43 protein-coding genes and 2 pseudogenes (1 of these 45 running past the window's edge) are annotated in these 57,671 nt (G+C 71.0%); 21 read left to right on the forward strand and 24 right to left on the reverse strand.

Annotated elements, in window-relative coordinates; translation table 11 throughout:
• Positions 1-324: 324 nt before the first annotated feature.
• The 9 genes from ACFY3J_RS21540 to ACFY3J_RS21580 form a co-directional block, all read right to left on the reverse strand.
• Complete coding sequence (locus ACFY3J_RS21540) at positions 325-2,109, reverse strand: N-acetylglutaminylglutamine amidotransferase (protein WP_384182001.1); 1,785 nt, start codon at positions 2,107-2,109, stop codon at positions 325-327.
• Positions 2,109-2,249, reverse strand: a complete 141-nt coding sequence (locus ACFY3J_RS21545; RefSeq protein ID WP_384181998.1) for a hypothetical protein — start codon at positions 2,247-2,249, stop codon at positions 2,109-2,111. The genes ACFY3J_RS21540 and ACFY3J_RS21545 overlap by 1 nt, the downstream gene beginning before the upstream one ends.
• A gap of 80 nt (positions 2,250-2,329) precedes the next feature.
• A complete protein-coding gene (locus ACFY3J_RS21550; RefSeq protein WP_384181996.1) occupies positions 2,330-3,493 on the reverse strand; it encodes a YbdK family carboxylate-amine ligase in 1,164 nt (387 codons plus the stop codon).
• 822 nt (positions 3,494-4,315) lie between these two features.
• The gene (locus ACFY3J_RS21555) at positions 4,316-4,789 is read right to left on the reverse strand and encodes a hypothetical protein (protein ID WP_384181993.1); all 474 of its coding nucleotides are present in this window, start codon (positions 4,787-4,789) and stop codon (positions 4,316-4,318) included.
• Positions 4,790-5,212: 423 nt separating this feature from the next.
• Positions 5,213-6,451: a cytochrome P450 gene (locus ACFY3J_RS21560; protein WP_390841503.1), complete on the reverse strand. Its 1,239-nt coding sequence runs from the start codon at positions 6,449-6,451 to the stop codon at positions 5,213-5,215.
• A 49-nt stretch (positions 6,452-6,500) separates the two neighbouring features.
• The gene (locus ACFY3J_RS21565; RefSeq protein ID WP_384181984.1) at positions 6,501-7,895 is read right to left on the reverse strand and encodes an NAD(P)/FAD-dependent oxidoreductase; all 1,395 of its coding nucleotides are present in this window, start codon (positions 7,893-7,895) and stop codon (positions 6,501-6,503) included.
• Positions 7,885-8,130, reverse strand: a complete 246-nt coding sequence (locus tag ACFY3J_RS21570) for a ferredoxin (protein WP_390841504.1) — start codon at positions 8,128-8,130, stop codon at positions 7,885-7,887. The genes ACFY3J_RS21565 and ACFY3J_RS21570 overlap by 11 nt, the downstream gene beginning before the upstream one ends.
• Before the next feature lie 187 nt (positions 8,131-8,317).
• Positions 8,318-8,992, reverse strand: a complete 675-nt coding sequence (locus ACFY3J_RS21575; RefSeq protein ID WP_390841505.1) for a hypothetical protein — start codon at positions 8,990-8,992, stop codon at positions 8,318-8,320.
• Positions 8,989-10,632 (reverse strand): multicopper oxidase family protein, encoded by a 1,644-nt coding sequence (locus ACFY3J_RS21580; RefSeq protein ID WP_390841506.1) that lies wholly within the window; start codon positions 10,630-10,632, stop codon positions 8,989-8,991. Before ACFY3J_RS21580 ends, ACFY3J_RS21575 begins: the two co-directional genes overlap by 4 nt.
• Before the next feature lie 470 nt (positions 10,633-11,102).
• Between ACFY3J_RS21580 and ACFY3J_RS21585 the strand changes: the two genes are divergently transcribed.
• Complete coding sequence (locus ACFY3J_RS21585; protein WP_390841507.1) at positions 11,103-13,121, forward strand: DUF1996 domain-containing protein; 2,019 nt, start codon at positions 11,103-11,105, stop codon at positions 13,119-13,121.
• 379 nt (positions 13,122-13,500) lie between these two features.
• On the opposite strand, the gene ACFY3J_RS21590 is transcribed toward ACFY3J_RS21585, so the two are convergent.
• On the reverse strand, positions 13,501-14,340 hold the full coding sequence (locus ACFY3J_RS21590; RefSeq protein WP_384181969.1) for an ABC transporter ATP-binding protein: 840 nt from the start codon (positions 14,338-14,340) through the stop codon (positions 13,501-13,503).
• A 240-nt stretch (positions 14,341-14,580) separates the two neighbouring features.
• Here ACFY3J_RS21590 and ACFY3J_RS21595 point away from each other — a divergent pair, with 240 nt between their 5' ends.
• Complete coding sequence (locus ACFY3J_RS21595; protein ID WP_384181966.1) at positions 14,581-15,036, forward strand: ATP-binding protein; 456 nt, start codon at positions 14,581-14,583, stop codon at positions 15,034-15,036.
• A 28-nt stretch (positions 15,037-15,064) separates the two neighbouring features.
• On the opposite strand, the gene ACFY3J_RS21600 is transcribed toward ACFY3J_RS21595, so the two are convergent.
• Complete coding sequence (locus ACFY3J_RS21600) at positions 15,065-15,796, reverse strand: L,D-transpeptidase family protein (RefSeq protein ID WP_390841509.1); 732 nt, start codon at positions 15,794-15,796, stop codon at positions 15,065-15,067.
• Positions 15,797-15,931: 135 nt separating this feature from the next.
• On the opposite strand from ACFY3J_RS21600, the gene ACFY3J_RS21605 reads away from it, so the two are divergent.
• Together ACFY3J_RS21605 and ACFY3J_RS21610 are read left to right on the forward strand one after the other, a co-directional pair.
• The gene (locus ACFY3J_RS21605; protein WP_384181960.1) at positions 15,932-16,144 is read left to right on the forward strand and encodes a hypothetical protein; all 213 of its coding nucleotides are present in this window, start codon (positions 15,932-15,934) and stop codon (positions 16,142-16,144) included.
• Positions 16,145-16,483: 339 nt separating this feature from the next.
• Entirely contained in the window at positions 16,484-17,695 is a 1,212-nt protein-coding gene (locus ACFY3J_RS21610; RefSeq protein WP_390841510.1) for an FAD-dependent oxidoreductase, read from the forward strand.
• 114 nt (positions 17,696-17,809) lie between these two features.
• Here the strand turns inward: ACFY3J_RS21610 and ACFY3J_RS21615 are convergent, their stop codons facing one another.
• A complete protein-coding gene (locus tag ACFY3J_RS21615) occupies positions 17,810-18,961 on the reverse strand; it encodes a S1 family peptidase (RefSeq protein WP_384181957.1) in 1,152 nt (383 codons plus the stop codon).
• A gap of 218 nt (positions 18,962-19,179) precedes the next feature.
• Here ACFY3J_RS21615 and ACFY3J_RS21620 point away from each other — a divergent pair, with 218 nt between their 5' ends.
• The 3 genes from ACFY3J_RS21620 to ACFY3J_RS21630 all read left to right on the forward strand — a co-directional run bounded on the left by ACFY3J_RS21620 (position 19,180) and on the right by ACFY3J_RS21630 (position 23,776).
• Positions 19,180-19,749, forward strand: a complete 570-nt coding sequence (locus tag ACFY3J_RS21620) for a TetR/AcrR family transcriptional regulator (RefSeq protein WP_384181954.1) — start codon at positions 19,180-19,182, stop codon at positions 19,747-19,749.
• A 924-nt stretch (positions 19,750-20,673) separates the two neighbouring features.
• Positions 20,674-20,931: a hypothetical protein gene (locus tag ACFY3J_RS21625; RefSeq protein WP_384181951.1), complete on the forward strand. Its 258-nt coding sequence runs from the start codon at positions 20,674-20,676 to the stop codon at positions 20,929-20,931.
• A 55-nt stretch (positions 20,932-20,986) separates the two neighbouring features.
• Entirely contained in the window at positions 20,987-23,776 is a 2,790-nt protein-coding gene (locus ACFY3J_RS21630) for a SpoIIE family protein phosphatase (protein WP_384181949.1), read from the forward strand.
• Positions 23,777-23,905: 129 nt separating this feature from the next.
• Here the strand turns inward: ACFY3J_RS21630 and ACFY3J_RS21635 are convergent, their stop codons facing one another.
• Genes ACFY3J_RS21635 through mdlC form a run of 3 tightly spaced genes read right to left on the reverse strand, consistent with a single transcriptional unit; the run spans position 23,906 to position 28,266 of the window.
• Positions 23,906-25,156, reverse strand: coding sequence for an MFS transporter (locus ACFY3J_RS21635; protein ID WP_384181946.1), 1,251 nt, complete (start codon positions 25,154-25,156; stop codon positions 23,906-23,908).
• Between the two features lie 44 nt (positions 25,157-25,200).
• Positions 25,201-26,655, reverse strand: coding sequence for a benzaldehyde dehydrogenase (locus tag ACFY3J_RS21640; protein WP_384181943.1), 1,455 nt, complete (start codon positions 26,653-26,655; stop codon positions 25,201-25,203).
• A 30-nt stretch (positions 26,656-26,685) separates the two neighbouring features.
• Positions 26,686-28,266, reverse strand: a complete 1,581-nt coding sequence (mdlC, locus tag ACFY3J_RS21645; protein ID WP_384181940.1) for a benzoylformate decarboxylase — start codon at positions 28,264-28,266, stop codon at positions 26,686-26,688.
• A gap of 94 nt (positions 28,267-28,360) precedes the next feature.
• On the opposite strand from mdlC, the gene ACFY3J_RS21650 reads away from it, so the two are divergent.
• The 3 genes from ACFY3J_RS21650 (at position 28,361) to ACFY3J_RS21660 (ending at position 31,540) form a co-directional block, all read left to right on the forward strand.
• Positions 28,361-29,296 carry a LysR family transcriptional regulator gene (locus tag ACFY3J_RS21650; RefSeq protein WP_390841511.1) on the forward strand — a complete coding sequence of 312 codons (936 nt, stop codon included), beginning with the start codon at positions 28,361-28,363 and terminating at the stop codon, positions 29,294-29,296.
• Between the two features lie 199 nt (positions 29,297-29,495).
• Positions 29,496-31,175: a cytochrome c oxidase subunit I gene (ctaD, locus tag ACFY3J_RS21655; protein WP_384181935.1), complete on the forward strand. Its 1,680-nt coding sequence runs from the start codon at positions 29,496-29,498 to the stop codon at positions 31,173-31,175.
• Complete coding sequence (locus tag ACFY3J_RS21660) at positions 31,172-31,540, forward strand: cytochrome C oxidase subunit I (RefSeq protein ID WP_390841512.1); 369 nt, start codon at positions 31,172-31,174, stop codon at positions 31,538-31,540. Before ctaD ends, ACFY3J_RS21660 begins: the two co-directional genes overlap by 4 nt.
• Positions 31,541-31,657: 117 nt before the next feature.
• On the opposite strand, the gene ACFY3J_RS21665 is transcribed toward ACFY3J_RS21660, so the two are convergent.
• The 3 genes and pseudogenes from ACFY3J_RS21665 to ACFY3J_RS21675 form a co-directional block, all read right to left on the reverse strand.
• Positions 31,658-31,852: an antitoxin gene (locus ACFY3J_RS21665; RefSeq protein WP_225079508.1), complete on the reverse strand. Its 195-nt coding sequence runs from the start codon at positions 31,850-31,852 to the stop codon at positions 31,658-31,660.
• A 106-nt stretch (positions 31,853-31,958) separates the two neighbouring features.
• Positions 31,959-32,387 carry a hypothetical protein gene (locus ACFY3J_RS21670; protein ID WP_384181927.1) on the reverse strand — a complete coding sequence of 143 codons (429 nt, stop codon included), beginning with the start codon at positions 32,385-32,387 and terminating at the stop codon, positions 31,959-31,961.
• Between the two features lie 283 nt (positions 32,388-32,670).
• Positions 32,671-32,886 (reverse strand): annotated as a pseudogene (locus ACFY3J_RS21675) (MFS transporter); the annotation flags it as partial.
• Positions 32,887-33,197: 311 nt separating this feature from the next.
• On the opposite strand from ACFY3J_RS21675, the gene pgm reads away from it, so the two are divergent.
• Positions 33,198-34,838: a phosphoglucomutase (alpha-D-glucose-1,6-bisphosphate-dependent) gene (gene pgm / locus ACFY3J_RS21680; RefSeq protein ID WP_384181924.1), complete on the forward strand. Its 1,641-nt coding sequence runs from the start codon at positions 33,198-33,200 to the stop codon at positions 34,836-34,838.
• A gap of 124 nt (positions 34,839-34,962) precedes the next feature.
• On the forward strand, positions 34,963-38,337 hold the full coding sequence (locus tag ACFY3J_RS21685; RefSeq protein ID WP_384181921.1) for a pyruvate carboxylase: 3,375 nt from the start codon (positions 34,963-34,965) through the stop codon (positions 38,335-38,337).
• 744 nt (positions 38,338-39,081) lie between these two features.
• Here ACFY3J_RS21685 and ACFY3J_RS21690 read toward each other — a convergent pair.
• Positions 39,082-40,128, reverse strand: a complete 1,047-nt coding sequence (locus ACFY3J_RS21690; protein ID WP_390841513.1) for a LysR family transcriptional regulator — start codon at positions 40,126-40,128, stop codon at positions 39,082-39,084.
• A gap of 195 nt (positions 40,129-40,323) precedes the next feature.
• Between ACFY3J_RS21690 and snpA the strand changes: the two genes are divergently transcribed.
• Entirely contained in the window at positions 40,324-41,025 is a 702-nt protein-coding gene (snpA, locus tag ACFY3J_RS21695) for a snapalysin (protein ID WP_390841514.1), read from the forward strand.
• A gap of 58 nt (positions 41,026-41,083) precedes the next feature.
• Here the strand turns inward: snpA and ACFY3J_RS21700 are convergent, their stop codons facing one another.
• On the reverse strand, positions 41,084-42,487 hold the full coding sequence (locus ACFY3J_RS21700; RefSeq protein ID WP_390841515.1) for an amino acid permease: 1,404 nt from the start codon (positions 42,485-42,487) through the stop codon (positions 41,084-41,086).
• 776 nt (positions 42,488-43,263) lie between these two features.
• Here ACFY3J_RS21700 and ACFY3J_RS21705 point away from each other — a divergent pair.
• The gene (locus ACFY3J_RS21705; protein WP_390841516.1) at positions 43,264-44,694 is read left to right on the forward strand and encodes a hypothetical protein; all 1,431 of its coding nucleotides are present in this window, start codon (positions 43,264-43,266) and stop codon (positions 44,692-44,694) included.
• Between the two features lie 4 nt (positions 44,695-44,698).
• Here ACFY3J_RS21705 and ACFY3J_RS21710 read toward each other — a convergent pair whose 3' ends face one another.
• A complete protein-coding gene (locus ACFY3J_RS21710) occupies positions 44,699-44,914 on the reverse strand; it encodes a hypothetical protein (RefSeq protein ID WP_384181906.1) in 216 nt (71 codons plus the stop codon).
• A gap of 453 nt (positions 44,915-45,367) precedes the next feature.
• Between ACFY3J_RS21710 and ACFY3J_RS21715 the strand changes: the two genes are divergently transcribed.
• Positions 45,368-46,597, forward strand: coding sequence for a hypothetical protein (locus ACFY3J_RS21715; protein ID WP_384181903.1), 1,230 nt, complete (start codon positions 45,368-45,370; stop codon positions 46,595-46,597).
• Here the strand turns inward: ACFY3J_RS21715 and ACFY3J_RS21720 are convergent.
• Together ACFY3J_RS21720 and ACFY3J_RS21725 are read right to left on the reverse strand one after the other, a co-directional pair.
• Complete coding sequence (locus tag ACFY3J_RS21720) at positions 46,581-48,404, reverse strand: asparagine synthase-related protein (protein WP_390841517.1); 1,824 nt, start codon at positions 48,402-48,404, stop codon at positions 46,581-46,583. The two genes, ACFY3J_RS21715 and ACFY3J_RS21720, sit on opposite strands and share 17 nt — an antisense overlap.
• A gap of 1 nt (position 48,405) precedes the next feature.
• Positions 48,406-49,029, reverse strand: coding sequence for a lasso peptide biosynthesis B2 protein (locus ACFY3J_RS21725; RefSeq protein ID WP_384181897.1), 624 nt, complete (start codon positions 49,027-49,029; stop codon positions 48,406-48,408).
• A 673-nt stretch (positions 49,030-49,702) separates the two neighbouring features.
• Here ACFY3J_RS21725 and ACFY3J_RS21730 point away from each other — a divergent pair.
• The 5 genes and pseudogenes from ACFY3J_RS21730 (at position 49,703) to ACFY3J_RS21750 (ending at position 55,023) form a co-directional block, all read left to right on the forward strand.
• Positions 49,703-50,608 carry a DUF6424 family protein gene (locus ACFY3J_RS21730; RefSeq protein WP_384181894.1) on the forward strand — a complete coding sequence of 302 codons (906 nt, stop codon included), beginning with the start codon at positions 49,703-49,705 and terminating at the stop codon, positions 50,606-50,608.
• A 13-nt stretch (positions 50,609-50,621) separates the two neighbouring features.
• Positions 50,622-51,731, forward strand: coding sequence for a DUF2235 domain-containing protein (locus ACFY3J_RS21735; RefSeq protein ID WP_384181891.1), 1,110 nt, complete (start codon positions 50,622-50,624; stop codon positions 51,729-51,731).
• A 752-nt stretch (positions 51,732-52,483) separates the two neighbouring features.
• Positions 52,484-53,575 carry a hypothetical protein gene (locus ACFY3J_RS21740; protein ID WP_384181889.1) on the forward strand — a complete coding sequence of 364 codons (1,092 nt, stop codon included), beginning with the start codon at positions 52,484-52,486 and terminating at the stop codon, positions 53,573-53,575.
• Between the two features lie 160 nt (positions 53,576-53,735).
• Positions 53,736-54,110 (forward strand): annotated as a pseudogene (locus tag ACFY3J_RS21745) (NAD(P)H-dependent glycerol-3-phosphate dehydrogenase); the annotation flags it as partial.
• Between the two features lie 532 nt (positions 54,111-54,642).
• Positions 54,643-55,023 carry a DUF2511 domain-containing protein gene (locus tag ACFY3J_RS21750; RefSeq protein WP_390841518.1) on the forward strand — a complete coding sequence of 127 codons (381 nt, stop codon included), beginning with the start codon at positions 54,643-54,645 and terminating at the stop codon, positions 55,021-55,023.
• Between the two features lie 103 nt (positions 55,024-55,126).
• On the opposite strand, the gene ACFY3J_RS21755 is transcribed toward ACFY3J_RS21750, so the two are convergent.
• Complete coding sequence (locus ACFY3J_RS21755) at positions 55,127-55,888, reverse strand: DeoR/GlpR family DNA-binding transcription regulator (protein WP_384181886.1); 762 nt, start codon at positions 55,886-55,888, stop codon at positions 55,127-55,129.
• Between the two features lie 386 nt (positions 55,889-56,274).
• Between ACFY3J_RS21755 and ACFY3J_RS21760 the strand changes: the two genes are divergently transcribed.
• Positions 56,275-57,671, forward strand: the 5' portion of a protein-coding gene (locus tag ACFY3J_RS21760) for an APC family permease (RefSeq protein WP_384181884.1). The gene runs 139 nt beyond the window's last position; the window shows 1,397 of its 1,536 coding nt (coding positions 1-1,397); it begins with the start codon at positions 56,275-56,277; the stop codon falls past the right edge of the window.

Genomic DNA, 57,671 nt, shown 5'->3' on the forward strand with positions numbered 1-57,671 from the left:
CCTTGCTCCGGGCCCGGTCGGTTGGCGTGGGGCTTTGCTTGGCTCGGGTCCGGTCGGTCGGCGCGGGGCCCGCCCCGTTTCCGCTTCCGTCTCCCCGCGCGGGGCCCGCCCCGTCTCCCCGTGCGGGACCCGCCCCGCCTTCCGCCCGGTCACGCTGCTCGGGGCCCGCCCGGCCCGCGGCCGGGTCCGTCCCGGAGGGGTCCGGCCGGGTTCGTTCGGGGGAACACCCCCGCGCGTCACTCGGCGAGGCAGCCCCCGTGGTCGGCAGGGCAGCCCGCGTACCCCCCGCGTCCCCGGCCGGGAGCGGTGGTGAGGATGAGCCGGTCAGCGGATTCCGTGGGTCTGCAGCCATATCTCCAGCAATGCAACCTGCCACAGCGCGTTCGCCCCGCGCTTGGTGCGGTGGGCGTCGGGCGCGGCGAGCAGCTCGTCGACGTAACTCTGGCGGAACAGCCCGCGGGCCCGCGCCTCGGGGGCGTACAGGGCCTCGCGGACGCGTAGCAGCACCGGTGCGGCCATGTGCTTGATCGCCGGGACGGGGAAGTAGCCCTTGGGCCGGTCGACGACCTCCCGCGGCAGGACCTTGCGTCCCGCCGCCTTCAGGACGCCCTTCCCGCCGTCCGCGAGCTTGAGTGCGGGTGGACAGGCGGCGGCCAGCTCGACCAGTTCGTGGTCGAGGAACGGCACGCGGGCCTCAAGCCCCCAGTCCATGGTCATGTTGTCGACCCGCTTGACCGGGTCGTCGACCATCATCACGTGGGTGTCCAGCCGCAGATCCGCGTCCAGCGCGGTCTCGGCGCCCGGCACGGCCATGTGCTCCCGCACGAAGTCGCCGCAGACGTCGTGGCCGGGCAGCACCGAGGGTTCCAGCATGCGAGCGAGGTCGGCGTGCGGCCGGTCGAAGTACGTCTCGGCGTACGCGTCGGCCGCGCGGTGCCGGGGCACGCGCGCCATCGCCGGGTACCAGTGGTAGCCGGCGAAGACCTCGTCGGCGCCCTGACCGCTCTGCACGACCTTGACCTCCTTGGCCACCTGCTCGGACAGCAGGTGGAAGGCGACCACGTCGTGGCTGGTCATGGGCTCGCTCATGGCCAGGACGGCACCCTCCAGGGCCCGCGAGACCCGGTCGGAGGGGACCATCAGCTGGTGGTGGTCCGTGCCGAAGTGCCGTGCCATCAGGTCGGAGTAGTGGAACTCGTCGCCCTCCTCGCCTCCTTCGGACTCGAAGCCGACGCTGAACGTGGCCAGGTCGCACTGCCCCTCGTCGGCCAGCAGCGCCACGATGAGGCTGGAGTCCAGGCCGCCCGACAGCAGCACGCCCACCGGCACATCGGCGACCATCCGGCGCCGCACGGCCGTGCGCAGCGCCTCCAGGACCGCGTCCGTCCAGTCCTCCGTACTCAGACCGGCGTACTCGGGGCGGCGCGTGTAGGCGGGCTGCCAGTAGCAGCGGTCGCGGTACGTGCCGTCCGGCTCGACGACCCGGACGGTTGCGGGCGGCAGTTTGCGCACGCCGTTGAGGACGGTGCGGGGCGCGGGCACGGTCGCGTGCCAGCTGAGGTACTGGTGCAGCGCGACGGGGTCGATGGAGGTGTCCACCCCGCCGGCCGCCAGCAGCGCGGGCAGCGAGGAGGCGAACCGGAGCCGCCCGGGCGACTCCGCGAGGTACAGCGGCTTGATGCCCAGCCGGTCGCGGGCCAGGACCATCCGCCCGCTGTCCTGCTCGACGATCACGAAGGCGAACATGCCGAGGAAGTGGTCGACGCAGGAGGTGCCCCACTCCAGGTAGGCCTTCAGGACCACCTCGGTGTCGGACTCCGAGAAGAACTGATGGCCCCGCGAGGCCAGTTCGCGGCGCAGCTCGCGGTAGTTGTAGACGCACCCGTTGAACACGCCGACGACCCGTGCCCGGGGGTCGGCCATCGGCTGCGCGCCGCTGTCCGTCAGGTCGATGATCTTCAGCCGCCGGTGGCCGAGGGCGACGGGCCCCTGCGACCACAGCCCGCGGCCGTCGGGCCCGCGGGGCGCGAGCCGGTCGGTCATGCGTTCCACCGCGGCCAGATCCGGCTGCCGGCCGTCGAACCGGACCTCGCCGGTGAGCCCGCACATCAGACGGTCCTCCCTTCCGTGGCGGCCTTCTCGACGGCCGCGGGGGGTCTGCCGTCGGTGACGGACGCGCGCGGGGCCCGGACGGAGGCCGGGGCGGCCGGGCGGTCGGCGGTGGATGCGGGGGCGGGTACGGGGGACATGGCGACCACTCTCCTGGGACGGTCGTCGGGCACCGCCGATGGCGGTGGCGAGCGGGTCGGGCCGGGATGGGGACGGCCCGTCAGGCTCCGGCACCTCCGGCGATCGGGCTCGGGCGGGGGGCACGGACGGGTCGGGCCGGCGCGACCGGGCGCGGGCCGGCGGCGCCGCGGGTCTCGGCGACCAGCAGGTCGATGCTGGCGAGCAGGTCCTCGTTCCCGGCCACCCGCCGCAGCCGGTGCGCGGCACTGCCGCAGGCCAGAGCCCGGGTGAGCAGTTCGTGTACGGCCTCCCAGTCGCCGGACGCCTCCAGCGCGGGGCGGAGCCGGGCCGCCATGCCGCGCAGCACCTCGGGGGCGGGGGCCGCGCGCCGGGTGACCGGGTCGACCAGCGCGCCCTCCAGACCCGAGCGGGCGGCTCGCCAGGTGGCGGCCCGCAGCCACTCGTGGTGGCCGTCGCACCGGCCGCCGTCGCCGCGGGCCAGCCGGTCGCACGCGTCCCGGACCAGAGCCCGGAAGAACCCCGCGACCAGCACGACCGTCTCCACACGCGGACAGGCGTCGCAGATCCGCAGCTCCAGCGTGCGCTGGTGCGCGGAGGGCCGTACGTCGTGGTAGATCATGCCGGCGTCGCCGATGACGCCCGAGCGGATCAGCTCCTCCAGTGCCGCGTCGTACGCGTCGGCGTCGGCGTAGCAGCCGGGTGGCCCGGCGGTGGGCCAGCGCTGCCACAGCATCGTCCGCCAGCTCGCGTAGCCGGTGTCCGCGCCGAGCCAGAACGGCGAACTGGCCGACAGCGCGAGCAGCGGTGGCAGCCACGGCGCGACCAGGCACATGGCGCGTACGGCGGTGTCCCGGTCCGGTATGTCGACGTGCACCTGCGCGCTGCAGATGAGCTGTTCGTCGGCGACCCTGCGGTACTCGTCGGCCATGTGCCGGAAACGGCGCCCGGCGGTGACGTTGCCGGAGCTCACGCGGGCCAGTGGCACGGTGCCGGCGGCCACCGTGACGAGGCCGAGCGAGGAGGCCGCCGTGTCCAGCAGCCGCCGAGAACGGGCCAGGTCCGCGAGGAGGGCGTCGAGGGTGTCGTGCACCGCGCTGTTCGCCTCGACCACGGACTGCTGGAGCTCGGTGGTGAATCCGGGCCTGCGTAGCCGGTCCAGTACGGCGCGGGCGCGTGGCACCAGCCGGCCGCTCTCGACGTCCAGCACGTGGAACTCTTCCTCTGCCCCGATGCGCAGCGTCACGTCACGTTCTCCCCTTGCCTGGTGGTCACCCGGCCGTCGCCTCCGGGTCCCACTGGGGACCACTGCGGCTCCGGGACCCCCGAGTGCCCAGACCGGGACCTTCACAAGCCTCCCGACCGCCTCCGATGCCGCCGGCCCTCTGCCGACCGCGCGCCCTGCGCCCCCATTCGGGGCAGCGATGGGGCGGTTGGGCCGGGCCCGCGGGGGCGAGAAATCCGTGGCGGTCCGGCGGGCGATGCCGGGATGCCCCGATGCGAGACCAGACGTCGATGACCGTGGACCGGCAGTACCTCCGGAGCGTGCCCCGGTTCCGGTTGGAAGAGCCGGCCCTCGTGCAGGTCCGCGTGGTCGAAGGAGTCCGGGACACCGACGGCCGCCGGCTCCTCGCACCATGCGACAAGGCGCGGCCGGAGGCCGTCGAGCCTGCGCCGGTCGTCCGGCCGCAGTGCGGAACTCTCCGCGAGGACCCGGTCGAAGAGGTCGGGCAGGGCGCGGGTACGGGCGCTGGGCACGCCCAGCGGGCCGGCCGTCCACCCACCCCGGGGCGGCGTCCCGCCAGGTCGCGTCCTCCCACGGTGTCACCGCGTCCCGGTACCTGCCAGCCGTGAGCCGGGCGCGGGCCGCAGCCGAGCGGAACTCACCCGCGCGGTGACCCTGGCCTGGCGGCTCGCCGCGCCGGCCGGGGCCTGTTCCTGGGGTCGTGTCTTCCCGTCCGTGTCCGGCGGCGGCGCCGGCACTCCGGGCAGCGCGGAGAGCGCGAGCCGGCTGCTGGAGCTCTTCAACGAGCCGCCCTTGTTGAACCACGCCCGTGGGGCGGACGGATCAGTCCCAGAGGGGATAGGTCTGCACCTGCGGGTAGCCCTCCGGCCGCCCCGCCGGGAACTCCAGGCTCATCCGGGTGAAGTGCCGTACCTCCGGGCGCTTCTTCCAGGGTTCCGGGCTGTCCAGGCGCACGATCACCGGGTACTCGTGGAACCTTCCGGCCGCGCAGTAGGGCTTGCAGTCGTTGACGAGGTTGAAGCCCCGGGCCGTCGCGGACCGGTCGCTCCACTGCGACCAGTGCAATGCGGACAGGACGCTGTTGCCGTCGCCGCAGGCGAGGATGAACGCGTCGGGTCGCTGCCGCGGCTTCCACAGGCAGTCGACCAGCACCGGCTGCCCGCCCGCCCGCTTCACGGCGTGCGCCGAGGCGTTCCCGTGGGAGGCCGCCGGTGCGGCGGAGGCCGTACCCACGCCTGCTGTGAGCAGCCCCGCGGCGCAGAGCACGACCGCTGTCCTCATTGTGTGTCTGCCCATGTCCGCTCCCGGCCGACGACGTCCTGGTTTCCTAAAGACGCTACGGCCGAGCCGGGCGACGTACCACTCGTGCGGGGTGATGCCGTGTTCGTGTCGAGTGGCGGGTCGTCGTCCGCGTCCTGCTGGCAGGTGGCGCACAGTTCGTGGTGACCGTCGGTGGTGACGACGGTTCCCCAGCCCAGGCACTGCTCGCAGTCGCGGGCCAGGCCCAGATCGGGGTGGGGAGGAGGGGCGGGGTTGGCGCTGTGGTGGGCTCCGTACGCCATACGGGGGCGGCTCCTCGAAGCGGTGGTGGGGGGATGCACACCATTTTGTCCCATTTTTGAGATCTGTCCAGAGTTTTTTCCTGTGCTTGGGCCCGCACAGGACGTAACGGGCGCTGGATTTGGGGTTGGCCCCGAGGCCGGCCGTGGCGTGGTGGCTCTACGAGCGCACCGAGTCGATGGCGATGTTCAGATGGCGGGGGCCACGCAGCACCGCGTTCTGCCGGTAGGGCGGCGGGTCCTCCACCAGGCGGGGGTTGTCCAGGCGGCGGGTCAGCTCGGCCAGTGCGAGCTGCGCCTCCCGCCGGGCCAGCGGCGCGCCGAAGCAGATGTGGATGCCGCTGCCGAAGCCGAGGTGCTCGATGTCCTCGCGGTCGGGGTCGAACCGGTCGGGATCCCGGAACCGCTCCGGGTCCCGGTTGCCCGCGGCGAGCATCAGCCAGATCCGCGAACCCCTGGGAATCGTGACCCCGCGCAGCTCGATGTCGGCGACACAGGTGCGCTGCGGCACCAGCTGCACGGGAGGCTCGTAACGCAGCAGCTCCTCCACGATCCTGACGGACAGTCCCGGATCCCCGCGCAGCCGGTGCAGGTGCTCCGGGTGGCGCAGCAGCGTGAGCATGCCGTTGGTGATGAGGTTGACCGTCGTCTCGTGGCCCGCGATCAGCAGCAGCACCGCCGTGCTGAGCACCTCCATCATCGACATGGTCCCGTCCGCGCCGTGACTGGCCGCCAGGTCGGACAGCAGGTCGTCGCGGGGCTCCTTGGTGCGCTGCTCGACCAGACCGGCCAGGTACATGCCCAGCTGCATCCGGGCCTCCTGTGCGGCGCGCTGGAAGTCGTCGTCGGTGCGCTGCCGGGTCTCCGGGTCCAGGGCGGCGACGATCGGGTCCACCCAGGCGCGAAAGCGCGGCTCGTCCTCGCGCGGTACTCCGAGCAGCCGGCAGATCACCGTCACCGGGAAGGGGTAGGCGAACTGGTCGACGACGTCGATCTGCCGGGCGTCGCCGAAGCCGTCGACGAGCTCGGTGATGATCCCGGTGAGTTCCCCGCTCATGGAGTCGATCCGGTCGGGCCGGTGCGGCGGGCCGAAGGAGCTGTTGGCGATCCGCCGCAGCCGGTCGTGCTCGGGCGGGTCGAGCCTGATGAAGCTCGGCGGCAGCCCCGTGGCCTCCGGTCCCGACAGCTCGTCCGCGCCGGCGGCGGTGAGGTTGGTGGCGTCCGAGCTGACCCTCGGGTCGTGGAGCAGCCCGAGGATGTCGTAGTACGAGCTCACGACGTAGGGGCCGTCCTCCTCCTCGTGCAGCACCGGTGTCCTGCGCAGCTCCTCGTAGAGCGGATAGGGGTTGGCGCGGTTGGCGTAGTCGGTGATCCGGTGCAGGAGCGAGGCGTGCGTCATGTCGGGTCCTTGGGGCGTGGAGGTCCGGAGGTCCGGGGCGGGCGCCGGTTCAGTGGCGGGCAGGCGTGAAGACCAGTTGCCGGTCGGCCGGGGAGTAACCGCTGAGGGTCACGGTCGGGCCGTGCGTCGGCAGCGACGGGTCGGGGAAGTCGGCCGGCACCGGCTTGCGGCCCTCGGGCCGGCGGTCCACCGTCGTGAACTCCACCGGGAACGGAGCCCCCGTCTCGATCAGCCGCTGGTAGAACTCCAGCCACCGCGTGTTGTCGAAGCTGACGGCGGCGATCACGCGGCCCTGGTAGCCGTACACCCCGACGAACCGCCGCTCGGTCAGCGATCCCTGGGTGATCATGATCTCCTCGCCCATGGACGGTACGCCGACCGACTTGATGTTCACGCCGAACTGCGAGGACCAGAAGGCGGGCACCCAGATGTGCGGGCGCCGGTCGGCGCTGGCGCTGATCATGTTGTGCGCGGCCACCTCGGCCTGGGCGACGGCGTTGCCCCAGTGCTCCAGGGACAGGAACTGGTAGCTGAACAGCGGATGCGGGGAGCGGGCGACGTCGCCGGCGACGTAGATGTCGTCGGTGACGATGCCCCGGAAGTCGAAGGCCCGGCAGCCCGCGTCGCAGGCGATGCCGCGCGGGCCGGCGCCCAGCCCCGAGCCCACCAGCCAGTCGGTGTTGCGGGTCGCGCCCAGCGAGACCACCACCACGTCCGTCTCGACGACACTGCCGTCGGACAGGTGCGCCGCCCGCACCCGGCCCGTCGCGTCGCCCTCCAGACCGGTGACCATGACCCCGGTGCGCAGGTCCACCCCGTTCTCGCGCTGCAGCTCCGCGGCCACCGCGCCGATCACCCCGCCGAGCGCGCCCACCAGGGGAGCGTCGGCCCGCTCCGCGACCGTGACCGCGATGCCCTGGTTCCGGCACGCCGAGGCGATCTCCGAACCGGTGAAGCCGGCCCCGATGATCAGCACCCGGCGCGGCGGGCCCTTCATCCGCCGGTGCAGACGGACCGCGTCGTCCCGGGTGCGCAGCACGAACACCCCGTCCAGTTGGGCCTCGTCCTCCTTCGGCCAGGGCCGGGCGCGCACACCGGTCGCGATCAGCAGCCGGTCGTAGGGCACCTCCTCGCCGTCCGCCAGCCGCACCCGCCTGGCCGCCATGTCCAGTCCGGCCGCCGCGACCCCGAGCCGCCAGGTCGCGTCGATGTCCCGGCGCCGGGGCAGCTCGGTGTGGTCCGGGGACGCCATGCCGAGCAGCACCGCCTTGGACAGCGGGGGGCGGTCGTACGGCTCGTAGGGCTCGTCACCGATCATGGTGAGTGGTCCGGCGAACCTTTCGGCACGCAGCGTCTCGGCGGCTCTGAGGCCCGCCAGCGAGGCACCCACGATCACGATCCGGCCTTCGCGTCCGAGCCACTCGTGGAAGGCCTCAGCGGGCATCGGAGGCCTCCCGCCCGGCGCCGACGGGCTCGTCGCCCGCGTCGTCCAGCTCCTCGGCCGTGATCGCCTGCACCGGGCACGCCGCGACGGCACGCGCGACCCTCACCCGCTGCTCCGTGCCGGGTCGCGGGTTGTAGACCAGCGACTCCTCGCCGTGCATGGTGAACACGCCCGGCGCGAGGAACGCGCACTGCGCGTACCCCTGGCACTTGTTGAGATCGACGACAAGCCTCATCGGCGACCCACCCTTCCCGGCGGCCAGGCCCTCGGGAACCACCCGCTCGGCGGGCACCCTCGGACGGCGGTCATCCCACGTCAGGATCGAAGCCCCGCTGCCCTCCCCGCGCGTCAGGACCCGCCGATGGAGTGACGGGACGGCGCGGCGGAAGGAGCGGCGGGGCCGGACAGCGCAGGGAGCCGAGTCAGACGGCCGGGGCGGTGCCGGGCCGCGCCCGGCGGCCGCCGGCCATCAGGATGTACGTGCTGAGGGCCAGCGACCACGCCGGGAACGCCAGTTCGACCCACGGCACGTTCGACGCGGCGAACAGCAGCACCAGGGCGGTGAGCAGACCCAGCAGCGTCAGCCACCGCGGCAGCACCCCCAGCCGGTGTCCCATCACCGACAGCGAGCACGCGAAGACCGCCGCCATCCGCATCGCGTACCCGGTCATCAGCGTGTACGCGAAGTGGCGACCGAAGTTCCACGCGGCGAGCCCGTCGGAGGCGCCGGGCGGGTGCGCGACCGCGAGCACCGCATCGGCGGCCGCGGCCGCCCCGAACATGGCGGCCACGAACACCAGTCCGCTGCCCAGGAAGACGGTCGCCAGGAACTTGTCCTCGGCGTCCCCGACATGGGCGCGTACCACGCCGGTGAACCACAGGAAGAAGATGCCGGCGAACGGCACGAGAGCCAGTGCCGCCCGCACCGCATCGCGCTGCGCGGAGTCGGTGGACCCCTGGAAGGCGACCGCTTCCGCGCCCTCGGGGATCCCCAGCCGGATCAGGACGATCACCGCCGCGAGCAGCAGCGCGAACAGCACCCCGGCCAGTCCGGCCGCGCGAGGCGTCCGCAGTGGCCGCTCGGGCACTTCGGTCACTTGAGGTAGCCGAGGATGGTCATCATCCCGGACTCGGAGTGGTACTGGTTGTGGCAGTGGAGCATCCACAGGCCCGGGTTGTCGGCGTAGAAGTCCACCACCAGCCTGTTCCCCGGCAATACGATCGCGGTGTCCTTGCGCGCTCCGCGGCCCTTCGGGCCGGTGATGGCGAAGGTGTGCCCGTGCAGGTGCAGCGGGTGCCACATGCCGGTGTGGTTGAGGAAGGTGATCCGGACCCGCTCGCCCCGGCGGACCGGATGGCGCTGCTCGACCGAGTACGGTCTGCGGTCGAAGCTCCAGTTGTACCACTTCATGTTGCCGGTCAGTTTGATCTGGATCTCGCGGTCCGGCTCGTCGTCGGAAAACGCCACCGAGTCGGCGGGGGCGAGCTCGTAGGCGGACAGGAAGCGGCCGTCCAGCTCGTTGGGGCGGACGGAGGGCGCGGGCAGGTTCTTGGACTTTCCGGTGTTCAGTACGGCGAGGGCGCGCGCGTCCTTGCCCTCGGCCAGCGCGACCAGGGGGAACACCCCGTCCTTGGCGGTGATGACGACGTCGTAGCGCTCTGCCATGCCGATCACCAGCGCGTCCGTCGTACGGTGCTCGACCGGGTAGCCGTCCGTGTGCGTCACCGTCATCTCGTGGCCACCCAGGGCCACTCGGAAGGCGGTGTCGGCACCCGCGTTGATGAACCGCACCCGGATGCGGTCGCCGGGGCGGGCCCGGAAGACCGACGGAGCGTGCGGGACACGGCCGTTGATCAGGTAGTAGGGGTAGTCGACGTTGCCGCCCATGCCTTGCAGGATGCGGCTGAGACCGCCCCGCAGGATGCGGTCGGGGCCGTGGGACGAGCCCTGCGGGGCCGAATGCCCGCCGTGACCGCCGCCCATGTCCATGCCATGCATGCCCTTGGGAATGGGGCCCTTGACCTTCTGCAACTGCGCGAGCACGCCATCCGGAGTGGAGCCGGCCAGGCCGTCCACCCAGTCGTCCAGGACCACCACCCACTCCTTGTCGTACGACAAGGACTCTTTGGGGTCGTCGATGATCAGCGGTGCGTACAGGCCGCGGTCGAGCTGCATGCCCTCGTGCGAATGCAGCAGGTACGTGCCGGGGTGGGACACGACGAAGCGGTAGTTGAACTCCGAGCCGGGCTTGATGGTCCTCTGGGTCAGTCCCGGCACGCCGTCCATGTCGCAGCGCAGGCGCACTCCGTGCGAGTGCACCGTCGTCCCCACGGGCAGGCGGTTGACGAGCGTGAAGTCGAGGATGTCACCCGCGGTGGCCCGGACCGCCTCGCCCGGGATCCTGTCGCTGTACGCCCAGGTCTTGACGCTCTTGCCGGCCAGGTCGAACGACGTCTCCCGGGCGGTGAACTTGTACTTGCGCACCCGCCCGGCCCCGCGCTTGCGCTCGGCGGCCAGGACCTCCGGGTCGGACGGGTTCACGTACCCCTTGGGCCCCTTGGGAACGAACGGGCGGAAGCCGTCGATGGTCCCGGGGCCCAGCGCGGACCCCGAGCCCTGCCCCGAGCCCCGAGCGGACCCCGAGAGGGAGTCGGCCCCGGAGCAGGCGGTCAGGAGTCCCGAAGCGGCAGCCGTGACCGAGGCACTGAGCAAGGTGCGCCGCGTATATGTGTGCATGACTCGAATAACACACGTTTTGCGGCGATATGTGGGAGAACTGGCGCGGCGCGTCTGGTGATCTCGGCAACCATTGCCTTGGCGGTGGGGCGATACGGGGCATGGCCCGCGCGGCGACGTGCCGGGTCCGGGCATGTGCGCTATGCTGGATCTTCAGCGAGTCACCGGAACTCCCGGTGGTCGGCTGTGCGTTGGTGGTCCAAGGAAAGACGCCCCGCTTCCTGTGGGGAGATGCAGGTGCAAGGCCTGCCCGGCGCTCGTGGACAAGCCCCACTCCCGTGATGGGAGTGGGGCTTTCGTCTTGCCCGCCGAACGGGCGTTCGCGCCACACGCCGATCCACGAGGCGCTGATCGTCGCCGGGCGTGCGACGCGGTGAATCCGCGGGGCGCTTGAACATCCCCGGGCCGAACTCCGTATGGGACGGGGGGATTCACATTCCTGGCCGCCCACGACGCGTAGGAGAAGTTCGGTGAGACGCAACACGCGCAGACGACCCACGGGCCCGCGACGCGCCACGCTCGGCGCGATGGCGCTCATCCTGGGCGGAGGCGGGCTGATGGTCGCCAACGTGTATGCCTCCGCCACCGAAGACACGTCGACGGTGCGGTCCGCCGGGGAATCGGACCGCGACCGGAGCCCGGCGGCGGGAGGCGCCACGATCGACTGCCCGGATGTCGGAGCCGGGCTGACCGCGGTGCCGCAGGAGGCCAAGGCGACCGTCGACGAGCAACTCGCGGTTCTGGACCAGCAGATCGCGAGCGCGTACCAGCAGATGCAGGACGCGGTTCGGGACGGGCGGCTCGACGTCGGCGCGGTGGAGAACACGATCGTGAGCCCGCTCAAGGAGCAGCGTGCCGCGACGATCGGGACCATCGCCGACGCGATCGAACGGGCCGGGGAGCGGCCCGAGGGGCTCGACGACCTCGCGGCCTGCACCCTGCGCACCTCCGGCACCCAGGACGGCGGCGGGGAGGCCGGTCAGGAGCAGGCCGGTCAGGAGCAGAGCCCGCAGGGGGACGGGCAGCAGGAACCCCAGCAGGACGCCGACGGCGGAGGCCAGGCCGGCAACGGCCCCGTGGCCGCGGACTACGCGGACATCACCACCGTGCAGAGCGACGCGCGAAGGCCCCGTGAGGAGGCGGACGCCGCACGCGGCAGCTTCGCCTCCAGCTGCGGAGTGAACGAGGGCGGCCTGTTCAACTCGGACAATGTGATCGTCGCCCCCGGCGTCACCAACGGCGCCCACCACTTCCACGACTACATCGGCAACCAGGCCAACAACGCCTTCGCCAGTGACCAGGACCTGGCGAACGGTGACACGAGCTGCGCCGACAAGGGCGACAAGTCCACCTACTACTGGCCCGTGCTGCGCCTGCAGGACGGAACCCGGGAGCGGGACGCCGACGCCCCCGGCGGCGGGACCGAGGGCAACGCGGGCAGGATCGTGACGCCGAAGCAGGTGACGCTGTCCTTCGAGGGCAGTCCGCGCGGCAAGGTGACGGAGATGCCGCGCTTCCTGCGGATCATCACCGGAGACGCCAAGGCGTTCGTCAACGGCCCCACCAACGCCAACGCCTCCTGGTCCTGCACCGGTTTCGAGGACCGGCAGTTGAAGGACAAGTACCCGCTCTGTCCCGGGGGCAGCGACGTGGTGCGCACCTTCAGGTTCCAGAGCTGCTGGGACGGCCGGAACACCGACAGCGCCAACCACCGTACGCACGTGGCGTTCGCCGACGCCGAAGGCAACTGCCCGGACGGATTCCGGGCGATTCCGCAACTCGTGCAGCGCATCGTCTACGGCGTCGACGCCCCGAGCCTGGACGACGGGGGTGCGACCACCCCGCTGTTCGCCGTGGACTCCTTCCCCGAGCAACTGCACAAGCCGGGCACGGACCACGGCGACTTCATCAACGTCTTCGACGACGACCTGATGAGCCGGATGGTCGACTGCATCAACAGCGGCCGTCAGTGCGGCGCCGGGGCCGACCAGGGCTCGGAGCCCGGCGAGCAGCCGGAGAAACCGCAGGAGTCGCAGGAGCCGCAGGAGCCCGAGGGGAAGCCGACGCAGACCTCGGGCGCGCGGTCCGGAGGCGGCGCCGACAAGGGCGCGGGTACGGGTACGGGCCGGACCGGCAACAGCGGCGCGACCGGGGCGGACGCGAGCGACGCCACGGGTGAGAAGTCCGCGGAGTCCACGAGCGGTGCGGTGGAACCGAAGGCCGACACCTCGGACGCGGCCGAGCGGAGTGCCGCGGGTGGCGCGTCCACGAGCGCGACCGGTACCACGAGCGGCGGCGAGGTGGGCACGCCCGCCTACACGCCGGCTCCCGGCGGAAACGGCCAGGCGGCCGGCGCGCAGACCGAACCGCAGGCCGTCAGGGGCAGCCTGGCCGAGACCGGTGCCCGGTTGTGGCCCGCGGCCGCCGGGGCGGTGCTCGTGACCGCGGGCATCGTGCTGCTGCGCCGGATCAGGCACGGCGCCGTCTGACGGCGCCACAGGCCGCGAAGGGGGGCGGTGGTGGGACCGGTCTCGTGGTCCCACCACCGCCCCTCGGTGTCACTCGGCGCGGGCGAGGCCTCTTCGGGCGTTGTTGTAGATACGCATCAGATGCTTGGCCACGGCGCACGGAATGACGTGTGCATGACATTGTCGACAAGTCCGCATGTGCTGTTCGTAGTCGGAATGCGCTTGCTGCAGAGCAGCGTCTGAAGACGGCATGGGGATCCTTCGCACGGGGGCGTCGGGCGGCACGGTGCGCCCGACTTGACTGGAGTGAAAAGCCAGGAGCCAAAGTTGATCACGTTACTTCGGGTAGTGGAAAGCGCCATCGGACCACCCGGTACGGCGGATCGGAGAGCTGCCCGCCTCACGCGCTCCCGGGGTTCTGCCGCCCGGAATAGGCCCACCAGCGGCCCTCGTGCCGGTTCACTGCGATGGGGCGACCGAAGCACGCGGTCAGCCACGGCCCGGTCAGCACGTCCTCGACGGGCCCCTGGGCCAGGATGCGGCCCTCGCGCAGCAGCAGGGCGTGACTGACGGCGGGGGACAGCTCCTCGAGGTGGTGGGTGACCGTCACGGTGGCGAGCCGTGGCCGCCCCTCCGCGAGCCGGTGCATGGCCTCGACCAGATCCTCGCGGGACGGCAGGTCAAGGGCGTTGAAGGGCTCGTCGAGGAGCAGCAGCGCGGGTTCGGCCATGAGGGCCCGGGCGATGAGGACGCGCGCCCGCTGACCGCCCGAGCAGACTCCGTACGGCCGGTCGGCCAAGTCCTTGATCTCCAACTCGGCCAGCAGTTCGTGGGCGCGCTGCCGCACCTCCTCGTCGTACATCCGCCACAGCGGCTGCACCGTGCCCGTGTGACCGGTCAGCACGACGGTGTGGGCGTCGAGTTCCCCGGGCACGCGCTGCGCCGTGGTGACGTGCCCGATGCGCGCGCGCAGTTCCCGCACGTCGACGCGGCCCAGCAGCTCGCCGAGGACCTCGACGCTGCCGGTCGTGGGGTGCATCAGGGCGCCGAGCAGTCGCAGCAGCGTGGTCTTCCCGGCGCCGTTGGCACCCAGCAGCGCCCAGTGCTGTCCCGCCCGCACCGTCCAGTCGACGCCGTCCAGGATCACCTGCCCGGTCGTGAAGCGGCGGACGCCCACCTCGCGGAGGGCGACGACGGTACCGGGCTCGCGCGTCGTCCGCCCCGCGGTGTCCTCGGCCATCCTGGGCTCCCCTCGACGTCGAGGCCGTCGCTCGACCGGCACCACGAACGGTAGATGCATCAGGCACCTTGTCGCCGAGCTGTCCGGGTCGTGGACGCGGCGCGGCCGCCTCCGGGTTACCGCCCGGTGGGCCGCGCCGGGCGGTAACCCCTGTGACGAAGCCGACACGAACGCCGCACGCGTGCCCGGGGGGAAGTGGGGTATGCGCACGCCGTGAACAGGGTGGTGAAGGCGATTGGGATGGAATCCGTACTCCTCGGTGACGAGGAGCCGGCGCCGGACACCGGCGTGATACGCGTGGCGGCGGCCCTCGACGGCGACGCCGCGTGCATCGCCGAGGCCCGCCATCTCGCGGCCGAGTTCCTGGGCCGGGCGCGGACCGGCCACGGGCTGACGGTCTCGGACCGGGCCCTGGACCTGACCCAGCTCGTGGTCAGCGAACTGGTCACCAACGCCCGCAAGTACGCCTCCGGCCCCATCCTGATGGATCTGCGGATCGCCGGTGACGCCGTGGACATCGCGGTCTGGGACAGTGATCCGGTGCTGCCCGTGGCCCGGGCCGCCGATCCGGGGCGGGTGGGCCAGCACGGTCTGGAGATCGTGATGGCCGTGGTGGAGCGGTTCGAGGTGCGGCGCGAGCCGGTGGGCAAGCGCGTCATCGCCCGCGTCAACCTGCTCGACGCCGCGTGCCCGTGAGGCGGCACCGGCCGGCGGCCGCTCGGCGTCAGGCGTCGAGTTCCGCCTTGTCTCCCATGACCACGACCGGGTGCCGGCGCGGATCGAGGGAGCGCAGCAGATACCGCATCGCCGACTTGGACAGGGTCACGCACGCGGACGTGCCGCTGCCGTGGTCCATGTGCAGCCAGATGCCGCCGCCCCTGGACTGTCCTTCGGGCCGGGTGGGGTCGTTGGGCGACGTTCCCTTGACGCGGTTGAAGTCGATGGCGATGACGTAGTCGAAGTCGTGCCAGGCGTTCTGCGTCCAGTACCGGGGAGCCTGGAACGCGGCGGACCGGGTGTACGGCAGTCCGGCCCCGGGGTCCTCGAGCACGCCGCCGGCGTCGCTCAGCGTGAACACCCCCTCGGGTGTGCGCTGGTCGCCCTCGTGATGGTCCGTCGTCCAGCCCTTCCTGCCGTTGTGGGCCGGCCACGAAGCCGTCCGCTCCCAGCGTGAGCCGTGCTCGGTGAAGAGCTCGACCGTCGAGTCGGGGGAGTCCGGGCCCGCGCCGTAGACCGCGACCACCTGGCGGGACCCGGCCGGCACCCGATGCCACATCCGGTCACCGATGCCCGGCACCCGCCTCGGGGACACGTCGCGTCCGGGCGCGTGCTCCGCCTGTCCGCCGTGGCCCGCCGCGCGCCGGTGGCCCGGGTCGCCGCAGGCCGTCAGCGACATCGCCAGCGCCCCACCGGCCGCCACCACGGCCGCCGTCCGCAACGTTCCGCCCTTTCGCATGGGCCCCATGATGGCACCGCCCCCGGCGCGTTTTTCACCTGAATGGCCGTCCGTGGCTGCGTGCGGGTGGCCCACTCGGTATCTCCTTGGGTGAGAGAGGCGTCCATCGAGGGAGTGGAGCCGATCATGTATGAGATGTGTGCAGGAGTAGAGAAGCCCGGTGGGGCTCTGGTCTGGCACGTCCTGGCCAAGCACACGACCACCACCCTGTGCGGCCAGAAACTGGGTCAGCACGTCGACGGCGCGAGCGCACAGCGGGCTGGACACTGTTCCACCTGCATGGCGTTGTTCGGGAAGCTGATGACCGCACCGCCCGCGGTCGGCTCTCCCGCCGCCACGGACCGGTAGGTCCTGGCATCCGGCTCCCGTCCTCCGCCGCGAGGACGGGAGCCGGGTGTTCGTTCTCCATCTCATCGAGGCCCGCGCGGTGCGGCCGGTAAAGGCTTCGACCAATTTTTGGCAACGTGCCCCCATATCGCATTCCGGCACCGGTCGATGGGTAACACTGAGCGGCGGAGGGGGGAGACGCGCGGCGGTGCTCTGCCGGCGCGCACATCCCGGAGTGTCACGCCGGCCTTGGGGAAGGCGGCGAGGGGACCAGCGGGGGGATGCATGACGCAGTCGCTTCCAGGGCAGCGGCCTGCCCACGGGGGAGCGCAGCGGGGGCGCCGAGCGCTTCCGGTCGTAGTGGTCGGGGCGGGGCCCTACGGGCTGTCGGTCGCCGCGCACCTGCGCGGAGCGGGGGTCCCGGTGCGGGTCTTCGGAGAGACCATGGGCAGTTGGCGACATGCCATGGCGACCGGGATGTTCCTGAAGTCGACGCCGGACGCCGTCGATCTGTCCGCACCGGAGCCGGGCGGGCGGCTGGCGGACTTCCTCCAGGTGCACGGTGAGCCGGAGCTGACCGAACTGACGCCCATCCCGTGCGAGGTGTTCGTACGCTACGGACAGTGGTTCCAGAAGCAGTACGTCGGTGAGGTGGAGCCGGCCCGGGTGGCGGCCGTCGACCTGGCCGCGTCCGGTTCGGGGTTCGCCGTACGACTGGACGACGGGCAGGAACTCGCCGCCGCTGCCGTGGTCGTGGCCACCGGCCTGAACGGACTGGCCCACATACCCGGCGAGTTGCGTGGCCTCGTGCCCGAAGGCCCGGGGCCCGACGCGCCGGTGTCGCACACCAGCCAGCACACCGACCTGTCCCGGTACGCCGGCCGCCGGGTCGCCGTGGTCGGCGGGGGCCAGTCCGCCCTGGAGAGCGCCGCACTGCTCCACGAGTCCGGTGCGCGGGCGCAGGTGCTGGTCCGGGAGAGCGGCGTGCTGTGGGGGAATGCCCCGGAGCAGGCGCGGTCCTGGGTGCGGCGGATCGGCAGGCCCGCCTCGCCCCTGGGCACGGGCTGGATCCTGGCCGCGGTCTGCCGGGCCCCCGGCGCGGTACGGCGTCTGCCGGCCGCGGCCCGGCTGCTGCTGTTCCGGCGCGCGTTGCGGCCGTCGGGCGGCTGGTGGCTGCGGGACCGGGTCGAGGGCGTGGTGCCGGTGCGCACCTCGCGCCGGGTCGTACGGGCCGAGACCGCCGGGTCCGTCGTACGGCTGGACGTCGTTGGGCCGGGCGGCGTGGCGGAGGTGCTCGACGCCGACCACGTGCTGGCCGCCACCGGCTACCGTCTGGACCTGGACGCCGTTCCGTTCCTGTCGTCGGCGGTGCGCCGTGCGCTCAGGCAGGTGCCGGGTTCGAGGGCGCCACGGCTGAGCCCGGGGTTCGAATCGTCGGTGCCGGGTCTGTACTTCACCGGATCGCTGGCCGCCCCGATGTTCGGGCCGATGATGCGCTTCGTCGCCGGCACCGGGTACGCCGCGGCGCGGGTCGCGCGGGACAGGGTTCGCCGGGTGGCCGACGCCGGATGACCGCGCGCGCCGTCCATTGACCACGTCCGCCGTCCCCAGACTGCGCGTGGCCCGCCGCCTCGCCGCAAAGGGGGTTCCGGCCGGGCCCGGCCGGAACCCCCTCGCCAGTGCGGGTCAGGCGGTGTGCAGGGTCAGCCCGTAGCGGTTGAGGATCTCGTTGACCGGCTGGAACCAGGTCTCCCCGCCGCCGGAGCAGTTGCCCCAGCCTCCGGAGGTGACGCCCTGGGCCTGGTCACCGCTGATGAACGAGCCGCCGGAGTCGCCCGGTTCGGCGCACACGCTGGTCTTCGTCAGCTGGTGCACGGCGCCCTGGCTGTAGTTGACCGTCTCGTTGAGCGCCAGCACGGTGCCGCAGTGCCAGTGCGTCGTCGAGCCGGAGCGGCAGACCGAGGCGCCTACGGGTGCCACGGCGGAGCCGCGCACCAGCTGGTCCGGGACGGTGCCCCAGCCGAGGACCACCGGTACCGTCCACCAGCCGCTGCCGACGCTGACCCAGGCGTAGTCGTTGTCGGGGAACGAGGACCCCTGGAAGGTGCCGATGTACGAGCCGTCCCAGCCGCTCACCCCGGCGCCCGGCTGGCCGCAGTGTCCGGCGGTGACGAAGCCGCCGTACACCGAGAAGCCGATGGAGCAGCGGACGTTGCCGGTGTAGTAGGGGTCGCCGCCGACCGTGCCCGCCGCGAAGGTCTGCGGCGGTGCGGAGACCGTGCGGACGGTGACGGGGCCGGCCGCGCGGGCCTGGGAGAGGAAGCGTTGGACATCGTTGTCGGAGCGCGCGGCACGGACGACGTCCACGACCACGGTGTTGGCCTTCGGGTCCACCCGCCAGCCGCTCACGCCCTGGGGTGCCGACGTGCTGTCGAGGCGGGCCTTGGCCGTGTCCAGCTGCCGTGCGCTGTGCTGGACGGTGCGGACCGTGGCGCCGGTGGTCCGGACGGCGCGCAGGGTCGAGTCGGAGGCGCCGGAGGTGACGGCCACGGTGAGCCGGCCGGTCTCGTCGTCGAACCACGAGCCGCCGTAGGCGGATCCCGCGGCCGCGCGGGCCTTCGGTTCCGCTGCCGTGGCGGTGCGCTCCGCCGCCAGCCGCGCCTCGGCCTGCTGTGCGGAGAGTCCCAGGTCCCGCTGCATCGCCTGGAGCAGGCCGGGGGAGGTGGTGGGTGCGGCGGCGGGGGTCGCCGCACCGGCCGGCGAGGTGCCCGCCACGGCCCAGCTGCCGAGCAGTACGAGTGCGGCCACGGCCACGTGGTGGAGTCTGGTGCGTCTCACAGGGGTGCCCTTCGTCGTTCCAGCGAGGTGGGGGTGGAACAACCGCGACCTGAGAGCGCTCTCAACCGGGTCGGGGAGCAGCCTAGCGGCACTGTGTGATCAGGTCCATGCCAATGATGGGATTCGCGCCTGGCCCGCCCGTCCTCCCGTTTGCCTAATGGGCTTAGGCAGATATTCAATGGCTTCAGGTTCTTGGAGGCTCGGGTGGGAGGAGCGGCATGGCGCGTGCGGGGTTGACCACGGAACGCCTGGTCAGGGCGGGGGCGGAGCTGGCGGACGAGGTCGGCTTCGAGCACGTGACCGTCTCGGCCCTCGCCCGGCGGTTCGACGTCAAGGCCGCGAGCCTGTACTCGCACCTGAAGAACTCCCAGGACCTCAAGACGCGGATCGCCCTGCTCGCCCTGGAGGAACTCGCGGACCGGGCCGCCGACGCGCTGGCCGGGCGGGCCGGCAAGGACGCCCTCGCCGCCTTCGCGAACGTCTACCGCGACTACGCCCGGGAGCATCCCGGCCGCTACGCGGCGGCGCGGCTCCGGCTGGACCCGGAGACCGCCGCCGTGAGCGCCGGTGGCAGGCACGCGCAGATGACCCGCGCGATCCTGCGCGGCTACGACCTGGCCGAGCCGGACGAGACCCACGCCGTCCGGCTCCTGGGCAGCGTCTTCCACGGCTACGTCAGCCTGGAACTGGCCGGCGGCTTCGCCCACAGCGCCCCGGCCCCGCAGGAAACCTGGACCTGGATCCTCGACCGCCTCGACACGATGCTGCGCACCTGGCCGCCGAGGTGAGCGCCCCCGCCGCGACGCGCGTGGACGGCACGCGCCCGGCGGCGAGACGCACGGCTGCGTCCCACGCACGCCTGCGGCACGTGTCTGCCTGAGGGCCGCGCATGTATGGGGCGCGTCCGCGTCGGTTGTGCGAGGTCGCGGGTGGTGCCCAGCTGATGCCCGCGTCGCCTGTCCGGTCCTGGAGCCGGGGCGCGGGCGGGTGGTGCGCGTTTGACGGGCGGACCGTACACGCCTGAGGACCGCGCATGACTGTGGCGCCTCTGCGTCGGTTGTGTGAGGTCGCGGCTCGATGCCCGCGTCGCCTGCCCGGGCCGGTCCTGGAGCCGGGGCGCGGGCGGGTGGTGCGCGTTCGGCGGCGGGGCGGGCGCGCTTGGGGCTCCCGCATGCCTGTGCGCCTCCACGTTGGTTGTCCGGGGATGTGGCTCGTGTGGGGGCGGCGGGCCGTGATGGCTGCCCGGGTTGTGCGGTGCGGTGAGTCGGCCTGTCCGTGCACGCCGGCGGCGCCTCCACGTCGGCTGCGGGTTGTCCCGGCCTGGTCGCCTTCAGGACTATGGCTTCCGCAGGCCGCGTGCGGGTGGCTGCCGCGCGGGTGCAGCGGTGTGTCAGCCCGCTCCCGTACGGCTGCGGCCCGCGCATGCCGATGCGCCTGCACGCTGCCGTGCTGCACGCGACGGTGCCGACTGTCCGGTCATGGAGTCCACGTGGGCCCGTGCGGATGAACGCGGGTCTGGTGGCTGCCGTGCCTGCGGTCGTGCGTGGTGCGGTGAGTCCGCGCGTCTGCGCGTCCAGGTGCCGCGCGGCGGTCTGCCCTGTGCGTGACACCGCGTTCGGTGCTCGCCCGCGATGACCCGAGTGCGGCCCCGCTGAGCCGGCGCTCCGGCCTCCGCACCGGCCCCTGCCCCGGCCGCCTCCTCGCCGTCGCCGATGGGTCCGCTGCCAGTCGACGTCGGCCGCGCGGCCGGTGCCGTCCACGGCGACCGGCCGCCCAGCCGGTCGGCAACGGAGCGCGGCCGCTACGCTCCGTTGCCGCTCGCGGACGTCCCGCACCCCGGTGCCGAGATCCACCGTCGCGTCGGCGACCGCCTCGCCGAATTCGTCTTCGGTGTCGTGGACAGCGCTTTCACCCGCCGCAACGCCTGGAGTTCGGGGTTCCCCGCACGGTTCGCGCGGGGCTCCCGCTGAACGATCAATCGTGGAAGTCGTGACGATGAGGGAGGGCGGATGTTACAAATGCCGGATGGCCGACCGTTTTACCCGTCTTCGACGCATATCGCTGCGCTCGCTGCTGGGAAAGAGCCCGCGAAGCGTCGCCGGACAGGTGTTCGTTCTGCAGGTGGCGCTGGTGGCGCTGCTTGTGGCTTTCGCCGTCTTCTCCCTCGTCCTTCAGTCGCAGCGGGACGTCAACGACGAGGCCAAACGCCGTTCCGTGGCGGTGGCGCAGACCTTCGCGCACTCCCCGGGCGTTGTGAGCGCACTGCGGACGCCCGGCCCGTCGAAGGTGCTCCAGCCCCTCACGGAGGCGGCGCGCAGGTCCGCGGGGGTCGACTTCATCGTCGTCATGGACACGAACGGCATCCGCTACACCCACCCCCTGCCGGACCGCATCGGCCACCGTTTCGTCGGCGCCATCGAGCCGTCGCTGGCCGGCAAGGTCTACACCGAGAGCGTCCACGGGCCGCTCGGCGACGAGGTACAGGCCACCGTTCCCATCAGGGACGGCGACCACGTGGTGGCGCTGGTCTCCGCCGGGCTCCAGGTCAAGCACGTGACCAGCCAGGTGTACCGGCAGATCCCGATCATCCTGGGCGCCGGGGCGGCGGCGCTGGGCCTGGCCACCGGCGTGACGGCGCTGGTCGGCAGGCGGCTGCGGCGGCAGACCCACAGCCTCGCCCCGGACGAGATGACCCGCATGTACGACCACCACGACGCGGTGCTGCACTCCGTACGCGAAGGAGTGCTCATCATCGGTGACGACGGGCGGCTGCTGCTGGCGAACGACGAGGCCAAGCGGCTGCTGGAGCTGCCGTCGGACGCCGAGGGCAGGCAGGTGGCGCAGTTCCCGACGCTGGAACCCGAAACGGTCGAACTGCTCACCTCGGGCCGCATGGCCACCGACGAGGTGCACCTCGCCGGATCCCGGCTGCTGGCGGTCAACCAGCGGCCCACGCACAGCGACGGAGCCGGGCGGCGAACGGTGGTGACACTCCGCGACTCCACCGAACTCCAGGCCATCTCCGGCCGGGCCCAGGTCGCCCGGGAGCGGCTCGAACTGCTCTACGACGCCGGCCTCGGCATCGGCACCACCCTCGACGTGTCCCGCACCGCCGACGAACTCGCCCAGGTCGCCGTCCCCCGCTTCGCCGACTACGTCTCCGTGGACCTCGCCGAGGGCGTACTGCGGGGCGAGGAGCCCGCCGGCACCGCGACGGGCCTGCGCCGCATCGCCGTACGCGGTGTCCAGGACGACGCGCCGCTCTACGAGAAGGGCCGGCTGATCGACTTCCTGCCGTCCACGCCCCAGGCCCGCAGCTACGACTCCGGCCACGTGGAACTGGTGACGGACCTGTCGTCGGCGTACGGCTGGCAGGCGCAGGATCCGGAGCGCACCGAGGCGATCGTCGACCACGGCATCCACTCGCTGATCTCGGCCCCGATCCAGGCCCGCGGTGTCGTGCTGGGCATGGCCAACTTCTGGCGCCGCAAGGAGCGCGGCCCGTTCGACGAGGAGGAGCTGTCCCTGGCCGAGGAGCTGGTGGCCCGGGCCGCGGTCAGCATCGACAACGCCCGCCGCTACGCCCGCGAGCACGCGCTCGCGGTCACCCTCCAGCGCAGCCTGCTGCCACGGGCCCTGCCCGAGCTGAGCGCGCTGGAGGTCGGCTACCGCTATCTGCCCGCCCAGTCGGGTGTGAGCGGTGACTGGTTCGACGTGATCCCGCTGCCCGGCGGACGGGTCGCCCTGGTCGTCGGGGACGTGGTCGGACACGGCCTGCACGCCGCCGCCACCATGGGACGGCTGCGGACCGCGGTGCACAACTTCTCCACGCTCGACCTGCCCCCCGACGAGCTGCTGAGCCACCTGGACGACCTCGTCGGCCGCATCGACCAGGACGAGGCCTCCACCGGTGCCGCCGCGGCCGTCGTCGGAGCCACCTGCCTGTACGCGATCTACGATCCCGTGACGCGTCGCTGCGCCATGGCGCGCGCCGGTCATCTCGCGCCCGCGCTGGTCAGCCCGGACGGCAGCGTCACCTTCCCGGATCTGCCGCACGGGCCGCCGCTCGGCCTGGGCGGCATGCCGTTCCGGACGGCCGAGCTGGAGCTCCCCGAAGGCACCCAGCTCGCCCTGTACACCGACGGTCTCATCGAGGACCGCCGGCGAGACCTGGATGTCGGCATGGAACTGCTGCGCCAGGCTCTCGCGGGCCACCCCGACCGCTCGCCGGAGCAGAGCTGCCAGGCGGTGCTGGACGCGCTGCTGCCCGCGCGTCCCAAGGACGACGTCGCCCTGCTGATCGCCCGGACCCGGGCACTGCCGTGCGACCGGGTCGCCGAGTGGGACGTGCCGCCCGACCCGGCCGCAGTCGCCCGGGTCCGCGTCGCGGCCGCCCGCACACTCGACGAGTGGGGCCTGTCCGAGCTCGGCTTCAGCATGGAACTCGTGCTGAGCGAACTCGTCACCAACGCCATCCGCTATGGCGGCGAGCCGATCCACGTCCGGCTGATCCGCGACCGCACGCTGATCTGCGAGGTCTCCGACGGCACCAGCACCTCGCCCCACCTGCGCTACGCCGCGACGACCGAGGAGGGCGGCCGCGGTCTGTTCCTGGTGTCGCAGATGACCGAGCACTGGGGCACCCGCTACTCCCCGCACGGAAAGGTGATCTGGGCGGAATTCGCCCTGCCCGACGGTGGCGAGAACCCGGGGACGACCGTGTCCGGGACGATCGCGTCCCCCGCCGACGGCTGGCCCACCGTCCCGCGGACACCGGTGCTCCCCGGTCAGCCGACGGGCGACCGGGCCGGATGACAGGTGATCCCCGCCCAGGCGCGCGGCGCAACGCGCACAGGTGCGGTCGATCGGTCGGTCTCGAAGCGGTGACGGCGCGGGACCGCCCGGTGGGCGGTCCCGCGCCGTCGCAAAGGGTGAACGGACGCGTCAGGCGGTGACCCCGGCGGCCTCCGGCTGCGGAGCGTGCCGCGGCAGCGTCAGCACGGCCAGGAAGCCGAGGACCGCGACCGCGGCGAAGAAGTAGAAGCCCCACGGGTGGCCGATGCCGGAGGCCACCAGGGCCCCGGTGATCGTCGGGCCGACGATCGAGCCGATCCGGCCGATGCCGGAGGCCGAGCCGAGGGCGGTCCCGCGCACCGCGGCCGGGTAGAAGTGCGTCACGTAGGCGTAGACGAGCACCATGGCGGAGAAGACGAACACGCCGGTGAGGAAGACGACGACGTTGAGCAGGAGGTCGCTGTTCATCTTGATGCTCAGGCAGCCGAGCATGACCACGGACACCGCGAACCAGCCGAGGATGGTCCCCTTGATGCCCCGCCGGTCGGCCACGAAGCCGCCGACGATCAGGCCGACGACACCGCCGACGTTGAGCACCAGGAGCTGGGTGACGGCCGTGGGGACGGGGTAGCCGGCGTCGTTCATCAGCTTGGGCAGCCAGGTGTTCAGGCCGTAGACCAGCAGCAGCCCCATGAACGAGGCGACCCAGATGCCGATGCCCGCGCGCAGGTAGGCCGGCTTGAGCAGCTCGGTGAACGGGACCCGCTGCGCCCCGGTCGCCTGCTTGGCCCGTATGAAGGCCTCCGACTCCGGCAGCCGGAACCACTGGATGCCGGCGACGACGAGACCGGCCACACCGAGGACGTAGAACAGGATCTGCCAGTTGTCGGTCACCTGGAGGGCCAGCAGGGAGGTGATCACGGCACCGGTGTGGTAGCCGGTCATGGTCAGGGTGCTGGCCCGGGCACGCCGGCTGGCGGGCATGTGCTCGGCCATCATCGTGAGCGACACCGGCATGCAGGCGCCGAGGCCCAGACCGGCGATGAGCCGGAGGACGGCGAACATCGTCACGGAGCCGGCCAGCGGCACCACGATGGTGAACACCGAGAACACCACCACCGACGCGATGAGCAGCAGGCGGCGCCCCAGCCGGTCGGCCAGCGGGCCGACGCAGACGGCGCCGATGGCGACGCCGACGAGCGACAGCGTCGCGATCATGGTGGCGTCGCCCGCGGTCATGCCGAGGTGACGGGTCTTGAGCAGGGTCGGGATGATGGCGCCGAGGACGACGAGGTCGTAGCCCTCCAGCATGACGGTGATCCAGCACAGGACCACGGTCCAGGTGCCGCGCCCGGCGGTGCCGGACTGCACGGTCGTCTGGGACGAGACGGCGGATGTCATCAGGACGTTCCCCCCTGGGGACGGGAGCGGACGGGCTGGCGGGGTCAGAACGGGTAGTCGGCGATGTCGGGCCGGACGGTGACCCACTGGGTCTCGGTGAAGGCCTCGACGTTGGCGGCGGCGCCCCCGAACCGGGACCCGGTGCCGGAGGCCTTGACCCCGCCGAAGGGGGCGTTGGGCTCGTCGCTGACGGTCTGCTCGTTGATGTGGACCTTGCCGGAGTCGATCCGGTCGGCGAGCTTCATCGCCGTCCCCACGTCGCCGAGGATCCCCACGGACAGCCCGTACTCGCAGTCGTTGACGATCCGCGCGGCCTCCTCCAGCGTCGAGAAGCCGATGACGGGCGCGACCGGCCCGAAGATCTCCTCGCGCCAGGCCGGCATGTCGGTCGTCAGACCGCTCAGCACGGTGGCCCGGTAGCCCGCGCCGACGATCTCGCCCCCCGCGGCGAGGGTCGCCCCCGCGGCGACGCTGTCGGTGACGATGCCGTGGACCCGTTCGAGCTGGCGCCGGTCGATGATCGGGCCGAGCGCGACGTCCTCGCGGGCCGGATCGCCGACCGGCAGGGCCGCGGCCTTCGCGGCGAGCGCCGCGGTGTACTCCTCCAGCAGCGACTCGTGCACGATGTGGCGGCCGGTCGTCATGCAGATCTGGCCCTGGTGCAGATAGGAGCCGAAGGCGCCGGCCGAGGCCGCCTTCGGCACGTCCGCCCCGGGCAGCACGACCAGCGCGTTGTTCCCGCCCAGCTCCAGGTGGGCCCGCTTGAGCAGGCGTCCGGCCTGCTCGCCGATCGCCCGCCCGACCGGAGTCGAGCCGGTGAAGGAGACCACCCGGACCTCGGGCGCCTCGACGACGGCCCGGCCGACCGAGCCGTCGCCCGGCAGCAGGTGCAGCACCCCGGCCGGCAGGCCCGCCTCCTCGAAGACGCGCGCGATGACGACACCACCGCTCACTGCGGTGCGCGGGTCCGGCTTGAGCAGCACCGCGTTGCCCAGGGCGAGCGCCGGCGCCACCGAGCGCAGGCCCAGGACGAGCGGGAAGTTGAAGGGCGCGATGACACTGACGACACCGGCCGGGCGGCGGCGGGAGAGGGACCAGCGGGCCTCCTCGGAGGTGAGGACCTCGCCCTGCGGGTACGTCGGCAGGCCCGCGCACTCGAAGCACTCGCCCGCGGCGAGCTGCGCCTCGAAGGCCGCCTTGGCCCGTACGGACCCGGCCTCGCGCACCAGCCAGTCCTCGATCTCGGCGGCGTGCTCGGCCAGCAGCTCGCCCGCCCGGCGCAGTACGGCGGCCCGCCGCTGCGGGGAGGTCGCCGCCCAGTCGCGCTGCGCCTCGGCCGCGCGGGCGGACGCACGCCGTACGTCCTCGGCGGTGGCCAGGCCCGCCGTCGCGAGCTGTTCGCCGGTCGCGGGTTCGACGACCGGCTGCTCGCCGGAGGCGTCCCTCCAGCCGTCGCTGAAGAACTTCTTGGCCCAGACGTCGCTGTCCAGGAGTGCCATCGCGTTTCCTCTCTTCTTCACAGGGGCGGATCAGGACGGGGTGGTGAGCGCGGTGTCCACCTGGAGCAGTCGCGGGTGGTCCGGGCGCTCGGCGAGGGCGGCCCGCAGCTCCTCGGCGTCCCCGACGTGCCGGGCCCGGACGCCGTATCCCTCGGCGATGCGGGTGAAGTCCAGGCCGGGGATGTCCAGGCCGGGGGCGTCCGGCACGCCCAGCAGGCCGCCGAACCAGCGCAGTGCCCCGTACGTGCCGTTGCGCAGCAGTACGACGGTCAGCGGGAGTCGGTGCTGGGCGGCCGTCCACAGGGCGGTGATGCCGTAGTTGGCCGAGCCGTCCCCGATGACGCCGACCACCGGCCGGCCCGGCTGCCCCATGGCGACCCCGACCGCGCCGGGCAGCCCGAACCCGAGTCCGCCGGCCGCCGGGAAGTAGTAGGAGCCGGGCCGGCGCAGGTCCATCTGGCGCCACCAGGAGGCGTTCGTCGACGTCGACTCGACCACGTAGGCGGTGTCCTCGGGCAGTTCGTCGCGCAGCGCGGCGAAGACCTGCTCGGGGTGCAGCCGGGAGCCGTCGCCCGTGGGCGGCTCGGGCGCGGGCCGGAAGGCGCCTGCCGGTGTCTCGCGGCCGTCGAGGAGCTTCAGGAGCAGGCCGATGACCGCTCCGGGGTCGGCGACCAGCGCCTCGCCCATCGGAGCCCGCGCGGCGGCGGAGGCGTCCTCGGTCACCTGGATCAGCCGGGTGCCCTCGGGCAGGTACCGGCCGGGGAGGTGCTCGTGGTAGCGGAACACCGGCGCGCCGAGCACCAGGACCAGGTCGTGGCCCTCGAACGCCTCGCTGACCGGCGCGATCCCGGCGGGCAGTACCCCGCGGAAGAGGGGGTGCCGGTTGGGGAAGGGCAGCCGGAACTGCGAGGGGGCCGCCCACACCGGGCCGCCCAGGCGCTCGGCCAGCCGGACGGCGTCGTCGAACAGGCCGGCCGAGTCGATGTCCCCGCCCAGCACGAGCGCGGGCCGCCGGGCGGAGGCGACCTGCTCGGCCAGCCGGCGGCCCTGCTCGCAGTCGGGGACGGAGGCGCGGCCGACCCGCCGGTCGAGGACCGCCAGGGCGTTGTCGTCGGCGTCGGCCGCCCAGTCGTCGTAGGGGACGGACAGATACGTCGGGCGCCGCTGGAGCTGCGCCTCGAAGACGGCCTGCGCGAGGGCGCGCGGCACGTCCTGGGCGCACGCCGGCTCGGCCGCCCAGCCGACCAGCGGCCTCATCAGCGCCGGGGCGTCCACGTTGGACAGGTTGGCCTCCGGACCGACGGCGGAGCGCACCTGCTGGCCGGCGACGATCACGAGCGGGGTGCGGGAGGCCACGGCGTTCGTCAGCGCGCCCATCGCGTTCCCGGAGCCGGACGCCGCGTGCAGATTGACCAGGACGGGCCGGCCGGTCGCCTGCGCGTACCCGTCGGCCATGCCGACGACGGCACCCTCGTGCAGGCCCAGGACGTAGCGGAAGCCGGCGGGGAGTTCGGCGAGGAAGGGCAGCTCGTTGGAGCCGGGGTTGCCGAACACGGTGGTGAGGCCCTGGCGCTCCAGGAACTCGTGGGAGAGGCGGCGTACGGAAGGCACAGACGTTCCTTTCGGAGTGACGCACGCCACGCTAGGCAAGCTCCGACATGAGCACCAATAAATCTTTTACCTTCCCGATATAGACTGCTTCGATATGAGGACCTTCGACCTCAACCTCGCCCGCGTCTTCGTGCTGCTGTACGAGACCGGCAGCGTCACGGTCACCGCCGACACGCTCCACGTCACCCAGCCCACCGTCAGCTACAGCCTGGGCAAGCTGCGCCGGCACTTCGGCGACGAGCTGTTCCGGCGCACCGGACGCGGACTGACGCCGACCGCCGGAGCCCGCCGGCTGTACGAGCCGTTGCAGCGCGCGCTGGCCGACATCGACAGCACGCTCCGCCAGGCCGACGTCTTCGATCCCGGGACCATGTGCGGGCGGTTCACCCTGGCCCTGTCCGACCTGGGCGAGGTGACCCTGCTGCCGCGTCTGCTGGCCGCGACCCGCGAACGGGCGCCCGGGGTGTCCTTCACCGTGCGGCCGCTGGACGTCGACGAGGCGGAGCACCAGCTGCGCCGCGGCGACCTCGACGCGTTCGTGGCCACCCCGGTGCTGACCTCCCACCGGACCGTGCGGATCCCGCTCTTCCACGAGCGCTACGTCGGCATGGTCGCCGCCGACCACCCGCGTGTGCGGGGCGAGTCGGTCACCCTGGCCGAGCTCGCGGCCGAATCCCACGCCACCGTCTTCGGCCCCAGCGGGCACGTCGTCCCGCGCGCCGTGCTCGCCGCGCACGGGCTGCTGGACCGGGTGGTGGTGGACGCCACCCGCTTCTCGATGCTGCCCTACCTGCTGGAGCAGACCGACCTGATCGCCATCGTCCCCGAGTACGTCGGCGAGGTCTTCGCCTCCTCCCATCAACTGCGCATGGTCCGGCTCCCGTTCGATACCGAGCCGATCGAGGTGGCGCTGTACGCCCGGCACGAGTCCTCGCGCAGCCCCTCCCAGCGGTGGCTGGTGCAGTTCATGTCCGAGGTCCTGGGGGAGCGGGTGAGCCCGGCCCAGCTGCCCCCGTCCGCCGCCCCGTAGGCCGCGCCGGCGCACCGTGCCCGCCATCGGCGTGAGGCGCGTAGGCCAACCGGGTGCAATACGCCGGGCGTTACTCCGTCTTGGCGACGGCCGCGGCCGGTTTCGGCGGCGCGAGGCGGAAGGATGGAACCGGGCCCTGCGGTTCACCGCGTGGACCTTCGCGTACCCATCTCCTGAGAGAAAGCGTGTCACGGGCCGCATGACAGACGTCCAGCACACCACGCGGGAAACCGCCGCTCCCCGTCGTCGACTGCGGCCCGGTGCCGTGGTGGTGAACTGGGTGACGACGACCGATCACAAGACGATCGGTTCGCTGTATCTGATCACTTCCTTCATGTTCTTCCTGATCGGCGGCATCATGGCGCTGCTGATGCGCGCCGAGCTGGCCCGGCCGGGCCTGCAACTGCTCTCGAACGAGCAGTTCAACCAGATGTTCACGATGCACGGCACGGTCATGCTGCTGATGTTCGCGACGCCGCTGTTCGCCGGGTTCACGAACTGGATCATGCCGCTTCAGATCGGCGCCCCGGACGTGGCCTTCCCGCGGCTGAACATGTTCGCCTACTGGCTGTACCTGTTCGGCTCGCTGATCGCGGTGGCCGGCTTCCTCACCCCGCAGGGCGCCGCCGACTTCGGCTGGTTCGCCTACGCCCCGCTGAACGACGTCATCCACACGCCGGGCCTGGGCGGGGACCTGTGGATCCTCGGCCTGGGCATGTCCGGCTTCGGCACCATCCTCGGCTCGGTCAACTTCATCACCACGATCGTCTGCATGCGCGCCCCGGGCATGACGATGTTCCGCATGCCGATCTTCACCTGGAACGTGCTGCTCACCAGCGTCCTGGTGCTGCTGGCCTTCCCGGTCCTGGCGGCCGCGCTGCTCAGCCTGGAGGTGGACCGCAAGTGGGGTGCCCACGTCTTCGAGGCGGCCAACGGCGGTTCGCTGCTGTGGCAGCACCTGTTCTGGTTCTTCGGGCACCCCGAGGTGTACATCATCGCGCTGCCGTTCTTCGGCATCGTCAGTGAGATCATCCCGGTCTTCTCCCGCAAGCCGATCTTCGGCTACATGGGCCTGGTCGGCGCGACGATCTCGATCGCGGGCCTGTCGGTGACGGTGTGGGCGCACCACATGTTCGTCACCGGTGGTGTGCTGCTGCCGTTCTTCGCCTTCATGACCTTCCTGATCGCGGTCCCGACCGGTGTGAAGTTCTTCAACTGGGTCGGCACCATGTGGAAAGGTTCGTTGTCGTTCGAGACGCCGATGCTGTGGTCGACCGGCTTCCTGGTCACCTTCCTCTTCGGTGGTCTGACCGGTGTCATCCTGGCCTCGCCGCCACTGGACTTCGAGGTCTCCGACAGCTACTTCGTGGTGGCGCACTTCCACTACGTCGTCTTCGGCACCGTGGTGTTCGCGATGTTCGCCGGCTTCCACTTCTGGTGGCCGAAGTTCACCGGCAAGATGCTCGACGAGCGCCTGGGCAAGATCACATTCTGGACGTTGTTCGTCGGCTTCCACACCACGTTCCTGGTGCAGCACTGGCTGGGCGCGGAGGGCATGCCGCGCCGGTACGCCGACTATCTCGCCGCCGATGGCTTCACGACGCTCAACGAGATCTCCAGCATCGGGTCGTTCCTGCTGGGTCTGTCGATGCTGCCGTTCTTCTACAACATCTGGAAGACGGCCAAGTACGGCGAGAAGGTCGAGACCGACGACCCGTGGGGCTACGGCCGCTCCCTGGAGTGGGCGACCTCCTGCCCGCCGCCGCGGCACAACTTCGTCACCCTGCCCGTGATCCGCAGCGAGTCCCCGGCCTTCGACGTGCACCACCCGGAGGTCTCGGTCACGGACAAGCGGGAGAACCTGGGCCTGCCCGGATGACCGACGCGGCGAAACGCCCGGACGGGCAGCCGGCCGGGCCCGCCGGACTGGTCGAGCAGGTCGAGGGCTATCTGCTGTGGCAGGCCCGCGTCGCCGAGGCCGAGCAGCGTGCCCGCGCCTTCACCGAGCCCATGCAGTGGCTGACCACGGCGCAGCGCGAGGAGATCGAGGAGCACTACGTCTCCGACTGCCTGCTGCGGGCCCGGACGGACCTCCAGCGGATCACCGAACGGTGCCGGGCTCTGCGCGGCGAGTACGAGGAGCGCTACCGCCAGTTGCGGGCGCGGTGCTTCGCGTTCGTCCTCACCGTCCTCGCGGTGTTCGCCGGGGCGGCGGTCCTGGCCCTGGCCCTCACGCGGCCGTGAGAGCCCGGATCCGTCCCGTCCGGCCTGCGCCGAACCGACTCGGGCCGCCCTCCTCGCGGGGGCGGCCCGAACTCGTTGCACCGGCCCACCGGGCCGGCGGTCGTGCTCACGGGAGCGTCACTGCGGCGGCTGGTCCTGGCCCGGGTCCGGCCGGCCGAGCTGCTCCTTGAGCTTGTCCTGACCGGTGTCGACCTGGCTCCGGTACTTTCCCTGGGTCCGCTCGTCGGCGTAGTCACCGGCTTTGTCGATGCCCTTGCCGGCCTGCTCCTCGTGACCTTTCAGCAGTCCCTTGAGCTTGTCCAGCATGCTCATCGCATACTCCTTAACGCCGTGGTTCCTCCCAGGATGGCCGACGGCGACAGGGACTGCATCCGCAACCGGAAGGGCGGGGATCACCTGCCAAGACCCCGGTTCTCGGTCAGCGTGCGCACAGGTTCTCGGCAGGTGGCACGCCGTCGAGCAGCCGGCGGCCGTCCCGCTCGGTGATGTGCCAGGCCGTGCACACGGAGTCGCCCTGCGCGGAGCGCAGCAGCAGGAAGTCGTGGCCGCCGCGGTGCTCCACCCGGGCCTGCAACGGGGAGACGTGCTCTCCCAGCCGGTCCAGGTAGTCGGCGGCGTAGTCGTCGGAGACGGTGTCCTCGTCGAACAAGGTCTGGAAGCCGTCCGCGTCCCGGTCGGCGGCGGCCTTCTGGACCCTGTCGGCCAGCACGGCCACGCTCGGCGCGCCGGGCGGGGCTTCCGTCGCGATCGAATAGCACACAAAGCCCAGCCAGGTGCCCAGACCGACGATCAGCGCGATCACCGCGAGACGCGACTTGCTCGAACGCTTCGGGCGTCCTTCCGGCACTGCTCTTCCTCCCGACATGCCTGTGTAGGGGACCACTCTCCCATGGCGTACGACCCTGGTGAGCACGAGGCCCTAGGATCCGGACGTGTTCCGGGCGGCTTGGTACAGGCTGCCTGCGTGGTGGTGAGCAGTTCGCGCCGCTCCCGCGCGGAGCCCACCAACGGCCGGGAGCCGCTGAGCGGCACCTGGGCGCTCTCCGGCAGGAACCTCACGGTCAGGAGGCCGATCACGCCGAGGGGGCCGGCGAGCAGGAACGGGACCCGCCAGCCCCAGGAGATCAGCTGGCGCCCGGGGAGGCGCCGGGGAAGAAGACCTTCCCGATGGTGGCGGCGAGACAGCTGTGGACGCCGAAGTCGAACCACTCCATGCAGTTGCCGAGGGCGGAGGCACCGACCGCACGCCTGAGCAGCGCGGGCTCGACGATCTGCACGGCCTCCTCGCGCAGGGCGCACTGGTTGCGGCGCAGCCTGCGGGTCGGCTCCTGGCGGACCTGCCGCGGCGGCCTCCCGCGGCCCGGGCGGGCCGGAGGAACCGGCCTGCCCGTCGGGTGTCACGTTCACCGCCGCGTCACCTTGCCCTTTTGTGCATATATACGAGGTATCAGAATTCTGCGGAGAATCGGCTCCGGGTGCGTGTTGGAGCGGCTGCCCCGAACGGCGTTCTTCACGCTTGCGGCCACCGGCCGCCGACCGCCGGCCACCGGCCCGCGACCCGGGACCGGCGCGAGCCCGACTCGCGTCCCGCGCACGGGGGAAGATGACATCGCGAGCGGACAGCGGACGCACGACGACGCGGAGGAGCGTGGGTGCCATGCAGCACGAGCGAGCGGGCAAGCCGGCCGGACCCGAGGACCTGATCGACGTCGCCCGGCTGGTGACGGCGTACTACGCGCTGCACCCCGACCCGGCCGAGGTGGGACAGCGCGTGGCGTTCGGAACCTCCGGGCACCGCGGATCGTCACTGGCGACGGCGTTCAACGAGGACCACATCGCCGCGACCAGCCAGGCCATCTGCGAGTACCGCGCACGGCAGGGCACCGACGGCCCCCTCTTCCTGGGCGCGGACACGCACGCCCTCTCCGAGCCCGCGCGGATCACCGCGCTGGAGGTCTTCGCCGCCAACGACGTCACCGTTCTGATCGACACGGTGGACGGCTACACCCCCACCCCGGCCGTCTCCCACGCGATCCTGACGCACAACCGCTCCCGCACCTCGGGCCCCGCCGACGGTGTCGTCGTGACCCCGTCGCACAACCCGCCCGGCGACGGCGGCTTCAAGTACAACCCGCCCAGCGGCGGCCCGGCGGGCTCGGAGGCGACCTCCTGGATCCAGGACCGGGCCAACGAGATCATCGCGGGCGGGCTCAAGGACGTACGGCGCGTCCCGTACACCCGCGCGCTGGCCGCGCCCGGCACCGGCCGTCACGACTTCCTCGGCGCCTACGTCACCGATCTGCCGAGCGTGCTCGACCTCGACGCGGTCCGGGACGCCGGCGTGCGGATCGGCGCCGACCCGCTGGGCGGAGCGTCCGTCGCCTACTGGGGCCGCATCGCCGAGGAGCACCGGCTCGACCTGACCGTGGTCAATCCACTCACCGACCCCACCTGGCGCTTCATGACGCTGGACTGGGACGGCAAGATCCGTATGGACTGCTCCTCGCCGTACGCGATGGCCTCGCTCATCGGGCAGCGCGACCGCTTCCGGATCGCCACGGGCAACGACGCTGATGCCGACCGGCACGGCATCGTCACCCCGGACGCCGGGCTGATGAACCCCAACCACTACCTCGCCGTGGCCATCTCCTACCTCTACGCCCACCGCACCCGGTGGCCCGGAGAGGCGGGCGTGGGCAAGACGCTGGTCTCCTCCGGCATGATCGACCGGGTCGCCGCCGACCTCGGCCGCCGGCTGGTCGAAGTGCCCGTGGGCTTCAAGTGGTTCGTGGACGGGCTGATCGACTCCTCGCTCGGCTTCGGCGGCGAGGAGTCCGCCGGAGCGTCGTTCCTGCGCCGGGACGGCTCGGTGTGGACCACCGACAAGGACGGCATCGTCCTGGCCCTGCTCGCCTCCGAGATCACCGCCGTCACCGACCGGACGCCGTCCCAGCACTACGCGGAACTCACCGCCCGCTTCGGCGAACCCGCCTACGCCCGCGTCGACGCGCCGGCCTCCCGCGAGGAGAAGTCCCGTCTGGCCAAGCTGTCCCCGGCCCAGGTCACCGCCGACACCCTCGCCGGGGAGCCGGTCACCGCCGTCCTCACCGAGGCGCCCGGCAACGGCGCGCCCATCGGCGGCATCAAGGTGACCACCGAGAACGCCTGGTTCGCGGCCCGCCCCTCGGGCACCGAGGACGTCTACAAGATCTATGCCGAGTCGTTCCGGGGCCCCGACCACCTCTCCCAGGTCCAGGAGGAGGCCGAACGCGTCGTCCACGCGGCACTCGGAGGTTGACGACGGCGCCACGACAGCGGCGGGAGCGCGGGAGACAATCGGGATGAGTGGCCCGGCTCACATGGCATGACGGGGGCATGCCCGACACCATGGTCCTTTCACCGGCAGGCCGAAGGGATAGAGCATGTTCCGCAAGGTGCTGGTCGCCAACCGCGGCGAGATCGCGATCCGCGCGTTCCGCGCCGGCTACGAACTGGGCGCGCGAACCGTGGCCGTCTTCCCGTACGAGGACCGCAATTCGCTGCACCGGCTGAAAGCCGACGAGGCCTACCAGATCGGCCAGCCGGGGCATCCGGTCCGCGCCTACCTCTCCGTCGAGGAGATCGTCCGCGCGGCACGCCGGGCGGGCGCGGACGCCGTCTACCCCGGCTACGGATTCCTGTCCGAGAATCCCGAACTCGCCCGCGCCTGCCAGGAGTCGGGCATCACCTTCGTCGGACCGGACGCCGGCACGCTGGAACTGACGGGGAACAAGGCCCGCGCGGTGGCGGCCGCCCGCGCCGCCGGCGTGCCGGTGCTCGGTTCCTCCGCGCCCTCCACCGACGTCGACGAACTGGTCCGCGCCGCCGGGGACATCGGCTTCCCCCTCTTCGTCAAGGCGGTCGCGGGCGGGGGAGGGCGCGGCATGCGCCGGGTGGAGGACCCCGCCGCGCTGCGCGAGTCCATCGAGGCGGCGTCCCGGGAGGCGGCGTCGGCGTTCGGCGACCCCACCGTCTTCCTGGAGAAGGCCGTGGTCGACCCCCGTCACATCGAGGTGCAGATCCTCGCCGACGGCCAGGGCGACGTCATCCACCTCTTCGAGCGCGACTGCTCGCTCCAGCGCCGCCACCAGAAGGTCATCGAACTCGCCCCCGCGCCGAACCTCGACCCCGTGCTGCGCGAGCGCATCTGCGCCGACGCGGTGCGCTTCGCCCGGGAGATCGGCTACCGCAACGCGGGCACCGTGGAGTTCCTGCTCGACCGCGACGGCAACCACGTCTTCATCGAGATGAACCCGCGCATCCAGGTCGAGCACACGGTGACCGAGGAGGTCACCGACGTCGACCTGGTCCAGGCCCAGCTCCGCATCGCCGCCGGTGAGACCCTGGCCGACCTGGGGCTCTCCCAGGACAGCATCACCCTGCGCGGCGCCGCCCTGCAGTGCCGGATCACCACCGAGGACCCGGCCAACGGCTTCCGCCCGGACACCGGCCGCATCAGCGCCTACCGCTCCCCGGGCGGCTCCGGCATCCGCCTCGACGGCGGAACCACCCACGCGGGTACCGAGATCAGCGCCCACTTCGACTCGATGCTCGTCAAACTCACCTGCCGCGGACGGGACTTCAAGGCCGCGATCGGCCGGGCCCGGCGCGCCGTGGCCGAGTTCCGCATCCGCGGGGTCGCCACGAACATCCCGTTCCTCCAGGCCGTGCTGGACGACCCCGACTTCCAGGCCGGGCGGGTCACGACGTCGTTCATCGAACAGCGCCCGCACCTGCTGACCGCGCGCTCCTCCGCCGACCGCGGCACCAAGCTGCTCACCTACCTCGCAGACGTCACCGTGAACAAGCCCCATGGCGAACGGCCCGAGGTGATCGACCCCGTCACCAAGCTGCCGCCGCTGCCCGCGGGCGAGCCGCCCGCCGGCTCCCGGCAGAAGCTCGTCGAACTCGGCCCGGACGGCTTCGCCCGCCTCCTGCGCGAGTCGCCGACCATCGGCGTCACCGACACCACCTTCCGTGACGCGCACCAGTCGCTGCTCGCCACCCGGGTGCGCACCAAGGACCTCCTCGCCGCCGCCCCGGTCGTCGCGCGGACCCTGCCCCAGCTGCTGTCCCTGGAGTGCTGGGGCGGCGCCACCTACGACGTGGCGTTGCGCTTCCTCGCCGAGGACCCCTGGGAGCGCCTTGCCGCCCTGCGCGAGGCGGTGCCCAACATCTGCCTCCAGATGCTGCTGCGCGGTCGCAACACCGTGGGCTACACCCCGTACCCGACCGAGGTGACCGACGCATTCGTCCAGGAGGCCGCCGCCACCGGCGTCGACATCTTCCGCGTCTTCGACGCCCTGAACGACGTCGGCCAGATGCGGCCGGCCATCGACGCCGTACGCGAGACCGGGACGGCGATCGCCGAGGTCGCCCTGTGCTACACGGGGGACCTGTCCGACCCCTCCGAGCGCCTGTACACCCTGGACTACTACCTGCGCCTGGCCGAGCAGATCGTGGCCGCCGGAGCACACGTCCTGGCCGTGAAGGACATGGCCGGGCTGCTGCGGGCGCCCGCCGCGGCCAGGCTCGTCTCGGCGCTGCGCCGCGAGTTCGACCTGCCGGTCCATCTGCACACCCACGACACCGCCGGCGGTCAGCTCGCCACCTACCTCGCCGCCGTCCAGGCCGGCGCCGACGCCGTGGACGGCGCGGTCGCCTCCATGGCCGGCACCACGTCCCAACCGTCGCTGTCGGCGATCGTCGCCGCCACCGACCACTCCGACCGGCCCACCGGCCTGGATCTGAAGGCCGTAGGCGACCTGGAGCCGTACTGGGAGAGCGTCCGCAAGATCTACGCCCCGTTCGAGGCGGGACTGGCCTCGCCGACCGGACGCGTCTACCACCACGAGATACCCGGCGGTCAGCTGTCCAACCTGCGCACCCAGGCGGTCGCGCTCGGCCTCGGCGACCGCTTCGAGGACATCGAGGCGATGTACGCCGCCGCCGACCGCATCCTGGGCCGCCTGGTCAAGGTCACCCCCTCGTCCAAGGTGGTCGGCGACCTCGCCCTGCACCTGGTCGGCGCCGGTGTGGCGCCGGAGGACTTCGAGGCGGCACCGGACCGGTTCGACATCCCCGACTCCGTGATCGGCTTCCTGCGCGGTGAGCTGGGCACCCCGCCCGGCGGCTGGCCGGAGCCGTTCCGTACCAAGGCGCTCAACGGCCGCGCGGAAGCCAGGCCCGTCACCGAGCTCACCGCCGAGGACCACGCCGGCCTGGAGAAGTCCCGCCGCGCCACGCTCAACCGGCTGCTCTTCCCTGGCCCGACACGGGACTTCGAGGCCCACCGCCAGGCCTACGGCGACACGAGTGTGCTGGACAGCAAGGACTTCTTCTACGGGCTGCGCCCCGCCGACGAGTACGCCGTCGACCTCGAGCCCGGCGTACGGCTCCTCATCGAGCTCCAGGCCATCGGTGAGGCGGACGAACGCGGTATGCGCACCGTGATGTCCACGCTGAACGGCCAGTTGCGCCCGATCCAGGTGCGCGACGCCGCGGCGGCCTCCGACATTCCCGTGACCGAGAAGGCCGACCGGGCCAACCCCGGCCATGTGGCGGCGCCGTTCGCCGGTGTGGTGACCCTCGCGGTCGCCGAGGGCGACGAGGTGGCGGCCGGCGCGACCGTGGCCACCATCGAGGCGATGAAGATGGAGGCCGCCATCACGGCCCCCAGGGCGGGCCGGGTGACCAGGCTGGCCATCAACCGCATCCAGCAGGTGGAGGGCGGCGACCTGCTCGTCGAGGTGGGCTGAGCCGACCCGCCGCGTCGGTCCCGCACTGCCGGCGGCGCGGGGTCGGGGAGCCAAGCCCGGCGCACCACCGGCCCGGCCGGTGGTGCGCTGTCCGGTTCCTGCGTCCCGTGCCCGGGCGGAAGGCCGCCGACCGGCGCCGGGCAGCGTCCGGTACGGGCGGCTGAGCATCGGGCGCAGAAACCGGGGCTGGGGGTGTCAGGCGTGGGTGGCTGGAGCGATGTGCGTTGGGACCGGCGCTGGGTGGCGGCCGGCGTGGGCGGCGTGGGTGGTTGTGCACTGCGCGTCGGGACCGCGCTGGGCGGTGAGGGCGCGGTCGGCTGAGCACCGCGCGCTTGGACCGGCGCTGGGTGGCGGCCGGCGTGGATGGCGTGGGTGGTTGTGCACGGGGCGTTGGGTGGCGTCGAACGCGGGTGGCTGAGCACCGCGTGCCTGGACCCGCGCCGGGTGGCTGAGTACCGCGTGCCTGGACCCGCGCCGGGTGGCTGAGTACCGGGCGTCGGAACCGGCGCCTTGTCGGCGTCGCGCGGGCGGCAGGGCACCGCGTGCGCGGACCTCGGCAGAGCACCGTGCGCCCGGAGCCGGACCGTGCGTGCGTCCTGGCCGTGTGCCTGGACCGAGTGCCCGGACCGTGCGTGCGTCCTGGCCGTGTGCCTGGACCGAGTGCCCGGACCGTGCGTGTGTCCCGGCCGTGCGCCCGGACCGTGCGTCCGGGGCGGCGTCGGCCGTTCGTCGTGCCGGGATCGGTTACGGGCCGACCGTCACCGGTCGTCTGCGTCGGAGGGCGTCCGCGTGGGCGTCCGCGCGGGACGGCTGTGCGACGCGGGCGGACTGGGGGCGTGGCGTGCCGCGCGGGTGAGCGGTGGTGCCGGAACGGGCCAGCCACTCCTGGTAGGCCGGCGCCTGATGGGCCGCCTCCCAGTATGCCTCCTCCAACTCGGCGTAGACATGGTCGAGTTCGGCCTCGGTGCGGGCCGCGAGCAGAAGCCGTACCCCTATGGGGTCACCCTCCAACGGGCGGATGGCGAGTTCGGCGCGCGGGCGCGCGGTGGGCTGACTGACCGTCACCACCTCGCCGGTGGCGGCCAGGGAGTACGCGGTGAGGTAGTCGCCGTGCAGCATGTCGGCGTCGAGCCCCGCCTCGCGCAGCACGCGGCACAGGGCGTCCCATTCCCCGTCGACCGTGGAGTCCACCATCCATCGGTCGCCCGCGAGGTCGGCGAGCCGCACCTCGGGCTGCGCGGCGGCCGGATGGTCGGCGGCGAGGGAGACGAACTGCGGTTCGCGCTCGACCAGTACGCGCTGACAGAGCCCGGGCGGAATGCGCAGCGGGCTGCCCTCGACCTCGTGCACGAAGGCCATGTCCAGCCGCCCCGCGGCGACCAGCCGCAGCAGGCAGTTCGCGGACGCGTCCATCTGGAGGGTGGGTTCGGTCCGCGGCACGCGGGTGCGCAGCCGGCGTAGCCAGCCCGGCAGGGCCCGGCTCGCGGTGGCGCCGATGCGCAGCCGTGTGCCGCCGGCGGCCCGGGCCGCGGCCGCCCGCGCCTCGGTGACGAGGGCGGCCAGTTCGGCGACGAGGGGTCTGGCCCGGCTCAGTACCGCGTGTCCCAGCGGTGTGGGGCGGCAGCCCGCACGGGTGCGCAGGAAGAGCTGGCCGCCGAGCGCGTGCTCGATGCGGCGCAACTGGGTGCTCAACGAGGGCTGGGCCATGCCGAGTTGCCGAGCCGCCCGGTGCAGACTGCCGTGGTCGGCGATGGCGCACAGCACACGGAGGTGCCTCACCTCGAGCTCCATGGGAGGGAGCGTAGGGGGGCCTGTGACGCCGCACCAGACGTTCAAATCCCAACGGAACCAGCGGAATCGTACGAGTCGGCCCCGATAGCTCGGCGCTATCCCCGGTTGCCATCATCCGCAGCCCCGTTGGTGTGCCCGAAACTCCTGCGTGACCGATCGTTCACCACCCCACACGAACGAGTAGGAGCCCCCCACATGAAGGCGTCCCGTATGGCCTCCACGTTCGCGAAGACCTCCAGGAGGCTGCTGGCCCTCGCGCTCGGCCTGGGTCTGGCCTCCGCCGCCCTGGGCACCGCGAGCCCGGCGAGCGCCCGGACCGACGACTCCGCGCCGTCCGCCTCCGCAGCCGCGTACGCGCGGTACGCCGGTTCGGCGGAGAGCGCCGCCGACAACAAGGCGTTCTTCGACGCCGTGCTCAAGTCGGTCGCCGAGAAGCAGGCCGCCCATCCGACCCTCCAGGCGGTGACCGTCTCCTACAACGCGTCCCAGGCGCCGAGTTTCGCCTCGCAGATATCGAACGCGGCCTCCATATGGAACAGTTCCGTGTCCAACGTCAAGCTCCAGGCGACCTCGGGCAGCGCCGACTTCGCGTACTACGAGGGCAACGACTCGCGCGGTTCCTACGCCTCCACGAACGGCCACGGCAAGGGCTACATCTTCCTCGACTACGCGCAGAACCGGCAGTACGACTCGATCCGCGTCACCGCCCACGAGACCGGCCACGTGCTGGGCCTGCCGGACCACTACAGCGGCCCGTGCAGCGAGCTGATGTCGGGCGGCGGCCCCGGCACGTCCTGCACCAACCGCTATCCGGACGCCAACGAGCGCGCCCGCGTCAACCAGCTGTGGGCCAACGGCCTCGCGAAGGCCCTGAAGGAGCTGGACAAGACGAACTGACGTCCCGCCCCCCACTGATGCGGGCCGCCCACCCCACAGGGCGGCCCGCATCGCGGGATCAGGCCGCCGCCTTGCTCCGGCGGGCGGCCATCACCGCGTAGACGAGGACGCCCGCGAACAGGAACAGCACGCCCTGGTAGACCGCCGCGTACCCGGCGCCCGCGACGAGCCACAGCGAGAAGGCGGCCGCGCCGCCCGCCACCACGGCGTCGCGCACCAGCCGTGCCCGGTCGACGCGTTCGCGCCGCCCCGAGACGAGGTGGTAGATCTGCGCGGCGGTGGCCAGCAGGTACGGCACGGTCGCGGTGAACGTGGTGACGAGGACCAGGACCTCGAAGACCTTGGCCGAGCCCGACGTGTAGTTGTAGACGGTGAGCAGCGAGGCGAGGACGACGGTGACGGCGACGCCGAAGGTCGGGACGCCGCGCCGCCGGCGCGCGAAGGCGGCGGGGAACAGGCCGTCCCGGGCCGCGGCGTACGGGGTCTGCGCGCTCAGCAGGGTCCAGCCGTTGAGGCAGCCGGTCATCGACACCAGCGCGGCGAGCGCGACGGCCCATCCGCCCCAGGAACCGCCGAACATGGCGTTCACGGCGTCCGAGAAGGGCGCGGTGGACTTCACCAGGCGATCGTGCGCCACCGTGCCGAACACCGAGAGCGTGCCCAGCAGATAGACGAGCGCCGCGCCCGTGGTCCCGATGACGGTGGCCCGTCCCACGTTGCGCCGGGCGTCCTTGACCTCGCCCGCGCTGACGGCCGCGGACTCCACGCCGAGATAGGAGAAGAGCAGGATCGCGGCGGCGGCGGACACCGCGCCGATCGTGCTGCCGCCGCCCTCGTGGAACGGGCCGAGGTTCTTGGGGTCGAAGAAGAACAGCCCGCCGACGGCGACGAGCAGCAGCGGCACGAACTTCAGCACGGTGGCGACGATCTGCACGGCGCCCACGTACCGGGTGCCCGCGAAGTTGGCGAGCGCGGGCAGCCACTGGAGGGTGAGCGCGGCCAGACACGCCGTCCAGCGGTGGCCGTTGACCGGGATCAGTACGTCGAGGTAGCCGACGGCGGCGACGGCGAGCGCCGCGTTCGACACCCAGGTGGTGATCCAGTACGCCCACGCGGCGAGGAAGCCGGCGAAGTCGCCGAAGGCCTCGCGGGCGTAGACGTAGGGTCCGCCGGTGCTGGGGTTGCGCTCCGCGAGGCGGCCGAAGACCAGTGCCAGGGCGATGGCGCCGAGGGTCAGGACACCGAAGGCGACCAGGCTGACCGTGCCGTACGGGGCGACGGAGGCCGGGAGCAGGAAGATCCCGCCGCCGATGATGTTGCCCATGACCAGGGCGGTGGCGACGGGCAGCCCGAAGCGCCGGGTGTGCCGGCCGGAGTTTCCGGTGGGGTCTTCGGCGGGAGTGTGGTTCGCGGGGGTCTCCCGCGGGGCCGGAGCCGACGGGACGGTTCCGGTGACGTGCATGGGGTGGTGCGCCTCTCTTCGAACTGATGCCCGGGATTGCCGGGACGGACCCCATGGTCGGTCATGGCCCGACATGCCACCAAATCACACACTTTTATCCCGTAGGGCGCCGCCCGGTACCGCAAAAGATGCCCCTTCGTGTGCCCCGAGCCGCGAATCGTCCTGTGCTGCTCCTGTCTCCCGGCGCGGTCGCGGAACCCGGGTACGGTCCCGCGCCGCCCCCAATGGACCGTCGCCACTGGCCACGGAGGCGCAACAGAGACGCGGCTCCGGCCGACCTGGCGGGCAGTCGCTTCCGCAACTGGTGATCGGGAGTACAGCGAGGTGTTGCAGCGTGACGACCTGGCCGCGCGGGACGCGCGGGCCATGGTGGGCATGGTGCTCGCCGTCCGGCACCTCGACAGGCTCCGGGAGGACGCCGCCCTGGTGGTGACGGAGCTGTCGGCCAACGCCGCTCGGCACGCCCGTGGGGCGGTCGTCCGGCTCACCCGTGCAGGCGGGCCGACCACACTGGCTGTACCGCGGCTGCCGCTTTCACCGTCACCCGTCTGGCCGCCGTCCTGTCGCCGGGTCTGGTGGCACGCGCGCACCAGCCACAGGCCAAGAGCGACCCCCCGCTCGTCTGCTGCCACCGCCTGCCGGGGGCGGCCCCGCAGGCCCATGTCCGGATTGACACCGGACTACTGGGGCCTCGTACTGAACATGAGGGAATCTTGGTCAGAAGTTTCCTGTGGGGGTTCCAGCATCCGCATTCTCTCCCCTCTCACGGAGGCGCCGTGACGGTGCAGCAACAGCAAGCTATCCCGACGGTTCTGGTGTACGAGGACGACCCCGGTTTTCCTCCGAAGGTCAACATGCCCGTACCGCATCCCGTTCCACAGCTCGATACACAGCCCTTCCCGACAGCCATAGCGGAAGCCGCACCGCAGCCGGACAGTGCGGGGCCCGGTACCGAGGCATTCCGTTACTGGGTGGCGGCCGACTCGCTGAGCAGGGCCTGCCAGACCTGGGGACCGCTGGTTCCGACCGGAACCCAGTGGCATCCGCAGGTCGGACGCGTCCTCACTGCGCACCTCAACGCCGGAGACGACCTCAACGCCTTCTACGACCGTAGAGGCCTGTGGTTCTTCCGCCGCACCGTGGCAGGCGTCACCGTCGCCGCATGCGAGAGCAACGAGGTCGTCGAGCACGAGACGGGGCACGCGATCCTCGACGCTCTGCACCCTCAGCTGTTCAACGCGGCGAGCGCGGAGACGGCCGCCCTGCACGAAGCGTTCGGCGACATCAGCGCCCTGCTGAGTTCACTTCGGCTGGAATCGCTGCGGATCGCGGTACTGGCCGAGACACAGGGCGACATCGAAGTGTCCTCTCGGCTGTCGAGGATGGCCGAGCAACTGGGCTGGGCAATCCGCCAGGGCCACCCGAACGCGGTCGACCCGGACTGCCTGCGCAACCTGGCGAACAGCTTCTTCTACCGCGACCCGGTGCAGTTGCTGCCGAACGGACCCGCGAACACGCTCTCCAGCGAGCCGCACTCGTTCTCACGGGTGTTCAGCGGCGCGTTCCTGAAGATCGTCGCCGGGATCTTCCGGCAACAGAACCTGCAGGACCAGGCCGGTCTGGCCAAGGCGGCCGAGATCGCGGGACAGCTGCTGGTGGATGCTGTCGTGGCCGCGCCCGTGGTGTCCGCCTACTACGCGCAGGTCGCGGGTCACATGATCGCCGCGGACCAGCGCCGGAACGGCGGCAAGTACGGTCAGTCCCTGCGCTCGGCATTCATCCGTCACGGCATTCTCTCCTTGGAGGCTGCCGCGTCGATCACCGAGCCGGAGGTGGCACGCCGAGGCGCCGGAATCGCCGAGGCGACGCCGGGCGGTGGCGACGATCAGGGTCTGACGGCCGTCACCGTCCAGGGGACGACGTACGGCATCACCCAGCCACTCACCCTCTCCGCTCCGGCGCAGGAACGACGTTTCGGCATCGCGGGCTCCGATCCCGCCGGCGGCTCGGTGCGCCCTGCCGACCCCGAACTGGTCGCGACGTCGTTCCTCGAGGACCTTTTCCGACGCGGCCGGGTCCACGTGCCCGAAGAGCACCGCTCCGACGTGGCATTCGTCGACGACAACCCCTCCCGGCTCAAGACCCATGAGATCACGCGGAGCGCGACCGGCGAGGGTCTTGCCCTGGTCAGGCGGTGCTTCGACTGAACAATCAGTGGAAAAAGCGCAGACGACGGACGGTGAGCCGTCCGTCGTCCTCGCGCTTGATCACGTGCGTCGTCTTGGGCGTAGGCTCCTCGCCCTCGAAGACCGCCTCGCCGCGAGCCAGCAGGTCGCTGATGAATTTCTCGGTCGCCCGGCGCTCGGCGTCATCGCTTTGTCCCCCTTCACTGGCGCCCTGCTGGCCTTTATTACTATTTGCGTCCATACTGAGCACTTTATTTCCATTGGCGTCCGGATGCCCGCCGAGGGCTGACCACCCGTGAGCACTACGAGGTCCTCACCCGTGCGGGGGCGTGGGCCACCATCCCCGCAACAGACTCAGAAGACGCGAGTGCCAACAGCTCCCACGTCCAGAGGCTTCTGGTTGGCGCCCCGATGGATCACCACGGACGATGGTGCTCGAGCCCTTGGCACGGCGGCAGATCTCCTGGGTCCGCGCTTCATACGTGCAGTGCCCCCAGTGACGGCGAAGCGTGCGCTCAATGGCACCGGATCTGTTGGTCCCGTGTCGGTCGTCACCGCCGGCACAGCAGGAACATCGCGAACGGCCGGTGGCCGCAGGAGATGATATTGCATGAGGACTCCCCCCAAGTCTTACTCCGGCTCGCACCTGAAAGTGCGTCGGCCGCCACCGAGAACCCCGCGGTCCCGGGTAGCCATGGCAGTGATCCTGCTGGTCCTCCTCATGACGACTCTTCTGCTGGGTTGGTTCGGCCTTGAGGACTTCATCCATGCTCTGACCTTCCCCGGGCGCATCACCGGTGCGGTCCTCATCGCGGTCGCGCTCACCACATTGTTGGGTGCTGCCGCGGTCCTGGACCACTGGTTCTGGCGCAGCTTCCCCTACTCCGGCGTGGTCGCGCTGATCGGCGCGTTCGCGGCATTTCTGACCAACACCTTGCTCCTGGTCGAGACAGCGAAGGACGGCGATTCCCCGACTTACCCGGCGCTGTTCGGCGCGCTCGCGGCGGGTGCGGCATGGGCTGTCTTCGCCGTGTGGCGGACATCGGTCGTGATCCCCGCCCCGAAGCGAGTGGCCGCGGCGCTGATCGTTTCCTCGGTCATCGCGATCGCCAATTTCGGTTACCAGAACCTCTTTCAACCGTACGAGCGTCAGACCAGGCCTCTCCTCAAATTGTCCCTGGGAAAGCCTGTGCTGCGTCAGGATCGGAAGGCATTCGCCGTACCGGTCGACATCACGATCGAGAATCACGGTACCGTGGGTTTCTATGTACTCGGCACCGAATTCCACGCCATGGGGGAACGGGTGCCACTGAGCCCCACGGACCGGCTCCGCGAGCAGTGGCGAACCGATGCCGAGCAGTGGGCCGATTCCCATGAAGTGAACCCGCTCTCTCGTAGGGAGCTTTACCAGCCCGGTCAGTTGGTGGAGGCACAACCATGGATGCCCTACGGAGAGTGGATCGAGTCGAATGACGTATTCACCACCCGAGTGGTGGTGCAACTGCCCATCGACACGTCGTACGACCAGGTGGCGGTCTATGCCAGCGCGAGCCTCGCGCGCAAGGACCGGCTCGACCTCGAGCCACCGCTTCAATTCAAGGCGTACTCCTGGAAGGAGAACAGCAAGGTACCCGCATGGGTGAAGGATCAAGAGAAGTACGGCCTCGACACCATCGTCCACCAGGCCAGGGTGCATGAGAACAACGCGATCGACGAGCATACGAGGGACGCGCGCTACGTGACCGTCTACTGGCAATTCGGTGCGCACGGCTCAAATGTCTCGTCAGCCGTTGCGCGAAACGGCGAGGAAGGCCACCACTCCACCGGACAGGAACTACGCGAACTGCGGAACCGGTACGGTCTTGCCGACGTCGTCACGGGCCCGATCAAACGCACCCTGTGGGACATCAAGAGCCAGCGATGACGGGAGCGGCCGGGCCGAGAGCGCTGGAGCGCCGGTCCAGTCGTTCCAGCCACATCACCAGGGCGAGCGAGCTGTTCACACGATCGCAGGCGTATGAGTCCCCTGTGCCCAGCTGCGCCTCTCGTACTGCCTGGCAGAGCATCTCGACGTCGAACATCTCCGCAATCAGCGGATGCCGAGCGGAGCGGCACAGGTCGATGAGTTCGTCGCCGTGGGTCCGCAAGCCGCGGGCATAGAGATCGTTGAAAGGAATCTTGACCGTCCTGCCGCGGATCCGGGCCGGGAGCAGGTCCGTCATGGCCACACGCAGAACCTCTTTGGGACGGCTCGGATGAAACGTGGCTTCGACAGGCAGGCGGCGCATCGTGGTGATGACCTCCGGGTCGAGGAAGGGGTGCGAGAGAAAGAATCCGTCCTGTCGCGCGCGGTGCCACGACAGCAGGTCGGGAGCGGCGATGTAGTTGGCCGCGTCGTAGAGCGACTGTTCCGGCTTGCGTCCGAATACGAAGCGGCTCTCCGCGATGCTGGCCTCACGGTAGCCGTGAACCCGCGCGAATCCGGATCGCAGCCATCGGGGGCGGTTGAAGTTGCCGAGGCCGCCCAGCACCGTTCCGCTGCGGGCGAGTGCTGTGATCCGTTCGGCTGCCAGCGGGAGGGTCGGCTGTACGACGTAGGCGTGGACAATCTCCCGCGAGCCCCGCTCGCTACCTGCGGCCCAGGCACGTGCCTGCCTGGTCATCTGTCGGAGCTGTCCCGTGCGGGCGAGCCTGTGCAGGTGAAACGGATTGGCGTCGACAATCGGATCGGCACCGCAGCCTGTCAGGAGGGTGTCACAGCCCAGTTCCGCGGCAGCGGCGTGAAGCCTGGCCCAGAACGGAGCGCGGAAGGCGTGCGCATGAGGCTCGTCCGCGTCTCCCGCGTGGTGCTCGAAGTCGTCGAAGTCGGCGACGTCGTCGACATCGACGATCAACGGGCGGGCCGCGGGTGTGTGACGGCGGATCTCCTCCAACGCCACGTCCAGGTACGGCTGCTCCCCTGCCAGCTCTCCGTCGGCGAAGCGCCCGGCGAGCAGGAGGAGATCTCCGGGTCCGCCTCGTCCCGTGGCCAGCAGACGTGCCGCGAGCAACGCGACACTGGTGGAGTCCGCGCCGCCGGAGACGTGACATGCCGTCATGGTCCCCATACGGCGCCCAACAGAGTTCTCCAGCGCGAGACGCAGGTCCTTCGCGGCTTCACGGAGGTGGGGGTGGGGCCCGTCTGCTGTCGGCACGGGCGAGTCGTGGGCCTGACGTCCACGTCGCAGCACCCGACCGCGCATCCGTCCGTTGAGCGACAGCTCCACCACCTCGCCGCCGAGGACGCGGTGTACCTCGGTGAACGGGGTGACGTCCGAGTGCGGTTGGGCCATGTTCCCGGTGAGGTAACGGCAGAAGTAGCGAGGTTCCAGCTCCGTGACGCTGCCCAGGGAGCGGGCCGAGGTGCTGACGGCGCTCACGCGGCCACCTGACTCCCTGAAGAACAAAGGGATGCGTGCCTGTTCGTCCCGCATCACAAGGATGCGGTCGCGGCACACCAGAACGGCCGCGTAGTCGCCGGTCGGCAGAGGAGGGGCCGGTCCCTGTCGGCCGAAGTCGTCGAGGAGGCCGCGTGCGCCCGCCACTCGGTCACGCGCCGATCCGACCCAGCCGACGACGGCCGCGGTGCCGGCCCGCGAAGAGACCGTCGTCACGAGTCCCCGGCGCTCCATGGCCTCGGCGATGCAGAGCGTTGGTGTTCCCCCTGCCCACTCGAGGCGGAGCGCCTCCAAGTCACTGTCCTCCGCAGTCGATGGTGAGCACCGGTGTGAATGCGTGCCCGCGCGGATCGGCGTCAGGGATGCACAGGCCGCCCGAAGACGTCCAGGCATGGAGGGCGAACGGGTGTTCGCGCACCCCGACGTGGAGTGCGGCCTTCAGGCCGCGCCGCCGCAGCAGGACGAAGGCCGTCACGGCCTCCGACTTGCAGTCGCCGTTGACAAGCCAGCTTCTGCGGCTGCGTGACAGCACTGCCCGTTTCAGGCGTCCGACCTCTTCCGTATCGGGAAGGTCCGCACGGACGTAATCCGGAGCTGCCAAGGACAACATCCGAAGGACGCGCCCGAATCCCATGATCCGGATCAGCAGGTGCACTCCGCGCAACCAAAGTCCGATGCCGATGTCCGAAGGCTGCTCTCGGCGGTGGGTCGCGCAGCCGGCCCGAATGAGGCAGGCGACAAGTTCAGCGCGTTCCTCACGGTCTCCCTCACTGAACTTCTGCACGTCCGTCGACGTCATCCCGAGAAAACGCGTCCGCTTCCAGTCCGCGATCAGCGCTCCATTGGACATCCGGGTGACACGGCAATGCGGTGACAGAATGCTTGCCATGCCTACCAGGGCATCGGTGTCCTCTGCCACCGCACATCCTCCAGCGTTCCCTCGCGACCGGTGTCAGGCGTGGTATCCGTGACCGTCGTAGAATCCACCGCTGAAGCCCCGGATCAGACGGTTGTTGCCGAGAAGGACGAGCCGACGCGGCTTACGAAGTCGCAGAAATCGGAGAAACATCGTCTCACTCCAGAATCAGGCAGGATCCATCAATTCGAGGCTACTCCGTCCCGAGCACCCCGCAACCGAACTGCGACCTTCGACCGCTTGGGGCCCAAGTCATGGCCCGCGTAGCACCGTTCGACACGGTGTTACGCGGTGAACGGCTCGTGCGCAGCATCGATGGGCACCTCAAGGTGGCTGATCGCTCACGAAACCCAAATCACCGTGTGCAGGCCTGGGAAGAGCCCCTTCTCCGAGGCTTCGACTACTCATGTTCCGGACGTTGACCATGAAAATTTCACTTCTGAGTTACCGACAGGGACCTCATTGTCATCTGGCACATATTGTTGAACGAGCATCAACGGCAGTAACGTCGGAATTGGCATTCACGGTAGTTGCGATGCCTCAACAGCAGGATTACGCTGCGAAGTAGTAGCCATACCACCGCATCACTGGAGTGGGTGGGGACCCTGGACCCAGGGAACTCGGCGACGCGGGCCGGCGCGTGCAGGCCCGTGCGACCGGCGCGAGGTGACCCAGCATGACCACTGCCGGTGCCGCAGCACCGCACAAGACTCCAGCCGGGTTGCAACTCGGCGGCGTGGAGTCTGAGAACCACCCTTGGAAGATACGCTTGGTCGATCATCCCAAGCGTTACGAGTCGGCGTACTTCCGCGCGGCCAAGGAGACAGCGCGCAAGATTCTCGCCGAGATGAACAATGACGACCTCCCTTACGGGCCCCGTCCGACCGACGCTCAGCATTGGGAGATGCACCACGGCGGCAGCCTGTGGGTCAAGGGAGAGAGTGGCTGGCGGATGTACCGCGCCAGGGTCGGCATCGAGTGGAGCATGCAATTCTGCGCCGAGCCGTCGAAGGTCGACCGGCTGCGCAGGGAGGCTGCTGAGCTCGTCGACGCCTTCTCACTCACCTTGCCTGCCCTGGCGGCCCTCGGGTACGAAGAGGCCGAGGACCTGCTGCATACTCCGATCTCGGACGCGGATGCCGTCGAACGGTGGACTGACTGCCTGTTCAACGCCTGTGTGCCGATGAGCCACGGTAACCACCAGGGAGTTCTGCCACAGGTTCCCGGGGAGCACCACTACCCATGGCCCGTAAAGGGGGCGGACTTCGTCCGGTACGAAGACTTCGCGCTGTGGGTGACCCTGCCCGACGGGACTCACGGAGCCGTCGCGCCGGTGGACCGGCGAGGCTCGGGCGATGGTCACGTCCGCCTGGTCCACGTTCCAGAGGCCAGCGAGGCTGCAGGGGCGCTCTTGGACGCGCAGGAACAGGGCAAGATGGCGGTGCTGCCGCCCAACAGTCCAGTTGCACTGCAGGCCTTCGCCCAGCAGATCGAGCCCGAACGACGGACCGCCTCCGGCCCGCTGGTCAGCTCGTCGCGACGGGCACGTGCACCGCGGCGCACTTCCCGTCATTCCGGGTAGGCGAGGAGCGGACATGCCGCGCAGCCTCGTCATCTGCCTCGACGGGTCGGGCAACCAGGTGGGTGCCAGTCATCCCACCAACGTGGTCAAGCTATTCGACATGCTCGAGGCGGACCACCCCGAAAGGCAGCTGCTCTACTACGACCCGGGGGTAGGCACCATGTCGTCGGCCACCGCGCGCGGACCGATCGGCCGCCGACTCTCCCGCATGTGCGGATTGGCCTTCGGTACCGGGCTGAAGGCCAACCTTGCCGAGGCCTACACCTACTTGATGCAGCACTGGCAGCCGGGCGACCGTGTGTACGTCTTCGGCTTCAGCCGTGGCGCGTACACGGCTCGCGCACTCGTCGGAATGCTGAACAAACCCGGGCTCATGCGCCCCGGCTCGGAGAACCTGGTCGCTTACGCCGTGGGGAAGTATGCATTCAATCAGGACATCGGGACGAGTCAGGAGCAGATCGCCCGCTTCTCGCGCGCGTTCTGCCGACGGACCGAGACCGAGCCACTATGGGCCACGGTGAAACAGAACAGCCCGCGGCAGGTCTCACACCATGCCCTGCCGGTCACTTATCTCGGCATATGGGACACAGTTAAGGCAGCTGGTCTCCTCCGCCTGGGTAGTCTGTGCTGGCCCTACACCCACCAACTTCCCAACGCAGCCCGCATCCGCCATGCAGTGTCCCTCGATGAAAAGCGCCGCCCTTATCGCGAATATCTCGTCACATCACGCGAAGGTCATCTGCGGGATACGGCCCAAGAGGTCTGGTTCGCGGGGGTCCATTCCGACGTGGGCGGCACCTTCGCACACGCCGACGGCACGCCGCTGCTCTCCTCCATACCTTTGAAATGGATCGTCGACGGCGTCCATCAGGAGCTGGACTTCGTCCCCGACGCGTACGACGAAGCCTGCGCCCTGACCGAGGAATTCGCCGATGCGCCCATCCACGACAACGGGTGGCTGTGGAGCCTGGTGGGCCGACGCGCACGTCCCGTACCGAAGGATGCGCTGGTTCATGCGAGCGTCAGACTACGGCGCGAGCATGATCCCGGCTACCGCCCCGATCTCCCGGATCCGCAGGAGGCGGGGCACTGGGCCGACCTCGACTGGGCCAAATCGACGTGAAAATACGTCAGTTTCCACCGTCCGATCACGGGTCGGCGCCTACGAAGAACGCCGGGGCGATGCACTGCGCGAGCCGGCACTGACGGCGCCCCAGACAGGCTATTCGACGACTCGCCAAACCGTTCCGTGCCACTGGGCGATCCCAGGGCGCCCAAAAGAAGTGAGCCGTCATGGCCGCTCTGTCGAACGTCCGCTTCGGCAAGACCGACGAGGACGTACGCACCGTGCGGAAGACTCTCATCGCGCCAGGCCACAACATCCCGGACGGAGCCACCGGCACCTCGGTTCGCTTGCATGGCGTACAGGGCGGGGACTTCGGCGAGCGCGGCGCCGCCGAGCGAGGTATGGGGTTGCGTCCTACGGTGGTAATAGGGGGTCATCGCCGCCCCGGGCGGGGCCTCTTCCCTCCAGTCCGCGCAATCTGCGGGAGGTGCCAGATGGCACCGGACATCACACTTCTGAGCCGGATAGACCATCTGGTGGTCCTCACCGGCCAAGGCAACCGCTCCCCGTCCGGCCAGCCCTCGAAGGCTTAACCGGCACGGAGTCCAACCCGGACGGGAACGGCAGCAAGGTCTAGGGATCTGGAGCTGCTGCTCCCGCACCCGCAAGCAGGTCATCGAGTCCGGCCGGCTCGAGGCGTGGAGCAACGGCGGAAACAGCCAACACCCCAACGATGGCGTCGCGTTGGGCGAGCAGCTCATCTACGAAGCCCACCAGGCGCTGCGCGGCGGTAGTGATAGGAGGCTGGCATGACACGGTTCATGTACGACGGGGTCACACCGAGGAAAATCCCGGACAGTGCCTCGATGGTCGCCGGGTACGCCGACGGCCACTACGCCAACCTGAGGGAGATGGCGGCGCGGTTCCCGCATGCGATCAGGGTGTCGATCGCGGTGAGGTACACCACCAAGGCGCAGGTTCTGGACGTGGAGCTGGGCGATGCCACCCCGGATCAGGCCGTGCTGTGGTGCACCCACACGATGGCGAGCACGCCCAACAAGCAGCTGACGGTGTACTGCAACCTCTCCATGTGGCCCGCGGTGCGTGCCGCGTTCCGCGCGGTGGGGGTCACCGAGCCGAACTACTGGGTGGCGCATTACGACGGTGTGGCCTCGATCCCGGCCGGCGCCATTGCCAAGCAGTACAAGAACACGCCCGGCTACGACGAGTCGGTGGTGGCGGACTTCTGGCCCGGCATAGACCATGCCTCCGCCCTGGAATCCGCACCGGCCGATGGCGAACTGTACCCGGGGGCATCCACCAGCCACTGGTACGAGACGGCTTTCCCGGGCGACCCGATGCACGTGAACACGATCGTCTGGCATTCGACGGAGAGCACTGGGCTACCGGGCTACGCGGGTGGGTCGATGGCGCCGACGCTGACCGCGGTCCCGAACTGGTCGGCGGAGCGCCTGGACTGGTTCCAGCACTTCCCGTTCGACCGCTCCGCCCGGGCCCTGGTGCACCACCGGACGCAGGTCGGCACCAATACCCTCAACGTGGCGCAGGTCGAAATCGTGGGCACCTGCGACCCGGACACACACGTCCACTGGGATCAGGCCGGCATCCGGCACCTGTACATGCCCGAGCTCCCTCCTTGGGCGGTAGAGGGTCTGGCCGCGTTCGCCCGCTGGGCGCACGATGTCCACGGGGTGCCTCTCGCCTCGGGCCTCACCTGGAATCCCTACCCGTCTTCCTACGGTGCTGCCAACGAGGAACGGATGAGCGCCGCCCAGTGGCAGGACTTCCGGGGGCACTGCGGCCACCAGCACGTCCCGGAGAACGACCACGGCGACCCGGGCCTGTTCCCGATCGCGTCCGTTCTCACCACGCCCACGTGAAGCCTGGAGGCGGCACCCGATGTGATCCTTCTGCCCTGTTGGCTTGGGAGGCGACGTGCAGCAGGGTGATCTCGAGGGACAGCGCGTCATCGGCCAGCGGGCAGGCTGGGACGGCCGGGTCGCCGTCCTGAAGTGCAACACCCTTCCCGGCCTCTCCGCGCACGGGAACCTGGCGACACTCATCGCCCGGGGCCTGGCGTAGACCACCCGACGGGGGACGGCCTTGGGTGCCCTCCCGGCCACCCTCGCCGGCCTGGCCGGGCTGGGGGACCTGGTGGCCACCTGTACGTCCCCGCTCTCCCGCAACCGCACTTTCGGGGCCCGCATCGGCAGCGGCCCGACCGTGGACCAGGCCGCCGCCACGGGGCAGACCACCGAGGGCGTCAAGAGCGCGAGGGCAGTCCTCGCTCTCGCCCGCGCACACGACGTCGAGATGCCGATCACCGAAGTGATCTCCGCTCTGCTGCACGACAAGGTCACCCTCGACGAGGCCGCGGCCGCGCTGATGCAGCGGCCCCCCAAGCCCGAGCGCTGACCCAGGGGTGGCCCCGCCCGCGGGCCGCCCACCCATCCAATTCGGTCAACCTTGCGGCCGGCACGGGCTCGTGGCTCCCGGGAGCGGTACGGGCTGGTCGGGGCACTACGCGTTCGCGGTTCCCGCGCGGTGTTCCGGCGGGAACACGACGGCGGGCTGAAACGGCCTGAGGTGGGCCAGGACGGGGCGCCACGGGCCGAACCGTTGGTTATTCGTGCAGGTCGCAGGGAAATCGCAGGTCAGGCGCACCGTGAGGAGCCCCCGGGGAGACGGTTCCGGCTGTCTTGTATCGACCGATGCGGCACCGCACAAGATGAGCCACCGCGCGTCCCTGGCCGCCAATCGTCCCGCGTCGTCTCCGCCCCCCGGCGGGACCGCCGCCCCCCGTCCGGCCGGCCCGCGGACCCCTGCCCATGGCCGCCGCGTCAACTGACCGTCACGATCCCATCACAGAGCCGACATCACATCCGCCATTGTTGTTAACCAGCCAGATGATGTTGTTTCCAGCCCCACGACATGTCCAAGGGGGATCATGCGCATCCGTGTCACCGCCGTTGCGGCCGCAGTCTTCGGTTGTCTCGCCCTGACCGGCTGCACCGACGGCACCGGCACCGCCGACCGCAAAACCACCGACAACGCCGCGTCCGCCACCACCCAGGGCGACGACGACTCGACGGGCTACATCACCGAACGGACCATCACCCCCTGGCCGTTCACCGTCGCCTCCGGCAACCTCGCCTGCGCCGACCAGGCCGTCACCTTCATCACCGCCGAAGGTACCTACGGCCTCAACAGCCGCGCCCGGCAGAAGCACCCCGGCCCCGATCCCATCTGGGCCGGCGACCCCAACAACCCCGGCAAGAACATCTCCCTGGACGCGGTCATCAGCCGCGGCCTGGAGCTCTGCAGGTAGTCCGGCCCCGCCTTCCGCTCCGGGCGCCCCATCCCTGGCGCCCGTGGCGGCGGCCCGGGCCCGCCGGCCCCTGCCGTGCGGGCCCGGCCCAAGTCCGGGCGGATCACCCCACGACGACCGTCGCCCCGGCCCGGGTGAGGGCGGTGCGCAGATCGGCCGGGCAGGGCTGGTCGGTGATGAGGGTGTCGAAGCCGTCCAACTCGCACACGCGATGGGCGGCCGTGCGGCCGAACTTGCTCGAGTCGGCGAGCACATAGCGGTGGGAGGCGTTGGCGAGCATGGCCCGCTTGGTGGCGACCTCGTCGAGGTGGAAGTCGGTGAGGCCGTAGGGGGCTATCCCGCCGGACCCGAGGAAGACGGCGTCCGCGCGCAGGTTGCCGAAGAACTCCACCGCCTGGGCGTTGGAGCAGGCGAGGTCGCCCGCCCTGAGCCGCCCGCCGCTGACCAGGACCTCCACCCGGGACCGTGTGCTGACCTCCGCCGCCACGAGCAGGGACGGGGTGGCGATGACCCCGGCGTGGTCGGCGGGCAGTGCGCGGGCCACCTCCAGGGCCGTGGTGCCGACGTCGATGACGACGGTCTGGTTCGGCTCGATGAGCGCCGCCGCCGCCCGGCCGATGGTCTCCTTCTCCAGGGCGAGGCTGCCGCTGCGTTCGCTGAAGGGCGCCTCCTCCCCGACCGGTGCCTGGGCGCTGGTGGCGCCGCCGTGCACCCGGGAGAGCTCGCCGCGCCCTTCGAGCAGGGCGAGGTCCCTGCGGACCGTTTCGTGGGAGACGCCGAGCAGCGTGGTCAGGTCGTCGGTGGTGACGAACTTCAGCCGGGCGATCTCGGCGACGATTCTGCGGTGGCGCTCGGCGGCGAGCACGTCCCACCTCCTTGGGCGAGTGACCGTTTCTGTGGACCTGTGACTGCATTCTACGGGCGGCAGGTGTCGGGTCGAGCCAAGCTCCCTGGCCTTCGCTCAGGTCCCTCCGTCGCTGTGTGCGGTGAACAACCCTTGACGGGAGACGGGCAAGGCTCCACACTTTCGGTAACGCGCGGTCAACGATCCACAGAAACGGTCACGTGGTGGGTTGCCGAGACCGCTTCGGCCACGGCCCTGCGCACCATCGCGGGCCCCGCCGCCGCACAGCGGACAGGCCCCGGCAGACCCCGCGCGGGGCGTGCCCGCACAGCCGACCGAGTTCGGTTGCTCACGTTCACTGGCTCTCGCACTCCACGGCGGGGCACTCTGAAGCAGGGAAAAGAGTCATGGCACACGCAGAATCAGGTCCCCGGAGATCAGGAACAGGCGCCCCGGGCGAGGGTGAGCCCAAGCCGCGGATGGCGCGGGAGCTCGGCTGGTACGCCTCGTTCTCCGTGGCCTTCGGGTTCGTCTCCATCGCCACCGGCATCTTCACCACCTACGGCTCGGTGCTCGCGACCTCCGGCCCGCGGGGCATCTGGGCCTGGCCGATCTCCGTGATCGGCCAGCTCTCCATCGCCTTGGTCTTCGGCGCCCTCGCCGCACGCATCCCGATCAGCGGCTACTCGTACCAGTGGGTGTCACGGATCGTGGGCCCGGTATGGGGCTGGATCATGGGGTGGATCTCGTTCGCCTTCCTGGGCGTGGTCCTGGTCGCCGTCGACTACACGATCGCCTCCACCATCCTTCCGGAGCTGTTCCGCTACGTCGGCACCACGCAGAACGCCTGGGTGATCACCGCCGGCGTCGTACTGCTCCAGGCCCTCCTCGTCGCTGCCTCCACCCGCACCACCCACCGGGTCAACAGCGTGGCCGTGACCGTGCAGCTCGTCGGCATGATCGCCCTGACCGTGCTGCTGTTCGCGGTGGGCGCCTTCACCGGCAAGCTCGACTTCGGGCACCTCTTCGACACCGGTACCGTCCCCGAGAGCGGCTACTACGCCCTGGGCGGCGGCACCACGGCCGGACCGTTCGCCCTGGCGTTCCTGCTCGGCGCGTTCACCATCGTCGGCTTCGAGTCGGCGGCCAACCTCGCCGAGGAGACCAAGAACCCGGCCCGGGTCATCCCCAAGGCCATGGTCCAGGCCGTGCTCTCGCTGGGCGTGCTCGGCTTCCTGTTCCTGGTCGCGGTCACCGCGGCGGCCGGCCGGGTCGACGGTGTCGGAGCCTCGGCCACTCCCGTGGCCACCGTCATCACCGCCGTGCTCGGCTCGGTCGTCGGAAAGATCCTGCTGGTCCTGGTCGTCGTGTCGATCTTCTCCTGCGGACTGGTGATCACCCTGAGCGGCACCCGGCTGGTCTACGCGATGTCCCGCGACGAGCGCTTCCCCGGCTGGCGGCTGCTGAGGCGTCTCGACCGGCGCACCGCCACGCCCCTGAACGCCTCGCTGTTCATGATGCTCATCGCGCAGATCATCCTCGCGGTCTTCTCCCGCTCCACCGACGCGCTGTTCCAGCTGTTCTCCGCCGGAACCCTGCTGCCCGCCCTCATCTACGCCGGAACCGTCGCGATGTACGCCATCAAACGCCGCTCCCTGCCCGCGTCCCAGGGCTTCTCGCTGGGCCGCTGGGAAGTGCCGGTGCTGGTCGTCGCGGGCGTCTGGCTGGTGTACGAGCTGCTGATCTTCCGCGATGCTTCCTTCCGTGCCCCATGGACCTATGTTCTCGTGCTGTTCGCGATCGG

The organism is Streptomyces sp. NPDC001231, assembly GCF_042896885.1.
GTDB lineage: Bacteria > Actinomycetota > Actinomycetes > Streptomycetales > Streptomycetaceae > Streptomyces.

Excerpts from the sequence above, each read along its gene's own strand:
- ACFY3J_RS21540 (WP_384182001.1), bottom strand. The coding sequence starts at position 2,109 with ATGTGCGGGCTCACCGGCGAGGTCCGGTTCGACGGCCGGCAGCCGGAT.
- ACFY3J_RS21545 (WP_384181998.1), bottom strand. The coding sequence starts at position 2,249 with ATGTCCCCCGTACCCGCCCCCGCATCCACCGCCGACCGCCCGGCCGCC.
- ACFY3J_RS21555 (WP_384181993.1), bottom strand. The coding sequence starts at position 4,789 with ATGGGCAGACACACAATGAGGACAGCGGTCGTGCTCTGCGCCGCGGGG.
- ACFY3J_RS21560 (WP_390841503.1), bottom strand. The coding sequence starts at position 6,451 with ATGACGCACGCCTCGCTCCTGCACCGGATCACCGACTACGCCAACCGC.
- ACFY3J_RS21565 (WP_384181984.1), bottom strand. The coding sequence starts at position 7,895 with ATGCCCGCTGAGGCCTTCCACGAGTGGCTCGGACGCGAAGGCCGGATC.
- ACFY3J_RS21570 (WP_390841504.1), bottom strand. The coding sequence starts at position 8,130 with ATGAGGCTTGTCGTCGATCTCAACAAGTGCCAGGGGTACGCGCAGTGC.
- ACFY3J_RS21580 (WP_390841506.1), bottom strand. The coding sequence starts at position 10,632 with ATGCACACATATACGCGGCGCACCTTGCTCAGTGCCTCGGTCACGGCT.
- ACFY3J_RS21590 (WP_384181969.1), bottom strand. The coding sequence starts at position 14,340 with ATGGCCGAGGACACCGCGGGGCGGACGACGCGCGAGCCCGGTACCGTC.
- ACFY3J_RS21595 (WP_384181966.1), top strand. The coding sequence starts at position 14,581 with ATGGAATCCGTACTCCTCGGTGACGAGGAGCCGGCGCCGGACACCGGC.
- ACFY3J_RS21600 (WP_390841509.1), bottom strand. The coding sequence starts at position 15,796 with ATGCGAAAGGGCGGAACGTTGCGGACGGCGGCCGTGGTGGCGGCCGGT.
- ACFY3J_RS21605 (WP_384181960.1), top strand. The coding sequence starts at position 15,932 with ATGTGTGCAGGAGTAGAGAAGCCCGGTGGGGCTCTGGTCTGGCACGTC.
- ACFY3J_RS21620 (WP_384181954.1), top strand. The coding sequence starts at position 19,180 with ATGGCGCGTGCGGGGTTGACCACGGAACGCCTGGTCAGGGCGGGGGCG.
- ACFY3J_RS21625 (WP_384181951.1), top strand. The coding sequence starts at position 20,674 with ATGGGTCCGCTGCCAGTCGACGTCGGCCGCGCGGCCGGTGCCGTCCAC.
- ACFY3J_RS21630 (WP_384181949.1), top strand. The coding sequence starts at position 20,987 with ATGGCCGACCGTTTTACCCGTCTTCGACGCATATCGCTGCGCTCGCTG.
- ACFY3J_RS21635 (WP_384181946.1), bottom strand. The coding sequence starts at position 25,156 with ATGACATCCGCCGTCTCGTCCCAGACGACCGTGCAGTCCGGCACCGCC.
- ACFY3J_RS21640 (WP_384181943.1), bottom strand. The coding sequence starts at position 26,655 with ATGGCACTCCTGGACAGCGACGTCTGGGCCAAGAAGTTCTTCAGCGAC.
- ACFY3J_RS21650 (WP_390841511.1), top strand. The coding sequence starts at position 28,361 with ATGAGGACCTTCGACCTCAACCTCGCCCGCGTCTTCGTGCTGCTGTAC.
- ctaD (WP_384181935.1), top strand. The coding sequence starts at position 29,496 with ATGACAGACGTCCAGCACACCACGCGGGAAACCGCCGCTCCCCGTCGT.
- ACFY3J_RS21660 (WP_390841512.1), top strand. The coding sequence starts at position 31,172 with ATGACCGACGCGGCGAAACGCCCGGACGGGCAGCCGGCCGGGCCCGCC.
- ACFY3J_RS21665 (WP_225079508.1), bottom strand. The coding sequence starts at position 31,852 with ATGAGCATGCTGGACAAGCTCAAGGGACTGCTGAAAGGTCACGAGGAG.
- pgm (WP_384181924.1), top strand. The coding sequence starts at position 33,198 with ATGCAGCACGAGCGAGCGGGCAAGCCGGCCGGACCCGAGGACCTGATC.
- ACFY3J_RS21685 (WP_384181921.1), top strand. The coding sequence starts at position 34,963 with ATGTTCCGCAAGGTGCTGGTCGCCAACCGCGGCGAGATCGCGATCCGC.
- ACFY3J_RS21690 (WP_390841513.1), bottom strand. The coding sequence starts at position 40,128 with ATGGAGCTCGAGGTGAGGCACCTCCGTGTGCTGTGCGCCATCGCCGAC.
- snpA (WP_390841514.1), top strand. The coding sequence starts at position 40,324 with ATGAAGGCGTCCCGTATGGCCTCCACGTTCGCGAAGACCTCCAGGAGG.
- ACFY3J_RS21700 (WP_390841515.1), bottom strand. The coding sequence starts at position 42,487 with ATGCACGTCACCGGAACCGTCCCGTCGGCTCCGGCCCCGCGGGAGACC.
- ACFY3J_RS21710 (WP_384181906.1), bottom strand. The coding sequence starts at position 44,914 with ATGGACGCAAATAGTAATAAAGGCCAGCAGGGCGCCAGTGAAGGGGGA.
- ACFY3J_RS21715 (WP_384181903.1), top strand. The coding sequence starts at position 45,368 with ATGGCAGTGATCCTGCTGGTCCTCCTCATGACGACTCTTCTGCTGGGT.
- ACFY3J_RS21730 (WP_384181894.1), top strand. The coding sequence starts at position 49,703 with ATGACCACTGCCGGTGCCGCAGCACCGCACAAGACTCCAGCCGGGTTG.
- ACFY3J_RS21735 (WP_384181891.1), top strand. The coding sequence starts at position 50,622 with ATGCCGCGCAGCCTCGTCATCTGCCTCGACGGGTCGGGCAACCAGGTG.
- ACFY3J_RS21740 (WP_384181889.1), top strand. The coding sequence starts at position 52,484 with ATGACACGGTTCATGTACGACGGGGTCACACCGAGGAAAATCCCGGAC.
- ACFY3J_RS21750 (WP_390841518.1), top strand. The coding sequence starts at position 54,643 with ATGCGCATCCGTGTCACCGCCGTTGCGGCCGCAGTCTTCGGTTGTCTC.